The organism is Pseudomonas sp. AC112, assembly GCF_979253545.1.
This window is the reverse complement of sequence record NZ_CEEDCM010000001.1, coordinates 5,742,306-5,799,267: the sequence shown is the minus strand read 5'-3', so window position 1 is coordinate 5,799,267 and position 56,962 is coordinate 5,742,306. Positions and strand designations below refer to the sequence as shown.

Below are 56,962 nucleotides of genomic sequence, written 5' to 3'. Positions count from 1 at the left end.
CAACGCCTGGGCGCGGGTGAAATCGATCTGCGCGCCGGCCCAGTCCGGCAGGCCGAAGGTACGGCCCTTCAGGTCCTTGACGGTCCTGATGCCGCTGTCCTGGCGGGTCAGGATCAGTTGCACTTCATCCGCCCAGGACAGGCCGATCACGCGGGTTTCACGGCCCTGGGCGCGGGCCCAGATCGCCGGGATATTGCCGCCATGGCGCACGGAGTTCTGCAGGGTGTGGTCGAAGTGCGACTCGCGCACCGCCTTGTCATTCGATTCGCGCAGTGACTGCACCTCGGTACCCAGGGCACCGACGGTGTCTTGCAGCCAGCCTTTCTGCACGGCAATGCCCAGGCCGGTGGGAACGGGGCAGCGGGTGTACCAGAGCGTGTCGAGAGGTTGTGTCATCAAGGAATCTCCCCAGCAGTCAGGCGCTGGCTTTCAAGGGTTGGATCGCCGGGCGTTGGTGCACCTGCGGCAAGACTTCCTGGCCAATGCGCAGGGCTTCTTCAAGGTGCGGGTTACCGGCGAGGATAAAGGTCGAGAAACCAGCGTCGCGGTATTCCACCAGGCGCTCGGCGATGTTTTCGTGGCTGCCCACCAAGCCGACGGTCGGACCCGGCTTGGCCTTGGCAAAACCGGCCCACAGGTTGGGGCCGATGATCAGGTCATCAAAGCGGTCGACGTTCTGGTGATAAGCGGTTTGCCGCGCAGCCCCCACTGAATCCGAGCCATTGGTAAAACCCTTGGCGACCGCGCTGGTCTTGCCGTCGAGTTTGTCGAACTGGCGACGCAGGTCTTTCCAGGCCAGCTCTTCGGTCTCGCGGGCGAACAGGTCGACGCGCAGGCCGAAGCGCACGGTGCGGCCTTGCTTGTCAGCCAGTTCGCGTACCCGGTCGATATGCGGCTTGAGCTTGTCGATGGGTTCGGCCCAATTCAGGTACACATCGGCATGCCGGGCTGCCACGCCCAGGGCGGCCTCGGAGAAACCGGAGAAATACACGCCGGGCTTGCGCTCATTGCGCAGGCCGACGGGCAGGGCACCGTTTTCCAGTTGGTAGATATCGCCGTCGTAGGAGAATTTTTCGTTTTCCCAGAGGCCCTGGATGATGTCGAGGAACTCGCCGGTGCGCTTGTAGCGCAGGTCATGTTCGAGAAAGTCGCCATTGGCGCGTTGGCTGGCGGGGTTGCCGCCGGTGATGATGTTCCACTCCAGGCGGCCACGGCTGAGGTTCTGCAGGATCGCGGCCTGTTGTGCGGCGTAGGCGGGCAGGGTCCAGGTGGCCTGGAAGGCGATCAGGAACTTGATGCGCCGGGTTTCCCGGGCGAGCGCGGCGGCGGCGATCCACGGCTCGGGGCCGGTGGGCAGCAGGGCGCCTTCGAAACCGGCGAGTTCGGCGGCCTTGGCGACTTGGGCGATGTAATCGATGTAGGTGAAGTCGTCGGGTTCACCGTTGGGCAGGCGACCTGGGGCGATGTGGCCGGGGCGGTAGTTGGGGTTGCCGCGGTTGTGTTTGTCGGTGGTCAGCTGCGGGCCGTCGGTGCCCAGGGGTAGGCGCCAGAAGAATTCAGTGCTCATGGGTGCTCCTGATTTGAGTCGTGCAGGGGGCTTGGACCTGATTGAAGGGATGCGTGCAACGGGCATGCCATTGGGGTTGGGGGCAATGGTTGCAGGGGGTTGGTGGTGGTTCTGGAGGGAGGGTGCTGCTGTAGCAGCACCTTTGCAGCAGTGGGTGTTTGGGGGGCAGCAGGGGGTGGGGCACATATCCGTTATCTGGGTAACGGCGGGTATGGGTTCCGCCCAGCGTGTTTAACGGGGCGCCTACGATCAAAAGTGAGTGGTTGGATCAAAGGCAGATACGTGTAGGAGCTGGCTTGCCGGCGATGCAGGCGACTCGGTACAGCAGGCTCACCCAGGTGATGCCATCGCCGGCAAGCCGGCTCCTACAGGTTGACCGAGATCGGCTTTCAATATCGGTCGGCTACTAGGCCGCCCCGTTAAACACGCTGGCCGGGGTGAGAGCGGAACCATAAGACGCCATCACCCAAAAAACGGATATGTACTCCAATCCACCCCATCACCTAAAGAACCACCACATCCCCCTCACGCACATGGGCACTGCGCAAATACGTCTGATACAACGCCGCATACGCACCCCCCTGAGCAATAAGCCCCGCATGCGGCCCAAGCTCCACCACCTGACCATGCCTGACCACCGCAATCCGATCCGCATCGCGAATCGTCGCCAATCGATGCGCGATGATGATCGCCGTCCGCCCCTCGCACAGCCGTCGCAGCGCCCGCTGAATCCGGCGCTCGGTATGAATATCCACCGCCGATGTCGCCTCATCCAGCACCAGCACCGCCGGGTCTGCCAGGTACGCCCGCACCAGGCACACCAGTTGCCGCTGGCCGTGGCTCAAATGCGCCCCCAAAGGACCGACTTCGGTGCAGTACTGATGGGGCAAACGCTCCAGCACTTCATCCGCACCCAACTCACGGGCAGCGGCGATCAAGGTCGCGTCGTCGGCCAACGGCGCGGCCAGGCGCAGGTTGTCGAGGATGCTGCCGCTGAACAGCACGTTGTCCTGCAACACCACGCCAACATGGCGGCGCAGGGTGTGCTGGGCCAGGTCGCGCACGTCGATGCCGTCAAGTCGCACCGCGCCGGACTGGGCTTCGTAGAAGCGCGTGAGCAACTGCACCAGGGTGCTTTTGCCATGGCCAGAGGGCCCGACAATCGCCAGCACTTCTCCCGCCGGAATATGCAGGTTGAGGCCGTTGATAACCGGCGCTTGCCCGTAGCTGAAGCCCACGTGGTCAAAATGCACCTCGCCCCGTGCACGTTCCAAGGGACGTGGCTGGGGACGGTCGATAATCTGCGGGGTGGTATCGAGCAGCAGGAAAATCCGCTGCGCCGACGCCGAGCCGGTGGCGTAGCGCTCGAACAGGTCCGACAATTCCTGCAACGGCCCCAGGAACAGAAACACATAGAACAGGCTTTCCGCGACCTGGCCGACACTCACTTCGCCCGCTGCCAGCCCGTACGCGCCCACCAGCAGCAACACTGCAATCCCCGCCGAGCTGAGCAGTGCCGTGAACGGGGCAAACCACGACGAGCGCAGGCTGCCGCGAATCAGCGCCTGGTTGAAGTCATCCAGCAGCACGCGATAACGCCGCAGGTTCGGTGCTTCCTGGGCGCACTGTTGCAGCAGGCGCGCGCCGCTGACGCTTTCCACCAGGTGGGCGGTAAAGCGACTGCGGTTTTCCGCGACCTTGGCCCAGTTGCGCTGGGAGATACGCTTGAAGCTCCAGGTGGCGAGCACCAGCAGCGGCACTGTTGCTACCAGGCTCAAGAAGAACCGTGGATCGATGCGCCACAGCATCACGGCGGCCAGGCCGCAGCGCAGCAGAGCGCCGAGCAGTTCCGGTGGGCCCTGGATCACCAGCGGTTCCAGTGCGTCAACGTCGCGGTCGACCCGGGAAATGATGCGCCCGGCGCGGGTCTGGTCGAAGTAGCCCACGCTCAGGCTTTGCACATGGGCGAACACCTGCACGCGCAGGGCGTTCAGCACGCGGATCGCCGCGCCGCCTGCCACGAATTGCGAGACGCCGGCCAGCAGGAAGCGCACCAGCCAACTCGCTGCGAGGCCGAGGCCCAGCCACAGCACCAGGCGCTCGTCCAGCAGCCAGTGGTCGGCCTGTTGAATCAGCCCCCGATCCAGCAGCTCACGCACGAACCACGGCCGCAGGAACACGGTAAAGACCAGCAGGATTTCGATGCCGATCACCGCCACAATCTGCCGACGGATTGGCCGTAGCAAGGGCAGCAGCCGCTTGAACATGCTGCGGTCCAGGGCTTTCTTGGCCAGCATTTCTTCGATTTCGATATCGCTCAAGGCTTTGCCTGGCAGTGGGTTAGCCATGGTCGATCCCCAGCAGGTCGCGGTAATGCGCATGGGTGGATTGCAGGTCGGTGTGACGGCCGTGAGCGGTGATCCTGCCGTCGTCCAGCACCAGCACGCGGTCGGCCAACAGAATGGTCGAGAGCTTGCTGGAGATCACCAACACTGTGGTGCCGTGCAGTTGTCGCAAGTTATTCAGCACCTGGCGTTCGCTGATCGCGTCAAGGGCGCTGGTGGCGTCATCCAGGCACAGGATGTCCGGGGAGCCCAGCAGCGCGCGGGCCAGGCACAGGCGTTGGCGCTGGCCGCCGGACAAGGTCACGCCACGGTCGCCCAACGGGGTTTCCAGGCCCTGGGGCAGGCGCTGCAACACGTCTTCGGCAGCGGCCAGGTGCAAGGCTGCACGCAACTGTTCGTCTGTAGCTGCGGGGGCGGTCAGGCGCAGGTTGGCGGCGAGGGTGCCGGCGAACAGGAAACTTTCCTGGGGCACCACGTGCACGCGTTGGCGTAGCGGGCCGAGCTGCAGGTCGCGAATGTCCTGCCAGCCGTTGGCATCCGAACCCAGCAACAAGCGCCCGGCGGTCACATCGCTGAGGCGCGGCAACAGGCTGGCCAACAGGCTTTTGCCAGTGCCGGTGGCGCCGACCAGTGCGACGATTTCACCGGGCTGCAAGGTCAGCGAGCAGTCATGCAGAATGTCGCGGCCACCCCCCGGAGCCGACACGCTGACATGCTCCAGCTTGAGCCCCAGCGGGCCAGCGGGCAGGGCGCCATTGCCGCTGAGGATCGCCGAGGGCGCATCGAGCAGTTGCCAGATACGTTCGGCACTCGCACGCGCGTCGGCAAAAGTCTGCATGACCCGGCCGATACCTTCGATCCGAAACACCAGCGTGGTGGCGATCAGCAGCGAGGTGACCAGTTCGCCAATCCCCAGTTGCCCGGCGGCGACCAGGTGCGCGCCGTACACCAGGATCCACACATGGCCCAGGGCAACCACGGCCTGAGGCAGCGGAATGCGCGAGCTGGAATACGCCAGGGCCTGGCGGGCCAACGAGGCGAATACCGTGACCTGATCGGCAAAGCCCTGGATCCGCTGCTGTTCCAGGCCAAATGACTTGATCACGCGCACGCCGCCAATGCCTTCGCTGAGGTCTTGGTTAACGCGGTCATAGGCGCTGCCGACCGCACGGTCCAGGCTGACCAGGCGCTCGGTCTGGCGCACGAAAATCCACAGTCCGGTGACTGTCAGCAGCAAGGGCACCAGCCCCAGCAGTAGGTCATACCAGCCCAACAGGCCGACGGTGGCGAGCACCACCAGCGGGGTTTCCACCAGTTGCCGCCAGAAGGTGATCAAGGCGTCGCGAACCTTGTCGGCGTCGCGGGTGGTGCGCGTGATCATCTCGCCCATGCCGTGCTGCCAGTGATACCCCAGGTGCAGGCTTTGCACCTGGGCCAGAATGCGTTCGCGCAGGCGCGTCAGCAGCGCCTGGCTGATCACCAGCGACAGCACACTGGCGATGTATTGCAGTACGCCGCGTCCCACCGCCACGGCGAGCATCAGCGCCAGCCAGTACCAGCCGAGGCTGGCATCCAGGCTGCCGTCAGGCGCATGGACGACTGCGCGGCCGGCACTCACGTCATTCACGGCGTGGCCGATCAGCCATTGCTGCCAGACCAGCCCCAGGTTGATCGCCACGTACAGCGCCGCCACCAGCGCGAACCGCCAGGGCATTTCCCGGTAGATCGCCAGGCTGCGTAAAAGAGGGTGTTGTTCAATCATGAAAAGCTCGTAGGCATAAACGGGAGGATGCCGAACCGGTAGGAGCCCGGCACGCCGGGCTCCTACCGTTAGGGTTTTATGTGCGGGTGGCGCCTTGGGTTTCCTTGGCATTCAGGATCGCGGTGTATTCGCCCGGGTCCACCCCGTTGAGGTAGTAGTTGCCCACGTGGTGCAAACGCCAGCGGATCGGGTCATGGGTGGTGTGCACCCGCGCGTTGCGCCAGAAGCGGTCCAAGTTCCATTTGCTCAGCGACGAACTGGCCCCCAGCAACGAGAAGATATCGCTGGAAATCTTCAGCGAAGCGCTGTCGGAATGCGCACGCGCGGTGGCGACCGAGAGGATCAACGCGTCCTGCAGTTCTTTGTTCTCCGGGTCCAACTCATGGGCATCAAACACCCGCGCGGCGTCGCGCAGCAGCGATTCGGCAGCACGCAGGGCCACTGCGTATTCGCCGATCTGCTTGATGATGTGCGGCTCTTCGTTGGCATGGTCGACGCCACTTTCCACCCACGGCCGTGCGTTGTGCTTGAGGTAGTCGACGGCGGCGGCCAAGGCGCCGGCGGCGATGCCGGTGTCGATGGCGGCGTGGAGGATCTGCGGGAACGTCAGCCCGGTACGTTTCATTGGGCCTTTGCGACGCGATACGTAGTCTTCATCCAGCACGATATTGTCAAAATTCACCGTGCCGCTGACCGAGTTCTTCTGGCCGAAAGCGGCCCAGTCATCCACCAGCGTGAGGCCTGGGGTATCGCGGTTGAGCAATACACCCGCACCGCCGTCGTCCGAGGCAGCGGTGAGCGAGATCCATTCGGCCAGGTAAGAACCGGTGGAGTAGAACTTGCTGCCATTGAGCACCAGCGCGCCGTCCTCGCGGCGTTCGACGCGGGTCTTGAGCGCGAACTTATTCTTGCCGCCGACTTCGGCCAGGGCGTTGCCGAAGCGCTTGCCGGCCAGCACATCACTGACCAGTCGATCACGCACCGCGTCTGGGTAGCCGTTGAAAATCCCGCGCAGCATCACGTTGTGGATCTGCAGCAGTTGGCCGACGCCACCATCGGCCACCGAGATAATCCGTACGGTCTCGACGATGGTCTGCACTGAAGCTCCCAGCCCGCCAAAGGCTTTCGGCACGCCGATAGCGGTGATGCCGCTTTCGGATAACAGCTGTGCCTGGCGCCACGGCAGCTGGCCGTTTTGCTCGGGGTCGGCGGCGATGGCGGCGATCTCCACCGCGATCTCCTTGGCCGCGGCGATGGCCTCGGCTTCACTGTGCAGTTGGCGTATAGGCGCCTGTTCAAACGTAGTCATGCATTCATCCTTCTGTTTTGATTCGCATCCTGTAGGAGCCCGGCTTGCCGGCGATGGCGTTTTCAAGAACGCCATCGCCGGCAAGCCGGGCTCCTACAAGGGGTTGCGGTGTTGGAATGGGCTTGAGCAAGTTCCAAGCCAATGTGAAAAGCCATGCTGTACAGGGGCTGCGCAGGCTCGGGTGCTGCTGGAGAAGCAGCTCGAGCAAGTGGCTGCTGGCGCAGCAACAGTGCTGTTGGCAGGTCAGCAGTCGCCTGCTCCAGCAAGCACCAATACCCTTGTAAACCGGGGGGCGCGCCGATTGGCACGGCCTCTGCAATAGCACCCTCCACTGACTTGCCCAATTCAATGGAGCTGCCCATGACCCTTTCCGCTGTCCTGCCCACGCCCGAGCTTGAGCAGATCTGGTTTACCCGCTGCCCGGTGCCGACGGCATCCGGCATCGCCTACAAGCTGGGGTGGTTGACCGAAGAGTTCGCGCCGGACGGCTTGCCCGTGTCGACGTTGCAGGAGGCTCGCCAGCTGGGCCGTCATCACTACGATCACGACCTGCCTGGGCTGTTTCGCGAAGGCGGCAACGTCCCGGCCCTGGCCGCCCGCGCTGCCGGTGCGCCAAGCCGGCTGATCGGCCTGACCTGGATCGAAGAATGGCAAACCATCCTTGTGCGTCCGGACTCCGGCATCACCCGCTCCGAAGACTTGAAAGGCAAGCGCCTGGCCCTGCCGGCCTGGGGTGACAGCCGCCCCGGCAGCATCGCTCGCGCCATGAGCCTGCACGGCTACAAGGGCGCGCTGAGCCTGGCGGGTCTTGGGTTCGACGATGTCGAGCTGGTGGAAGTGGCGTTGCAGGACCAGTCCCAAGCCCCGGACCCGCAACAGGGCCTGCAACGCCTGTGGTCGGGCCTGGATTACCTAGTGCGCGGCGAGGTGGACGCGGTGTACGTCAAGGGCGCGTCGGCAGCGGACGCCGCGCGGCGCCTGGGGCTGGTGGTGGGCATCGACCTGGACCTGATCGCCGAGCCGCGCTATCGCATCAACAACGGCACGCCACGGCCGATCACCGTGCACCAGAGCCTGCTGGACAACCACTTTGACCTGGTGGTGCGCTTTCTCGCGCAAACCCTCAGTGCGGCCGAGTGGGCGGCGAACAATCGCGACGGCCTCAACGCCATCCTCGAAGAAGAAACCCGCGCCGGCAGCGCCGGGGTGGCCGAAGCCTATCGCGGGGATTTCCACACCACCCTGGCGCCGGACCTGTCGGCCCAGCGCCTGGATTTCCTCGGCACCCAAAAAGAATTTCTTTACCTGCACGGCTTCCTGGAGCGCGATTTTTCCATCGCCGACTGGGTCGATCCGCGCCCTCTGCAAGCCGCCCATGAACTGTTGGCCAAACGCCGCGCCTGAACCTGGAGAACTCCCATGACTGCCATTGTCCACGCTCAACCCATCAGCCTCGAACTGCAGGCCTTTGTCGACAAAGTGCTGCTGGAGGCCGAAGAGGCTTTCACCGTATTCCGTGAAACCAACACCATTACCGCCAACGGCACCGTTGGCTTTATCGAGCGCGTCCCCGGCCAGGAGTTGCTGGTGTCGGTGAACTACGGCGGCCCGTGGAACTACCGCAAACCGCTGCAAGCCACGGTGACCGACTTTGCCGGCAACGTCATCCTCGGCAAGGGCAAGGGGGGCCTGGGCCGCTACACCAAGCTGTTCCAGCAGCACGCCGACGTGACCACCGTGTCCCATGTGCACTCGCCGTACCTGGGCGCCTGGGCCCAGACCCATCGCACCTTGCCGTTCCACTACGTACCGGTGCAGCGCTACCAGTTGGCGCGGGAACTGCCGGTGTACATCGACCGCCGCCAGCAGGAAGTGGACTTCATCCTCGACAAGATCGCCGAGAACCCCTTCAACCTGGCAATCCTTGAAGCCAACGGCGGCTCCACTGTGTGGGGCAAGCAAGGGCTGCGCGCCACCGCGGAATTCATCCTGTTGCTGGAGGAGGGCGCACAGCTGCAATTGCTCGCGGATGCGCTGGGTGGCTCCCGCGCTTATGGACCGGGCGTACTGACCCAGCAGTGGAAGATGAGCGGGTTGTTCGAGCAGGCCACCGCGCTGGGCCTTGTACCCGCTATCGACCGCAAAAACTAAACACACCGCGAACCCCTTGTAGGAGCCGGCTTGCCGGCGATGGCGGCGGTACATCCAACATTGATGTTGCCTGATGCACCGCTATCGCCGGCAAGCCGGCTCCTACAGGGATGGCGATATATTCAAGGATGTTTGTCATGGCTGTAAAAATTCTCTGGTACCTCACTACGCCTGACGGACCTTATCCATGGGAACCCGAAGGCCGCTGGACAACCGACTTTCAACACCTCAAGCAACTCGCGGTCGCCAGCGATCGCCTCGGCTACTACGGCTCGTTGCTCGGCTCCAGCCCGAATGAAAGCCTGGCCGTGGCCGCTTCGCTGATCGACGCCACCGAGCGCCTGCGCTTCCTGGTGGCGCAACACCCGGGCGAGCTGTCGCCGGCGGTATTGGCCAAGTGGGCACTCACGGTTGACCAGTTCTCCAACGGCCGCCTGCTGTTCAACGTGGTCAACGGCAACGACGCCGGCCTGGCCACCCTGGGGGTGCATTACCCGCATGACGAACGTTATGCGTTCAGCCTCGAATACTGGCGCGCATTCCAGGGCTTCTACGCCGGCGACACGCGCGGTTATGACGGCCAGTACGTCAAGCTTGCCCCGCGTTCGCCCGGCGCGGCCAGCCATCCCCTTGGCGGTTGGCATCCGCCTTACCAGAAACCCGGGATTCCCTTGTGGGGCGCCGGCACATCGGGGCCTGGCGTCGAGCACTCGGTGCAGTTGCTGGACGTGTACCTGAGCTTCGCCAATACCCCGCCGAAACTTGGCGACAAGTTCCGCAAGGTTGCCGCCGAAGCTGCCAAGATTGGCCGCGAACTGACCTTCGGCACCCGCCTGCAGATCATCGTGCGCGAGACCGAGGAGGAAGCCTGGGCCCACGCCGAGAAACTGCTGCAACGTACTTCGCTGCAGACCGCGCGCAACGCCATTGAGCGCCAGTTGCCAGCGGGCGTGAGCTTCGAGGATTTCCACAGCGACGACCCGCAAACCCAGCGCAATGTCGAGACCCTTCGAGCCGGGCGCCTGCCCACAGCGCGCGAACTGGAGATCTACCCCAACGTGTGGCTCGGCCCGAGCCTGTTCGGCTTCAACATCCTCGGCCCGGCCGCTGGCACCTACCTGGTGGGCAGTGCCGAGCAGGTCGCCGAGCGCATCCGCGAATATGAAGCCCAGGGCACCTCGGCGTTCATCCTCTCCGGCTTCCCGCTGATCGATGAAGCCCACCGCGTGGCCGACCTGCTGTTCCCACTGCTGGACCTCGACCACGGTTTCGACGTACCGCGCCTGGGCGTGACTCACAAGGCTGCACAGCGCGAAGAGGCTTGAGTGATGAGTGACGGATTTTCCCGCCGAGTGTTCCTCGGCAACAGCCTGGTGGTCGGCGGCGGCTTGCTGCTGGGCGGCTGCGACAGCGGTGCGGCCTCCCAAGGCGCGACGGCCTTGCTGGGTAAACCTGTGAGGGGCGGGCGCTTGCGCATCGGCATTATCGACGGCGACCAGTCCGGCAACCTCGACGCGCACAAACCGGTGGGCGGCGGGATCATCCGTGGCTGGGCGCTGTACAGCAAGTTCTGGGAATGGAACACCGACGTCAGCACGCGCCTGGCCCTGGCCGAGTTTGCCGAGCCCAACGCCGACGCCAGCGCCTGGACCATTCGCATCAAGCCGGGCCTGGAGTTTCATCATGGCAAGACCATCGGCGCCGACGACATGCTGTTCTCACTCTTGCGCCTCACCGATCCCAAGCTGGCTTCGCCCTTTGCCGGGCTGGTCGGCGCCATCGACCGCAATGCCTTGCGCAAGCTGGACGAACGCACCATCGAGATCCGTTTCAAACAAGGCCAGAGTTTCTTCCCGCTGGATGAAACCCTGATCAGCTTCGGCGGCATCGTGCCCACCGACTACGACCCGATCACCAATCCGGTGGGCGCCGGCCCCTACAAGCTCAAGCGCTTTGTACCCGGCCAGCGCTCGCTGTACACGCGGTTCGAGAACTACTACAAACCCGGCCAGCCGTATGCCGATGAGCTGGAAATCATCGAGTTCAAGGACCAGGTCTCCCGCGTGGCGGCCTTGCGCGCCGGGCAGATCGACGTGGCCAGCGGCGTGCAGGCCGAGCACAGCGCGTTGCTCAAGGCCGATTCACGCCTGTCGTTGTGCGTCTCGCCGAGCACTTCGTTTACCGGTTTCAACCTCAACCTGGCCAAGCCGCCGTTCGATGACGTGCGCGTGCGCCAGGCCTTCCGCCTGCTGGCCGACCGGCAGGAACTGGTGGACCGTGGCCTGAATGGCTTTGGCCGCGTCGCCAACGACCTGTATTCGCCCCATGACCCCACCTACAACCACGCCATCGCCCAGCGCCCGTACGACCTGGACCAGGCGCGCGTGTTGTTGCGCCAGGCCGGGCACACCGATTTGCGCGTGGAGCTGACCACCACCCCAGGGCCAGGTGTGAATGCCGCGCTGGTATTGGCGCAGCAGGCGAAAAAGGCTGGTGTGGAGGTGCATGTGACCCAGGTCGACGGCGCCGTGTTCAATGGCCCGCAGCGAGAGCAATGGCAACTGTCGCCAGGCTCGACACCTGCCCGAGGCTTCCTGGCTTCGGCGCTGCACAACGACGCGCCGCTGGCGATCTACAACCGCAGCAATTTCCGCGATGAGCGCTTCGACAGCCTGTATCGCCAGGCCCTGGCCCAACCCGATCTTGAGCGGCGCAAAAGCCTGGTGCATGAGGCCCAGCAGATCCAGCACGAACGCGGCGGCCTGTTGATCTGGGGTTTCAGCGATGTGCTGGACGCGGCTTCCGTGAAGGTCGGCGGCCTGAATCCTGAGCAGACCACCTTCGCCTCCTGGCGTTTTGATGAGTTGTGGTTGAACCATGTCTGAGCCGCAATGCAAAACCCCACGCACGCCGGCGTGGCTGTCGTGGTTTATCGGGCGCCTGGGCTACGGTCTGCTGACCGCCTGGGTCATCAGCCTGGTGGTATTCATCGCCACCCAGGCCCTGCCTTCGGACCCGGCGCGAGTGATCCTCGGCCCGGATGCGCCGCTGGACAGCATCCTTACCCTGCAGCATCAATTGGGGCTGGACCAGCCGATCCTGTGGCAATACTTGCGCTGGGGGAGCGCCGTCTTGCGTGGCGACCTCGGTGTGTCGCTGGATTCGAATGCGCCCGTCAGTCATATCCTGTGGGACCGCTTCGGCTACACCCTGGCATTGCTGGCCGGCGTGATCGCGGTGGTGGTGCCGGTGGCGCTGGCGCTGGGTGTCGCGCTGGCGTTGCGCCGGGACAGTCGCCTGGATCGCTGGAGCCTGTCGCTGTTGATCTTTCTCAAGGCCACGCCGGGCTTTCTGTTGGCGATAGGCCTGGTGCTGCTGTTTTCCATGCCGCACATGGACTTCTTGCCGGCGGTGTCGATCCTCGACCCGGACCAGTCGCTGCTGCGCCAGCTCAAGTTTCTGACCCTGCCGGTGTTGGCCCTGAGCCTCACCGCATTGCCTTATCTAACGCGGATGGTGCGGGCGGCGATGATCGAGGCGTTGGAATCCGATTACGTGATCGCCGCTCGCCTGCGCGGCATTCCGCACCGGCGCATTGTGTGGCTGCACACCTTGCCCAACGCGCTGGTGCCGGCGATCCAGGGCGTGGCGCTGACCCTGCGCACGCTGATCGGCGGCGCGGTCTTGGCCGAGGTGATCTTCAGTTACCCCGGCATTGGCACGGCGTTGAACGCGGCGATCCAGATGCGCGACCTGCCGATGATCCAGGCGATTGTGCTGGTGATCACCCTGGCGGTGGTGCTGGTCAACCTGCTCGCCGACCTGCTCACTGTATTGCTCACACCCAAGCTGCGCACCGCGCGCCGGGTCACGCTGATTCAACGCAACCGCCGGGGCATCACGCCGTGGTGGCGCCGTTCCCGAGGTGATGCATGAACGAGCCGCAAATCCGTAAAGGCGCACTGATCACATTGCTGGTGGTTGCCTTCGCGTTGTTCGGCCCTTGGCTTGCGCCCCATGGTTCAACGGACATGGTCGGCCCGGTGTATGGCGCGCCTGCCGGGGCTGCCTGGCTGGGGTTTGATTTTCTTGGGCATGATGTGCTGTCGCGGTTGCTCAATGGCGGCTTGTCGGTGTTGTGGATGTCGGTGGCCGCCGCGAGTATCGCGCTGGCGGTCGGCAGCACGTTGGGCCTGCTGGCGGGCTTGTCGCGGCGGCGCCTGGACCAGTTGATTACCTGGTCGGCGGACGTGTCCCTGGCGTTTCCCGACCTGATCCTGGTGCTGCTGATCGTGTCGATGCTGGGCCGCGCGCCATGGCTGATTGTGTTGACCGTGTCCATCGCGTTCATTCCCGGGGTGATCCGCCTGGCGCGTGCCAGTGCGGTGGCGGTGGCGGGACAGGAGTTCGTCGAGGCGGCGCAGATGATGGGTTACTCGCGCTGGCGCATCCTGTTCAAGGAGATCCTGCCGAATATCCTCACGCCGTTGCTGGTGCACTTCGGCAACATGCTGACCTGGGGCGTGGGCATGCTGTCGGGCTTGAGTTTTCTCGGTTATGGCGTGGCGCCGCCCACGGCGGACTGGGGCCTGATGATCAATGAAAACCAGGCCGGCCTGCTGGTGCAGCCCTGGGCGGTGCTGGCCCCGGCGGTGCTGATCGGGGTATTTGCCTACGGCACCAATATCCTTGCCGAAGGCATCGGCCGGCGCAGCGCACGGATGGGAGAAAAGCAGCCATGAACGCAATCACCGAAATCGACACCGGGGTCCTGCAGGTGCATGACCTGCGCGTGGAGTTGCCGGGGCAGGTGGATGTGGTGTCGGGCATCTCGTTCAGCCTGCAGGCCGGGGAGATCCTCGGTTTGGTCGGCGAATCGGGGTCGGGCAAGACCACGCTGGCCACCGCCTTGCTCGCCCATGCGCGGCGCGGCGCGCGGATTGTTGGCGGCCAGGTGCAGGTCGACGGCCAGGCGCTGTTGAGCCTGGAGGGCGAAGCCTTGCGCCGGGCGCGTGGCAGCCTGATCGGCTATGTCGCCCAGGACCCGGCCACCGCGCTGAATCCGGCGCTGCGCGTCGGTCACCTGTTGCGCGAGACCCTGGCGGTGCATCCGTCGGGCCTGGATCGTGCGGCTCAGCAGCAACGTATCAATGAAACGCTGCGAGACGTCGGTCTGCCGGACGATCCGGAGTTCCTGCGGCGCTTTCCCCATCAACTCTCCGGGGGCCAGCAACAGCGGGTGATGCTGGCGCTGGCATTCGTGCTGCGCCCGCGCCTGATTGTGCTGGATGAGCCGACCACCGCGCTGGATGTCAGCACCCAGGCGCATATCCTCGCCACGCTGCGGCGCCTGTGTAAAAGCCAGGGTGTGGCGGCGGTGTATGTGTCCCACGACCTGGCGGTGATCAAGGACCTGGTGGACCGGGTGATGGTGATGTATGCCGGGCGCATTGTGGAAACTGCCAGCCGCGATGCGCTGTTCAGCCGGCCGTCCCATCCCTATACCCGAGGGTTGCTGGCGGCGATCCCGGATGTGGCGGGACGTCGCGCGTTGCAAGCGATTGCCGGGCACGCGCCGGCACCGGGGCAACGGCCACAGGGGTGCAGTTTCGGGCCGCGCTGCGAGCGGTTTGCCTCAGTGTGCGCGTTGCAGGAGCCGGCGTTGCAGGTCCGGGAGCCGGGCCATGCGGTGGCCTGTCTCGTCCCCCATGACCAGCCGTTGCAGGCAATCGCGTTGACACCGATTGCGGCTGTTACCGCGCAGGCCGAAGCACCGTTGCTGTCCATCCGCGGCTTGAACGTAGCCTACGACCGGCAGGTGCTGTTCGACATTGCATTGCAGGTGCAGCCGGGGGAGTGCCTGGCGTTGGTGGGCGAGTCCGGCTCCGGCAAGACCAGCCTGGCACGGGCCGTCGCCGGCCTGGGGGAAAATGCCCTGGGTGAATTGCACTACGCTGGCCGCCCACTGCCGTTGCAGGCACGCCAGCGCGATGCGGGGTTGCGTCACCAGATCCAATACATCTTCCAGAACCCGTATCGCGCGTTGAACCCGCGTCAAACCGTGTACCAGACGCTGAGCGCGCCCTTGGAACACTTCTTCGCGGTCAAAGGCGTTGCGGCGCGGCAGCGGGTCGAGGCGGTGCTCAAGCGCGTGTCGCTGCCGGCCTCGGTGGCCGATCTTTACCCCCACAGCCTATCGGGTGGCGAACGCCAGCGCGTGGCCATCGCCCGTGCGCTGCTGTGCGAACCCAGGCTGCTGATCTGCGATGAAATCACCTCGGCACTGGACGTGTCGGTGCAGGCATCGATCCTCGACCTGCTGCGCCAATTGCAGCGCGAAGGGCTGACCTTGTTGTTCGTGACCCACGACCTCGGCGTCGTCCGCGCCATTGCGGACCGCGTGCTGGTGTTGAAGGTGGGCAGGGTCGTGGAGCAGGGCGCGGTGGATGAGGTATTGGACCAGCCGCAGGCGGCGTATACCCGCACGTTGCTGGAGCATTCGCCGTCGTTGGGGTGACGGGCACCGCTGCGCGGTGATCGCCGGCAAGCCGGCTCCTACAGGTGTGTGTCGTACACATGTACACGCGATCCACTGTAGGAGCCGGCTTGCCGGCGATGGCGTCCTCAACAATCACACCCATATCGCATCCCACAACGGATAATCATGCACGCGCCGTACAATACCGGCCCGCAATGGGTTGGCGATGATATAGCGCGCAACGGCCTGCAAATCTTCCTCCCGCCTGATGGCGCGGTCATGAAAACCCTTTTGCCAAAAACGACCCGACCGCCCCAGGCGCGCATTGATGGCGCGGGCGCTACGGGATTTTGTCGCCAGCATCAGCGCTGGCAAGGTGCTTTGTTTGAGCTCGAGCAGCCAATGAAAATGATCCGGCATCACCACCCAGGCCAGCGAGTCGGCAAGGCCTTCGATTTGTGCCTGACGAAATTGATGAACCACTAAACGACCGACTTGCCAGTCTGCAAAGACAGGCTCGCGGTGTTGGGTGACAGCGCTGAGCATGTAGATCTGACCACTTTCGGAGTAACGGCCAGTGCGAAGGTGTTTAGCGTGGGGGCGTGTGGACAATCCTTGTCCTCCTGATATGAATACAGGCAGATAAGGCTAGTGCGGCGGCAGGGGATTTGAGGTGAGACTTTGGCGCTGGATGTGACTGGACGGACGCTATCGCCGGCAAGCCGGCTCCTACAGGTGTGTGTCGTACGCATAAACATCGGTACACAGGATCCACTGTAGGAGCCGGCTTGCCGGCGATGGCGTCATGCGCCGCTACGCAACGCGTGCCTGCCTGCGCCGCGCTTCTTCACGCACCGCCGGGATGATCCACCGTCCATAATCCACCGTGTCGTACAACGGGTCATACCCCCGGTTCAAGAACGTGGTCACGCCCAGGTCCACATAATCCAACAACGCCTGCGCGACGGTTTCCGGGGTGCCGACCAGGGCGGTGGTGTCGCCGTAGGCGCCTACGGCGGTGGCGGTGGGCATCCATAGAGCGCGGTCGTGCCGGTCGCCCAAGGCTGCGGCGGCCAGCAGGCGTTCCGAGCCGGTGCCCTTGATGCGTTTCTGCCAGGGGCTGCCGGCGGCAAACTGTGGGTTGGCCTTGATCTGTTCCAGGATCTGTTCGGCACGTTGCCAGGCCAGTTCCTCAGTGGCGCCCAGGATCAAACGCACCGACAAACTCACCCGTGGCGCTTCAACGCCCGCTGCCGCAGCGGCGGCCTTGAGCTTGGCAATCTGCTCCGCCACGCCACTCAACGGCTCGCCCCACAGCGCATACAAATCCGCGTGCTTGACCGCGATCTGGTAGGCGATGTCCGAAGACCCGCCAAACGAAATCGGGATGTGCGGCTGTTGCAACGGCTTGACCGGTGAAAACGCGCCTTTGATGTTGAAGTACTTGCCCTCGAAATCGAACGGCTCGTCGGCGGTCCAGGTGCGCCGCACGATCTCCAGGTACTCATCGGTGCGTTGGTAGCGCTCGGTCTTGTCCAGCAGGAAGTCGCCTTCCTGCGGCTCGGCGGTAATCCCGGTGATTGCGTGCAGGCGGATGCGCCCGCCACCGGTGGTGTGGTCCAGCGTGGCGAAGGCTCGGGCGGCAACGGTGGGCGCGGTGAGGCCAGGGCGGTGGGCAATCATGAACCCCAGGCGCTCGGTATGCGCCGCCGCGTAGGCCGCGATCTGCAGGCTGTCGGCGCTGCCCGGGCCGCTGGCGATCAGTACGCGGTCGAAGCCGGCATGCTCATGGGCGCGGGCATGATGGCGGATAAAGTCGAGGTCAAAATCCGGGCTGCGCACGCCACGGGTTTCAGACCACTGGCGGGGGAAAATCATGCCGACAAATTCAATGGACATGGGACGCTCCTGGGGTGGATCAGAATTGATAGTCGACCTGGGCCAGCAAGGTGCGGCCAGGCATGGGTTGCAAAAAGGTGTTGGTGGAGCCGGCCAGGCCGCTGACGAAGTTGAGTTCGTTGGTCAGGTTGAGCACCCGCAAGGTGGTGCTCCACTGCGGCTGGCGGTAGTACAGGGCGAGGTCGAGGTTGTACTCGTTGGGGATCTTTACCGTCTTGCTCAGGTTCAGGTACCAGCTGCTGGTCCACCAGCCGGAGAGTTCGGCGCCAAAGCCGGAATCAAAGCGGTAGTCGACATAGCCGCTGGCGGTGTACTCGGGAATCTGCACCGCGTCATAGCGTCCGGAAGGCCGCTGATTGAGGCTGTTGTTATCGCCAAACACCGTGCCGTTGTCGGGGATGAACCCGGCGGACGCAAACCCGGCTTGGGAGGTGAACTCGTTGTAGGCGCTGAGCTTGGACAGGTTGAGGCCGCTGCGCAGGTGGTCATCCGGTTGATAGCGCACGGTGGCTTCCACGCCCTTGATCTGCAGCCGCGCAATATTGTTATTGCTGTCGGGCGCCTGGTCCCGGGCTTGCTTGAACGCCGCCAAGGTCATGAACAGCTGGTTGGGCACCGCTTCGACCTTGACCCCGACCTCATGCAACACGCTCAGGCTCTGGAACGCCAGCGGGTTGAGCTGGTTGGCGCCGGCGCCACTGCCCCAGCCCAGGCCGTTGGAGAAGAACCCGGTATTGACCGCCAGCGAGCGATCGAAGGTGTAGTACAGCGTGGTGTTTTCAGTGGGTTTTACGTAGGGGCTGACCTGGAAGGCAAACAACCGATAGTTGTCGCTGTCCTGGCGCCGATTGCCGCCCGCGAGGGTGAAAGGGTTATGGATCTCGGCGTCGATCCAGCTGCGACTGGCGCCGATGTTCAGGCCGACATAATCGCCGTACTTGAGGTTGTGCTGGCTGAACAGGGTCTTGGTGGTCCAGGTGCTTTCCGCGGTGTAGGGCGCCAGGGATTCGGCATACAGCCCATGCCCGGCCGCGTACATCGGCGGCAGGTTCAGCCAGCCGTAGTAGTTGGAATATTGCGGCACGCCGGGCTGCCCGATCCACGTGCCGTTGCCACCGGCCGGGTTGCTGCCGTCGAGGCCCAACAGGTCGCCGGGGTTTTTGCCGGAAGGATTCTGGGTCAGGTCGTAGGCGTTGATGGTGGAACCGAAGCTATTGTTGGCGGCAATCGACTGGTTGAATTCGCGGCGGTAGATCAGGCCGGTGTTGCTGTCGTCCCGCAGGGTCCAGCCGCCCAGCCGGGTTTCGTTGCGCGAGCGGAACTCGAAACGGTTATCGAAAATCGTGTCCTTCGATTGCACCTGGAAGGCACCCACGGCATCGGTGATGTCCTTGGAACGTTCATAGAACGTGCTGTTGGCCACGGTGATGGTGGGCGACAGGTCGGCTTCAATGCGCAGTTGCGTGGTAAAGCGCCGCGAGCTGCTTTCATCTTCCTTGCGCTGCCCGGCCTGGGAGGACAAGGACTGCTCGCCATTGCCTGCCAGCGTCGGGTCATACACCCAACCGCGCAGGCTGCCGGGGTTGGCCTGGGTATTGGGGGAAGCGGCCTGGAAGCTGCCGTCGACCACGCTGTACTGGCCCTGGGCATTGCGCTGGCGTTGCACCCAGCCAAGGGTGGGGGCATCGGCGGCGCCGGAGGCCAGTACCGGCGACCACAGGGTGTTGCCATTCTGGATGATCGGCGTGGCACGGCCGGCGTAGTACTTGCCGTGGTCTACCAGGTCCTGGGTAGCGCGGTTCCAGCCGTGGGTGATGTTGTAGTCGTAGTAGTTGTCGTAGCTGGCGTTCCAGTCCACGCGCACATTGTCGTTGCGCCAGGCCAGGGCGCCGTAGAACGCGTCGAAGTTGTTGTCGACGTTGTCGTAGAAGTCTTGCTGGCGCTGCTTGGTGATGCTCAGGCGATAGGCCAGGTTGTCAGTCAAGGGGCCGGTGTTGTCGATACTGAACTTGTTGGAGTTGCGCGATGTGCCGTCCGGTACCCATGAGCCCAGTTCGCCGCTGAGCTTGGTCTTGAACTCATTGAAGTTGGGCTTTTTGCTCAGGTAGTTGACGTAGCCGCCGCTGCCGGACACCGAGCCGTAGGTCACCGAGGACGGCCCGGCAACGATATCGGCGCCTTCATAGGCATTGAAGTTGGCGGGGTGACGTACGGCATAACCGCGCTGGCCGTCCTGGAAAATTTCCGACCCCTGGGCACGGAACTGCGGGGCGATCCCGGCATTCTGGCCGCCGCCACGGGTGATCCCCGGTGCATACTTGACCAGGTCGTCGGCACTGTGGATCGAGCCGTTGGCCAACTGTTCGGCGTTGATCTGTACCACTGAGCGCGGGGTGTCGAGCACCTTGGTCTCGGTGCCGCCATACACCGAGGTCGGTGGACGGGTGGGCAGGGCGTCGTCATCCGACTCGCTGCTGCTGGCCTGCACGGTGACAGTCTGCAATTGGGTGTCGGCGGCAAAAGCCTGCAGCGGCAGCGTTGCGGCCAGCAGCAGGGGTAAACGCAAGGCGATAGCGTGCATGGCAGAAATGCCCCATAAAAAATGAGTGAAGGGCGCACGATCTTTTGTAGGAGCCGGCTTGCCGGCGATGGCGTCCGTTTGATCGGCGCAGGGCTTGAGGGCCCCATCGCCGGCAAGCCGGGCTCCTACAGAGGGGGGTGCGGTTTCATTGGGTCAGGCGGTGTCTTTGAGCCAGAGCTTCTCGAAGCGCCAGGTGCTGAACAATGACGCTTCCGACTGCGCACCGCCGACGCGGGTGGACACGCTGTCGAGCAGGTCGGCGTAGCCCCAGATCAACATGCCGCCGCGTTCGTACTGGATCTGCTGCACCTGGTGCACCAGGGCCTTGCGTTTTTCCAGGTCGGGCTGGGCCATGGCCGCCAGGAACAGCTCGCTGAACTGCGGATCGTTGAAGTGGGTCTTGTTCGATACCGCAAAGGGCGCATCGGTGTGGATCGCACTGGCCAGGAACGGCGCGCCGATGCTGCCGCCGGTGCTCAGGGTCCAGTCGTTTTTCAGTGGCCCCTGGAACGTCGCCAGGTCCACTTGCTTGACCTTCAGGGTCACACCAATGCGCTTGGCTTGCTCGGCCAGCACCAGCGCGGAACTCAGGCCGGGGCCGGGGGTGGTGATCAGTTCCACCTCAAGGTTTTCCTGGCCGGCTTCCTTCAACAGTTGCGCCGCGCGTTGCGGGTCGTAGGGGCGTGGGCCGAGGCTGTGGTTGAACGTCGGGTCGCTTGGCGCATACAAGTCGTTGGCGACCCGGCCCTGGCCGTTCAGTGCACGACGCACCAGTTCCTCACGGTCGGCCAGCAGGCGAAACGCTTCGCGCACCCGTGGGTCGTTGAAGGGTGGCTTGTCCAGGTTCATGTCGAAGGACAGCCAGTTGCCTGTCACGGACTTGATCACCTGCAGGCGCGGGTCTTTTTGCAGGATCGGCAGTTGCTCGGTGGGCAGCACATTGGCCATGTCGATCTGCCCGGCACGCAGGGCGGCGAGGCGCGCGACCTGGTCCTTGAAGTCGATGATTTCCAGCTCATCGGCGTAGGGCTTGCCGTCCTTGTAGTAGTTTTCGAAGCGGGTGAACAGCGAACGCTGGCCGGGGGTGAAGCTTTTCAGCTTATAGGGACCGGCGCCCACCGGGTTGGTGACCGGGTGGTAGTCCACCGGCACGATGCCGCCGAAATTGACCCAGGTTTCCGCCAGCGGCATGTAGCTGCGACCTTCTCGGAAGCTCAGGCGCACGGTGCGGTTGTCGAGCTTGACCAGGTTGTCGCGGTCGACCCAGTGCAACAGCGCGGCATAGGGCGAGGCCAGTTGCGGGTCGGTGAGGCGACGGATCGAGAAGATCAAATCGTCGGCGTCGATGGTCTTGCCATTGTGGAACTCCAGGCCCGGACGCAAGCGCAAGGTCCAGGCACTCGCATCGGCGTTCGGCTCGGCCAGTTCAGCCAGGGCCAGGCGCGGTTGCATCTGCTCGTCCCACTCCCATAATTTGCTGTACAGCGCAAAGCCGCGAACGATGCCGCTGCCCACCGGTTTGTGCGCGTCCAGGTTGCCGCTCTGGTTGCCATCGAGAATGCCCAGGCGTAGCCGCCCGCCATAACGTGGTTGGTCGTCGCCGGCCACCACGGCAGGCGCGTCGCTGGGGCCGCAACCGGCCAGCAGCAGGCCGCCGCCGACCGTTGCGCTGTAGCCGAGAAAGTCCCGGCGGCTCAAGAGTAGGGTCATCGCATCAGGCTCCACCGTTGGCCGAGTGCAGTTCACGCAGAGGTTCCTGTGCGCGGCTCAATTCGGCGCGCTCGCTGCGAAAGTGCGGCAGGATGTGCTCGCCGAGGCGATAGGCTTCTTCCAGGTGCGGGTAGCCGGCGAGGAAGAACAGATCGATGCCGATGCTGTTGTACTCGCGAATCCGCGCCACCACGTTTTCGTAGCTGCCCACCAGTGCACAGCCGGGAGGGATGCCGATGTAACCGAAGCCGGTCCACACATTCGGGTGAATGAAGAAGTCATCAAACCCCTGGGCCTCGTTCTTCTCGGCAAAGCCATGCTCGTAGCTCAGCTTGCGCGCAGTGCGCAGCCCGGCATGGGCGGCCACGGCCTTGACCGCGCCACGGGCGATGCCTTCGTCGAAGAAACGCTTGGCCTCGGTGCGCGCCAGCTCTTCGGTTTCGCGGGTGATCACGTCGATCGACAGGCCGAAGCGGATGTCGGTCTGCCCCCATTTGAGTGCGCGTTGGCGCAGGTCGGCGATCAGCGCGGCGATTTCATCCGGGTGCTCGGCGCGCATCAGGTAGAAGTCCGCGTGCTTGGCGGCAAACTCCCGCGCGGCAATCGAGGAACCGGCGGTGCAGATCAGCGGCAACTGGGCCTTTTTCAACGGGCCACGCAGGCCACCGCCGTCAGCTTTGTAGAAGGTGCCGTCGTAGTGGAAGGTCTCGTTGTGCCAATAGCCCTTGACCACGTCCATGAACTCGGTGGCGCGTGCATAGCGCTCGTCATGGTCGCTGTAGTCGCCGACCTGGCGCTGGATCGCATCCGAACCGCCGTTGATGATGTTCCACACCAGGCGATTACCGGTGGCGCGCTGGTAGGTGGCCGCTTGTTGCACCGCCACCCACGGGGTGTAGTGGTAGGGCTGGAACGCGGTGACGAACTGCAGGGTGCGTGTCTCGCGGGCCAGCAGCGAGCAGACCGTCCACGGCTCTTCGCCGGTGGGCGCGTTGACCATCAACGCACCGCCAAACCCGTTGATCTCAGCCGCCTTGGCGATCTGGCCCAGGTAGTCGATGTAGGTGAAGTGGTCGCCCACACTGAACCCGGAGACCGCGCCGGTGCTGTTGGCGCCGCCGCGATGCCAGTCGCCACGGTTGCGTGGGTCACCGGGCAGGAACTGGGTTTCACCGTGCAATGGCAGGCGAGTGAAGAATTCAATGCTCATGAAGCCTCCTGCTTACTGGGCGGTCGGGGCGCAGACCGGGGTGATCGGCTGGTCGTTGATGACCTTGTGGGCGAACGGAATCGAGTCCTTGAGCGACGCATTGACCGTGGCACTGTGGCCCAGGCCCTTGTACAGGTGGCCTTCGACCACGGAACCTGCGTTGCACGCGTCCTGCATCAACTTGACCTGGGTGGCGGCGGCGGGGGTGGTGTCATCGGCGCCGGTGCCGATTAAGATCGGCTTGGAGGTCTTCAGGGTCGGGTACGAAACCTGCGCCAACCAGGGTGCGAGCTGCTTGCCCTTATAGTCTTTCTTGGTGTTGGCGATGCTCAGGCCCAGGCCTTCGACGTCGCCTTCGAGGGCAAACAGGCAACTGGTGCGAGCCTGTTCGAAGATCGGCAGAGCCTTGTCGGTGTAGAAGTCCGCCGGGTTGATGCTCGGGTCGTATTGCTGGGCCGCGAGCAAAGTGTAGAAACCGTAGGCCAGGGTCGGGTCGACCTTGTTGCGCACCTCTTCGCTGGGGTTTTTCGCGTAGTCGAGGGTGTAGATCACGCCCGTGCCGATGCTGCCCTTGACGCCGAGGTCGGGGGCGTAGGTAGCGGCATAGGCAGCTGCCGCAAAGGCACCGGCACCGCCCTGGGACTGGCCGACGATCAGCACTTTGTCGGCCAGGCCGGGGACGCTGGCGACCACGGCCTTGGCGGCATCGAGAATGCCGTAGGCGGCCATGCGGCTGTTCAGCAATGGGTGGCCGCCGGGGACACCAAGGCCTTGATAGTCGGTGGCGACCACCGCAAAGCCTTCTTCCAGCCAGCGATTGAGGTAAGCCACATCGCGGTAGGAACGGCCTTGCCAGGACGGCGCGCACACGTCCGCCACGCCGACGGTGCCATGGCCCCAGCTCGCCACCGGCCAACCCCCCGCAGGCGCCTTGCCCTTGGGCAGGAACAGCGCGCCGGAGACCACGATCGGCGTCTTGTTATCGATGCCATCGGTGGAGGTGTAGAGGATGCGTTGGGCGCTGGCGGCATTTGCCAGGCTCAGGGTCTTGTCCAGCGGCTCGCTGCGCAGCAGTTTGCCGGGTGTGGCCGGGATGGCTTTTTCCCAGGTGTAGAACGCCGAGACGCGGCCGTCACCTTGCAGCGGGTCGGGTTTCGGTGCATGCACATCGGCGGCAAAGACGCTCATGGACAAGGCCAGTACGCTGAGACCGAACGCGAAGGAGTGTGGCAGTTTCATCAATCATTTCCCTATCAAGGATTAGTGCTGACCTGGCCGCGCAGGGCCGGCCAGTAGTCGGTGAGTTTCAGGTCGATCAGGGCCTGGTTAGTGAAGCCGGTGGCCAGAGACGGGCCGATGTCGTAGGTATCTCGAATCAGGTGGTTGGCCAGGGCGTAGGCGGTCAGCGCCTGGTAGTGGGCCTTGAGTTGCGCATCGCTTTTTGGCGCCCAGCGTTCTTTCCAGGCCACTGGGTCGTTCTGGTCGTCGCGGCGCAGCACGCTTTCGGCGGTGCCGGCGCGGGAGGACAGCTGGTAATAGGCATCCTGGTTCTGTGCTTGGGAAATCCACCAGGCGGCCTTGACCCAAGCGGTTGCGAGTAATTGAGTGATGTCCGGGTGCTGCTGGACGAAGGTGTCGGTGCCCCATAAATCGGAGACCAGGCGCCAGTCATTGCTGCCTTGCTTGGTCGACCAGATGATCTTGCCCACGCCTTTGTCTTCCAGGGCATAGGCTTCGCTGAGCAGCATGGCCGCATCGACCTTGCCGGCCGACACCGCCGCCGCGCCGACCTGCGGGTTGAGGTTGGCGATCTTGAAGTCGTCGAGCTTCAAGCCCTTGCTGGCCAGGAAGTTACTGAACGCAAACTCCCATGGTCGCCCCCGGTGCAGCGCCAGGCGCTTACCCTTGAGGTCTTCGATGGTCTTGGCGCTGGAACCTTCGGGCACCACCAGGTAGATGTTGTTGCCGCTGCCGCCGGGCACGATCAGCTTGCCCGGCACACCACCGGCCCCGGCGATCACCGAGGGCAAGTCGCCGCGTACGGCGAAGTCCAGGCTGTTGTTGCTGAAACCTTCGTTGATCTGCGGACCGGCGCCGGCGTGGGGCAGGGCGATCCACTCAAGCTTCACGCCGCGCTCGCGCAATTGCGCTTCCAGCCATCCCTCTTCGATCACCCGCCCGGCGATGCCGCCGAATACCGGTTTACCGCCTTGGGTAAAGGCGACGATGGCGATTTTTACCGAGGCCGGCTCAGCGTGGACCGTGCTGAATGCCAGCACCCCGAACAGCGCCGCGACGGTCTTGCGCCAAAGGTTTTTCATGGGCGTTCTCCCTACCTGAATGGACAACCCCCCTGTAGGAGCCGGCTTGCCGGCGATGAGACCGTTGAGCCTTGCAGCGCCTGAAAAAACGCTCTCGCCGGCAAGCCGGCTCCTACACGGGAATTGTGTTGGCAGGAAGAGAGCAGATTGCATGCCAGTCGCTGGGAAAATCGCTCTAGGCAGCATGCTGCAAGGGTTTCAGCGGTAGCTGCGCGGATGCCGCCTCACCCCCGCTGCTGATGTGCAAACACGCAAGTGCTGGCCGATTGCTGCTCCAGCAGCAGTCCATGGGCGGGGTGTTGGTATATTCGATCAGGGAATATATAAATATTAATTAATAATTAAATGGTATAGAAAACTTCATGCACTATTGAGCACGCGCTTTTAATGCCAGGAATGCACCATGTCGCTGATCACCCATCCCAACGCCCGCGAATTGACCAAGTCGGTGCGTGCCACCGTGCTGGTCTTCAAGGACCCGCGCTCACAGGAATTACTCGCGCGCATCGAGCGCCTGGCGCCCAGTGAAGCCAACACCTTGATCATCGGCGAGACGGGCACCGGCAAGGAATTGGTCGCGCGGCATATCCACAATCTGAGCCGTCGTGGCCGTGAACCCTTTGTCGCAGTCAACTGCGGTGCGTTTGCCGAAACCCTGGTGGAAAGCGAACTGTTCGGCCATGAAAAGGGCGCGTTTACCGGCGCCACCACCCACAAGGCTGGTTGGTTCGAAGCGGCCAATGGCGGCACGTTGTTCCTTGATGAGATCGGTGATTTGCCGCTGAACATGCAGGTCAAATTGCTGCGCGTGCTGCAGGAACGTGAAGTGGTGCGCCTGGGTTCGCGCACGCCGATTCCGATCAACGTGCGGCTGGTGGCGGCCACCAACGTCAACCTGGCCGACGCGGTGGTGGCCGGGCATTTTCGCGAGGACTTGTTCTACCGTTTACACGTCGCCACTATCCGCCTGCCACCGCTGCGTGAACGTCCGGGGGATATCCTGCCGCTGGCCGAGTTCTTCCTCGAAGAACACTGCCAGCGCCTGGGCTACAACCGTGCGAGCCTGAGTCTGGAAGCCGAGCGCAAGATGCTCGAACACAGTTGGCCGGGCAACATCCGTGAGCTGGAAAACGCGATTCACCACGCCTTGCTGGTGTGCCGCAACCAGCGCGTACAGCCGGCGGATTTGCACCTGGTGGACATGCGTTCCTCGGGCATTCGCCAGGACGAAGCCAACCACGCGCCGCCGGCCCTGAGCGGGCCCGTGGATCTGGAAAGCGCGCTGAATGCCTTGTTCGAGCAGAACATTCCCGACCTCTACGAACACATCGAAGAGACGATTTTTCGCGCGGCTTATCGCTACTGCCACGGCAATCAGCTGCAGACCGGCCGCTTGCTGAATATCAGCCGCAATATCGTGCGCGCGCGCCTGGAAAAAATCGGCGAACTGGGCAAGCCGGTGTTACTCGACGGTCAGTAATGCTAGGTTTTCGAACTTCCCTGACCGCTGGAGGGTTCGACGTTGATCCGACTTGCTGACTACATCGCCTATATTTGCGACTCGGTGCTGGCGCCCTGGGCTGCGCTGACGCCCTGGGCACTGGCCACCCAGGCGCCTGCGGTCGTTCGCCAGTTGTTGGCTGAACTGCCCGCCGACGAATACGTCATCCAGGATGAAATCGCCATCCACCGTACCGCCACTGTGGAGGCAGGCGCGTTGCTCAAGCCGCCCCTGATCATCGGCGCGCATTGCTTTATCGCCAGCGGTTCGCTGTTGCGGGGCGGATGCTGGCTGGATGAGCATTGCATCATCGGCCCCGGTTCCGAATTGAAAACCTCCTTCATGTTCAGCGGCGGCAAACTGGCGCACTTCAATTTTGTCGGTGATTCCGTGCTGGGCCACGGGATCAATCTGGAGGCGGGGAGCATCGTCGCCAACTACCGCAATGAACGCGATGACAAGGAAGTGCGGGTGCGGGTCGACGGCACCTTGCAGCGCACCGGTTGCGACAAATTTGGCGCGTTGCTCGGTGACCAGTGCCGTATCGGCGCCAATGCCGTACTGGCGCCGGGGGCGGTACTCACGCCGGGGAGTGTGGTAGGACGCGGGCAGGTGTTTGATGGAGAAGCCTGCGTATAAACGCAATGTTGAAAAGGGCATGGTGTGTCGGCACGATATTAAATAGAATGAATCTCATTTGAGACTCACTCGCGCCGCGCAGGTCGCTAGCCATGAATGATGCTGTTGTTCCGACCCACGCCCCCGAACTCACGCTGTCGAGCCTGTATCGCGACCACCGTAGCTGGCTGGAAAACTGGCTGCGTCGGCGCCTGGGCAATGCCTGGGATGCTGCGGACCTGAGCCAGGATACGTTCTTGCGGGTGCTCGCCAGCGCCCAGCCGATCGCGCAGATGCAGGAGCCGCGCGCTTATCTGGTGACCGTCGGCAAGCGCCTGCTGGTGAATTTCCATCAGCGCCGTAGCCTTGAGCAGGCCTACCTGAATGCCTTGGCGAGCCTGCCGGAAGCCTGCGTGCCGTCGCCCGAGCAGCGCTGGCTGGTGCTGGAAACCCTGCAAGCCCTGGACGAGTTGCTCGATGGCCTGCCGGTGCTGGTGCGCCGCGCGTTCCTGTGGAGCCAACTGGAAGGCCTGGGCTATCGGCAGATCGCCGAACGCCTGGACGTGTCCGAGCGCACGGTCAAACGCTACATGGCCCAGGCCTACGAGCATTGCCTGCTGGTGGACCTGTGAGTCGTGACGTTGCCCGTGCCGCCGCGCAGTGGCTGGCGCTGCTGGAGTCCGGCGCAGCCTCCGAGCGCGATCACGCCGCGTTGCAGCACTGGCGCGACAGCCATCCCCAGCATGAACAGACCTGGCAAAAAGCCCAGACCCTGCGCCAGCGTTTCAGCGACTTGCCCCAGGCCTTGGCGATGGCCAGCCTCGACCGTCCGCAACCGGGACGCCGTGCCGTGCTCAAGCGTGCCCTGGGTATCGCTGCACTGGTGCCGACCGCCTGGCTGGTCAGCCGTCAATTGCCCCTCGAGGCATGGCGCGCCGACCTGCACACCGCCACCGGCGAGCGTAAACGCATGCCATTGGCCGACGGCGGTAGCCTGCAACTCAATACCGCGACAGCGGTGGATATGGACCTGGCGCAGCGGCGCATCACCCTGGTGGACGGTGAGTTGGCGCTGAATCTACCCGGTGGCACGGCCATGACCGTACAGACCCGCTATGGCGAGTTGAGCGTCAGCCAAGCCGAAGTGTGCGTACGCCAACTGGCCAGCGGCTGCCTGGTGTCGGTGCTCAAGGGCGCGGTCCAGGTGCGCGACCTGAGCGGACACAGGGCAACGCTGCAGGGTGGGCAGCAAGCGCCGCTGAACGCCGATGGGCTGGGTGCCTGGGCGCCGTTTGATGTATTGCAACTGGGCTGGCGCGACGGTGTGCTGACCGCGCAGAACCAGGCGCTGGGTGACTTCCTGCGGGAGCTGGAGCGTTACCGGCCGGGTGTGTTGCGTTGGGAGCCGAGCCTGGAAAGTCTGCGGGTTACCGGCAGTTTTCGCCTGGACGAAACTGACCGCATCCTCAACCTGCTGGCCTCGACCCTAGGGCTGCAATTGCACGCACGCACGCGCTATTGGGTCACCCTCACGCCGCGCAACTCCCTGACCTGACACCCCCCGGTAGGAGCCCGGCTTGCCGGCGATGGCGTCCTCAAAATCGCCATCGCCGGCAAGCCGGGCTCCTACAAGGGTGGGGTCAGATAACGTGGGCGCGTTGCAGCTCGGTCAAGGACAGCGCCTTGAGCTGCGCCAACAGCGGATCACGCCGGTCCCTGGGGTGGGGCAAATCCACCGCAAGCGCCTGGCGAATACTGCTCGGCCGGTTGTCCATCACCAGCACCCGGTCACTCAGGTACAGCGCCTCGTCCACATCATGGGTCACCAACAGCAGGGCGATGGCATGGTGTTCGGCCAATTGCAGCAGCAGGTCCTGCAGCTTCATGCGGGTAAAGGCATCCACCGCGCTGAAGGGTTCATCCAGCAGCAACACCTGCGGGCGTGAATACAGGCCCCGTGCGATGGCCACCCGTTGCGCCATGCCGCCGGACAACGCCTTGGGCAATGCCTGGGCAAACCCCTTGAGGCCGACTTCGTCGATCAGTTGCGTAACCCAGGCCTTGTCGTAGTGCTTGTCATCGCTGAAACCGATGTTCTGTTCCACCGTGAGCCAGGGCATCAGCCGGGGCTCCTGGAACACAAAGGCGACTTCGCCATCGGGGCTGCGCAGTTCGCCCTGGAAGTCTTTTTCCAGGCCGGCGACGATGCGCAGCAAAGTGCTTTTGCCACAACCACTGGGGCCCAGCAGGCTCACGGCTTCCCGAGGTTGCAGGGCCAGGCGCACGTCTTTCAGCACGGTAGTGCTGGCGAAGCTTTTACGCGCGACGTGAATGTCCAACAGCGATTGCGTGCTCATTGTGCTGCTCCCTGGAATGTGTCTCGCCAGGCCAGGCAGCGCTTTTCCAGCGCGGCGAGCAGGCCATCACTGACTTTGCCCAGCAGCGCCAACACGATGATCGCCGCCAGCACGATGTCCGGCCGTGAAGTTTCACGCCCATCGCTGAGCAAGTAACCCAGGCCCTTGGTGGCCGCGATCAACTCCGCCGCCACCAGAAACATCCACGCCAGGCTCAAGCCGCTGCGCAACCCGGTAAACAGGCCGGGCAGGGCGGCCGGCAACAAGATGCGCCGCACCAGGCGCCAGCGACTGAAGCCATACATTTGCCCGACTTCCACCAGCTTGCGGTCGATATCACGAATGGCGGCGACACCATTGAGGTACACCGGGAAAAACGCGCCGATGGCAATCAGCACGATCTTCGACGTCTCGTCGATGCCCAGCCACAGCAGCAATAGCGGCACCCAGGCCAGGCTCGGGATCGAGCGCAGCCCGGCGAAGGTCGGTTCCAGATAGGCTTCGGCCTCACGGCTCAAGCCGACCCAGGCGGCAAATACCAACGCCAGGCTGGCGCCAATGGCGAAGCCCAGCAGCACGCGGCCGAGACTGGCACTGATGTGTTTCCACAACGCCCCTTCAGCGAGATCCGTGAGGGTCACGGCGATCTCACTGGGCGCCGGCATCTGGTACGACGGCAGCCAGCCCACCCGAACCACCACCTCCAGCACCAGCAGGATCAGCACCGGCAACACCAGGCCCTTGAGCCGCCTCGGCCAGGCACTGCGGTTGATCGTCACGGGTGTTGCCAGGGACAATGTTTGGGTTTTGCTGGTCATCACGCGCTCCTTAGTGGCCGAACGAGGTGTCGATCAACTGGTCGATCACCTGATCCACATTCACGCCTTTGCGCACTAACTCTTCGGACACCAGGATCGGTGCCGCCGCTTTGGACGACACTACATCCTTGCTGCTCAAGAACGGTGTGCTCAGGTCGGTACGCGAGAGTTGCAGCTTGGCCACTTCCAGCGGCAGGCCAGACTCGTCGGCCAGCAGCTTGGCGAATTCATCCGGGTGTTTCACCGCCCAGTCCCGGGCTTTTTCATACGCGCCCAGCACTTTGGTGATGGTCTGCGGATGCGCTTTGGCGAACTTCTCGGTGACGCTGACCACGCCGTAGCTGTTGAAATCCTTGTTGCGGTACAGCAGGCGCGAACCGGCCTGGATTTCGCTGGCGGCCATGTGCGGGTCGAGGCCGGCCCAGGCGTCTACGTCACCTTTCTCCAGGGCGGTGCGGCCATCCGGGTGCTGCAGGTGCACCAGTTCCACATCGTCCTTTTTCAGCCCGGCCTTTTGCAGGCTGCGCAGGGTGAACAGGTACGGGTCAGTGCCTTTGGTGGCGGCGATCTTCTTGCCTTTCAGGTCGGTGACGCTCTTGAATGGCGAATCCTTGCGCACCACCAGGGCGGTCCATTCGGCGCGGCTGTAGACGTACACCGACTTGATCGGGCTGCCATTGGCGCGGCTCAGTACGGCGGAGAGGCTGGCTGACGAGGCAAAATCCACACCGCCACTGTTGAGGTATTCCAGGGAGCGGTTGCTGCCCTGGCTCAATACCCAGCCCACCTTGGATTGCGGCAAGGCTTGTTCCAGCCAGCCGAAATGCTTGAGCACCAGGCTGACGGGTGAGTAGTAGGCATAGTCCAGATTGACTTCGGCGGGATCGGTTTCGGCGGCATGGGCCAGGGGTTGCAGGCACAGGGCGAGCGCGCAGGCGCCGAGTAAGCGTTGGGTGAAGGGTTTCATGGAACAGCTCCGGCAAGGCGTTGAGAGAAGGTTTTTCTTATATTCAGAAAAATGAATCGGCATGTTCCATCATGCTTTTCAGGAATATGCAGTCTCTGTGCCATCTCTATCGGACGCGTGTTTGCTGGGCTTGCGGAGGATGAGGCTGTAGCGGGAACGGGCAAACTGTTGATCAACTGTCGGTGGTGCAACAGCTTGCATATATCTGTATCGAATAAATAAAGAGTTATATATTCCTTTTAATGTCTTCGTCGATGGCGCATTTTGAGGGCCTGCGCATTCGTGCGGATTGACCCAACAGCCAAAAGGAAAGCCGACATGACCATTAAAGCGATCAACGTGCGCAACCAGTTCAAGGGCGTGATCAAGGAGATCCTACTGGGGGAAGTGGTGTCGGAAATCGACGTACAGACCGCGTCCGGCATCGTTACTTCGGTGATCACCACCCGCTCGGTGCGTGACCTGGAATTGAAAGTGGGCAGTGAAGTGATTGCCTTTGTGAAGTCCACCGAAGTGTCCATCGCCAAACTCTAAAACCCCGCACACCCCATGTAGGAGCCGGCTTGCCGGCGATGAGTCCAGCAGGATCAACGTTGATCTTGCGGTCGCCATCGCCGGCAAGCCGGCTCCTACAGGGGGTGCGAGTCGTCAGGCGATTTTCGGGCCTGAACCGCCGGGTGGATGGGGCTGCGGTCTTTCCGGCGGGGCATCGCTGGGCAGGTTCTTGGGTTTCTCGTTCGGATCCTTGTAGTCCTTGTGCAAGCCGCCATCCAGGCGATTGCTCGACGAGCCGCCTTTTTGCGGCGTTTCGTCAAAGTGTTCCCACTCCGATTGCTGGAAGCGGAAGATGCTGTCATCGGTCGGCGCGTCACGGCCACCGTAATGGTGGATCTCGTAGTGGGCGTATTCGACCTTGTCGGCCCAGTTGTCCTGCAACAGACCGTCGCCCGCCAGGTCGCGGTACCAGTCGTTTTCCTTCTCGGTGGCCTTCTGCTTTTTGTTGTGGTCGACAAAGTAGCCGATGATCCCGCCCACCACCGCCAGCACCACGCCCACCAGGAACAACGGCCCGGTGAGTGCCGCTGCCGTGCCTGCGCCAAACAGCGCTGCCGCCCCCAGTACCCCGGCAGAGGCGCCGAACGCACCGCCGGCCACTTGCAGGCCACCGGCCGCCTGGGCCAAGGGGTCCTTGTCTTTCACGCCGCTCTTGATCGCCAGCGCACCCAGCACGATGTCGGCAAACCCCCCGGCGATGTCCGTGGCCGGGCCCAGTACCTTGATTACGGAACCGGCGATCTTCGCCGACTTGGACGCGCCCAGCTTGGCCGCCCCCGCAGCAGCGAGGCCGTCATCCAAGTGCGTGGCCAGGCCTTCGGTGGCCTCGGTGACGGCTTTGTCGCCCTCGCCGAACAGCGTTGAGATACCGTCGTATTGGCTGTCCGGCACGGCGTCGAGCGCGGTGGCGATCTTGGATTTGACATCAGACGGCAATTCGCTGACGCGGAACTCGAAATTCGGCTCCTGCATGCCGGTCTTGCCCCAGATTTCCGGCAGGGTCTTGTCCAGCCCAAGGAAGTCCACCAGGCCGCCTTTGCCCAGGCTCTCGCCAATCTTGTCGCCCAGGCGCACGAAGTGGCTGGAGCCGCCGGCAAAGCTCAGGAAGTCCTTGGCAATGGTCATGCGCTGGGCTGGCGTTTCACCAAGCTTGCCGCCCTTGCCGACCAGCTGGTAAATCCCGGAAAACAGGCTCACGCCGGCACCCAGCGAGCCGAGGATGCCCTTGCTGTTGAGGGTGTTGAATACCTCGCCGAGCATGCCGCGATCCGCCACGGGGATGTAGGGTTTGCTCAACGCGGTTTTCAGGTCAGTTTCGCTGATCACGCCGTTTTTCTTGTACACGTCGCCCAGCTCTTCAAGGGCCTTGGTGACGGCGGCGGATTTTTCCTTGCCTTGCAGTCCTTCGTTGAGGAATTTTTCCAGGGTTTCCTGGGTGCGACGCGGCAAGTCCAGGACGTTGCCCTTGAGCACGCCTTTGAGCAGGCCGAACAAGTCCTTGGTGGCCAACTCCTTGTTCTCGTCGGAGATCTTGCTCGGGTCCGCCAGGATCGCATTGAGGTCAGTGGTCAGGCCGTCGGCCTGGATATTCTGCGCCGCCTTGCTCGCCGCCTCCGGGTCGAACAGCTGCAAGGAGGTGAGGGTGTCGCTCAGGTCTTTCTGCGCCTCGTAGGTCTTGCCCTGGCTCTGCAGGTCCTTGAGGTACAGCACGTATTCCGGGTTGGAGGTGAGGTCCAGCAGCTTCTGCTTGATCTCGTCCTTGTTCGGCAGTTTGTTGATCGCCTCGTCCATCTTCGACTTGTAGTCGGCCTGCACGGTAGGGTCGTTGAACAGTTCACCGATCTGCTTTTGCACGGCCTTGCCGTCGATGATGTCGTGCATGTCGGCCGAGGTCAGCTCGGTCTGCTTGTCATCGAACTCACGCCAGGTGGTGTTGAACGGGCGCTTGGCTTCCTCGTAGCCGGTGATGCCATGGCCGTTCTGGTAGGCGGCCTGGGCTTCGAGGGCACGTACCAGCTTGGCCCGTGGGTCGTCCTTGGGGATCGAGCCATCCTTCACGCCGGCACGGTAGGTGTCGATCAATTGGGTGGTGGCCAGTTCGCTGACGCTGAGGGTCGGCGACTTGTCATCCTTTTCATCGGCGTGCACGCCGGTGTCCATGTTCAGCACATCCAGCTCACCGGACTTGGGCAGGTTGTGCTTGGCGCGGGTGTCGTCCACCGAACTGGCGCTGGAGGCTTCCCACTTGGCGGCCACATCGTCGTAGAGCTGCGGGCTGAGTTCCTTGGAGACGATCACCTTGCCTTCGCTGGTTTCGTAGCGGATCAGGCCATCGCCCAGCTCATCCGGGGAGCCGAAGGTGATGTCGGTGTTCTTCAGGAAGTCGTTCGGCCCGGCCAGCTTGTAGCCTTCGCCCTCGCTGGTGTGGATTTTTGACCAGGTGTCGTTGGCGGTGGCGACGCTTTTGAACAGCTCGGGGCTGACGTCAGACGACACCACCACCTTGGTGCCGTCATGCAGCTCGTAGGTGAGGATGTGGTCTTTCTGGTCGTTGTTCCAACTGAAGTTCTTGTAGTCGTTCAGGCCCGGCACCGGGGTGTTGGCATCCGCCAGCACCGCGCCGTTATTGAGTTCGCCTTCCACCACGGCTTTCTTGCCGGGGTCGGTATAGACCGCGTGCAGGCCCGCCAGGTAGTCGAATAGCTTGGGGTTGTCATCGCGAGCCACGACCATCTTCTGGCCGTTGCTTTCAAAGCGGATCAAGCCTGGGCCGACTTCATCGACAGGGCCAACGGCGGTGCCGCCGTAGGGTGGCCACACCTCATTGTCACTGGCGCGCTTGTAGCCGGCGTCTTCACTGGTCGCCAGGCCGGTGAAGCTTTCATAGGCTTCCTTGGCCTTCTGGAACGCCTCGGGGTTGTCGCGCTGGCTGATAACGACCTTGGTGCCGTCCTGGGTTTCGTAGCGGATCACACCCGGGCCGGTTTCATCCGGTGGGCCGAGGGACTTGTAATCGGCGAGTTTCGCCGGCGCGCTGCCATCGGCACCGAGGCTCTGGTAGCCGGCGTTCTGGCTGGCGACCACGCCGGAGAGCGACTTGAAGTCCTGGCTGACCTGCTTGAACAGCTCGGGGCTGTCGTGCTCGCTGACGATGACTTTCTTGCCGTCCTGGGTCTCATAGCGAATCAACCCGGAGCCGACCTCATCGGGTGGGCCGATGGCCTTGTAGTCAGCCAGGGCCGGCGGTGGAGTCGCATCCTTGGCGGCCAGCTCATAGCCGTCCTTTTTGCTCGCATCCAGCCCGGACGGTGTCTTGTCGTGGGCCTCGACCTTCTTGTTATTGGCGCTGTTCTTGAGCAGCACGTGAAACGGCGCGCCGGACTTGGGTGGCGTGCGGGGAAGGGCTTTGGGGTCGGACGAGCGATCGAGGGGCTGGGTCGTCATGCCATGGAACTCCTGCTGTTGCCGATTGCGGCGGTCGGCAAAAACAGTAACAGCAGGGGTTCGGCGCTCGTTGCGAAAAGTTGTGAATTAGGCCTGGCGGTGGCGCAGGGCGCGCTCCATGCGCTGCAGACCTTCTTCCAGCATCGCCCGTGGGCAGCCGAAGTTCAGGCGCACGAACTGTTGGCTGTCGTCGCCGAATTCGATACCCGCGCTCAAGCCGACCTTGGCCTGTTCGAGGAAAAACTGCTGCGGGTCATCCAGGCCCAGGGCGCTGCAGTCGAGCCAAGCCAGGTAGGTGCCTTGCGGCGCTTGCATGACCACGCCGGGCAGGCGGGTTTGTACGGCGTCGAGCAGGTAGTCGCGGTTGGCTTGCAGGTACTGCACCAGTGCATCGAGCCAGTCAGTGCATTCGCTGTAGGCGGCGCGGGTGGCTTCCAGGCCCAGGGGGCTGACGCTGTCGACCATGCCGCACCGGGCCTGGTTGAAGCGCTCGCGGACCTCGGCGTTCTGCACCACGGCGAAGCAGGTCTTCAGGCCGGCGACGTTATAGGCCTTGCTCGCCGACATCAGCGTGATGGTGCGCTGGGCGATCTCGGGGCTGAGACTGGCGGTGGGGATGTGACGGCGGCCGTCGAAGCACAGCTCGGCGTGGATTTCGTCGGAAATGATCAACGCACCGTGTTCCAGGCAGGCATTGGCCACTGCCAGCAGTTCTTCGCGGGGGAAGACTTTGCCCACGGGGTTGTGCGGGTTGCTCAGCAGCAGCGCGCCGGCGCCGTTCAGTGCCTGGCGCAGGGCCGGCATCGGCGTGACGTACTCACCGTTGACTGGCTCGAAGGGCACTTCGATGCGCGGCAGGTTCCAGTGTGCCGGCGCCAGGCGGATTGGCCGGTAGTTAGGGGTTTGCAACACCACCGGCTGGCCCGGCTGCACAAACGCGTGCAGCGCCATGTTGAAGCCCGGTTCTACGCCCGGCAGGAACAGCAACTCATCCGGCTGCACGCGCCAGGCGTACTTGTTCCACAGGTCGGCAATGATCGCCTCGCGCACATCCGGCCCCGCGACGCTGTAGCCCAGCACCTGTTGGTCGAGGCGTGCGTGCAGGGCCTTCAGCACGGCGGGTGGGGCGGCGATGTCCATGTCGGCGATCCACATCGGCAACACGTCTTGCGGGTAACGGTTCCACTTGGTGCTGCCGGTGCCGAGGCGGGGGTGGATGGTGTCGAAATCAAAGCTCATGGGGGGCTCGTATCAGGGCGTCAGGCGCAGGAATGGCGCTGATTCTAGCGCCATTATTTTTATAGGCCAGAGCTGATTGCCACCGACAGTTGCCGATGCGCCTGTTCCAGGGCGCGGTTGACGGCTTCCTCGCCGCGCACCATGGCTGGCAGGTACACGAAATCCACCGAATGGATGCCCACTGTCGCCAGGATGGCGGTCAGGTAGGGCGTGAGAAAGTCCGGCTCATGGCCCTTGCGGGCGTTACCCGAACTGACCAGCACAAAGGTGCGTCGATCCTGCAGCAAGCCGACTTTGGCGAACTGCGCATTCACCGTGAAACTGCGCTGGATGCGCACCACATGGTCGATCCAGGCCTTGAGCGCCGCCGGCACGGTGAAATTATGCACCGGGGTGCACAGGATCAGCAGGTCGCAGGCTTCCAACTCCACGATCAACTGTTCCGAGAGAGCCGTGGCGCTGCTGGTGATTGCGCCGGGGGTGGTCAGCGCGTTGGCATATTTACGGGTCAAGGGCGGCAGTGCCTGGGCGCCGTAGTCACGCTCGGTCACCTCGGCGTCGGGGACCAGGTCGCGCAACAAGGCGCGGGCCAGTTTGAAGGTTTGCGCGGCTTTGCCGTGGGGGCTGAAACTGAGGAGCAGGGCGCGGGTCATTGGCTCAGGTCCTGGGAAAAGTGCATGCCCAGGGGCAGCAGGCCCTGGCGGAAATAGAAACGTTGGGCCAGGGCCATGTGCATGCCGGTGTCCAGCACCAGCCAGCGATAGCCGCGGGCGCGGGTTTCTTCGCGTACGCGGTCGAGCAGTTGTTCGCCCAGGCGGCGACGTTGTTGTGTGGCGTCTATTACCAGGTCATCCACGTAGATGAAGCGGCCATACAGGGTGTTTTCGGTTAGCCGATAGCCGGCCATGCCTATTACCTTGCCGTGCTCTTTTGCTGCGAGCAGGTGATAGCCGTTTTGCCGTTGGCGCTGGATTTGTGCAGCGAACGTGGGGGCGTCGGTGAGGTGGGGGCGCAGTTGGTGCATTACTGGGAAGCTGGCGATGAGGTCGGCGTCGGATTCCAGGTGGGCGAATTCGGTGTGGTCATTCATGGTGGGGGCTTTGTGTGGTGAGGGATATGCCATTGTCGTGGGTATGGCTGAGGTGGGACAGGGGCATGATTGGACATGTGGGTTGGGGCATATCCGTTATTTAGGTAACGGCGGCTTATGGTTCCGCCCTTACGGCGGGTCACTTTTGGAAAAGAGCCCCAAAAGTAACCAAAAGGGCTCTTGCCCCAACACTCGGCACCTCGCCTAGGCTCGGTGTGCCCTCACTCCGGCTTGAATCCGTGGGCCGCCGTCATGGGCCATCCTTGGCCCAGGACGGCTAACCCGGCGTCCTGCCGGGTTACCCACGGATTCAAGCCTGCGTTCGGCCAGCGTGTTTGACGGGGCGCCTCAGATCAAGATCAAGATCAAAAGCGACTCGCTTCGCATCGTAGATACGCGGTCCACTGTAGGAGCCGGCTTGCCGGCGAAAAACGTGACACCGCCGCGTTTTGTCTGATTCCCCGCGTCATCGTTGAAGACCATCGCCGGCAAGCCGGCTCCTACAGGACCGCGTTTGCTTCTGCCTTTGCTTCACACCACTCAAGCCGGCTGTCAGGCCGCTGTGCTCTTGCTTTTGATTTTGATCTTAGGCGCCCCGTCAAATACCTGTCGGATTACGGGCATACCGAGCCTAGGCGAGGTACCGAGTGTTGGGGCAAGAGCCCTTTGGTTACTTTGGGGCTTTTCCAAAGTGACCCGCCGTAAGGGCGGAACCCATATCAGCCATCACCCAAATAACGGATATGCCCCCAATCACAACCCCTGACTCCCCCGAATCAAATCATAAGCCTTACGCGCAATCGGATTCGCCGTATTCGGCCGAATCCAAAGGTAATACGTCACCTCCGGCAACCGCGGCAACCCATCCGTCTCCCCCAACACCCGCATATCAGGCCCCAACATCTCCATACTCCGCGGCGTCACCCCCAACCCCGCGCGCGTGGCGGCCTTGATGCCGATGAGGTTCGAAGCCAGATACGCCTGCCGCCAAGGAATATTCGCCCGCTCCAACGCCTCCAACGCATAACGCCGATAAATGCTCGGCTCATCCACCAGAATCAACGGCAACGGCTCACTCGGCTGGTGAATGTACTGCGCAGAACAAATCCACCACACCGGCGACGTGCGCAACGCAAACCCCTCAAGGTTCGGATCGGACCGCGTAGAAATCACCATGTCCACCTTGCCCCGATGCAAGTCATCCATCAAAAACGGACTGCGCCCCACATCGATTTCCAACCGCAAACGCGGCGCCGAGCGGGCGATGTGACTGAGGATCGGCGGCAATATCGTGTCAGCAATATCGTGCGGTGAGCCAATGCGCAACACACCACTCAAGCTGCTCTCACGCAGCGAATTCAACGCATCGTCATTCAACGAAAGCATCTGCCGTGCATGGCGCAGCAACTGCAAGCCAGGCTCGGTCAGTTGCTTCTGCCGGCCACGTTTCTCGAACAGACTGACCCCCACTTGCTGCTCCAGACGCTGCATATGCTGGGTCACGGACGATTGGGTGCGCGCCAGGTGCATGCCGGCGCCGGCGAAGCTGTGGTGGTCGACCACGGCAATGAAGGTACGCAGCAGTTCAAGGTCAAGGGTCGACATGGCCGGCTCCAGAGGCGGTTTTTATATCAAGGGTGTGAAGTTAAACATTACAGATATTTATGTATTGGTGAAGCGTAATTTTATAGAGTCCAACAAAACATGGTTTATGCCGTAAATGAAGGTCGTGCGTATACGGCAAGTTATAACGATATGAGATATTTGCATTTCCGTTGCCCCCGCACTCTCCCTAGCATGCCCCTCCATCAGGTCGGGGTACGCCGATCACTTGCCAGGGGGAAGTCCAATGAAGTTGAACAAATGGTTGCCGGTGGCCCTCGGGTCGATCATCGCGTTGGGCGGCAGCGTGGCGGCGCAGGCCGACGCGACCCTGGACAAGATCGAACAGCGCCACGTGCTGGTGGTCGGCGTGTTGTTGTCTGGCGGGCCATTCGGCAGCATCGATCCGGCCACGCAAAAGCCCAAGGGCCTGAACGTCGACCTGGCCAACGAGCTGGGCCGTCAACTCAAGGCTGAGGTGCAACTGGTACCGGTACTGCCCGCCAACCGTGTGCAGTTCCTGCAGCAGGGCAAGGTCGACCTGTTGATCGCCAATATGGAATGGACCGCCGAGCGCGGTGAGATCCTCGGCTTTGTGCCGACCCCGTTCTACCGCATCGGCGGCGCCGCTGCGGTGCTCAAGGACAGCAAGATCGCCCGCTGGGAAGACCTCAAGGATCAACCCGTGTGCACCTCCCAGGGCAGCAGCTACGTGAAGCCGCTGACCGAGTTCGGTGCACAACTCAAGGCGTTCAAGAGCTCTTCGGAATCGCTGCTGGCCCTGCGCGGCAACAACTGCGTGGCGGCGGTGCATGACTCTACCCTGATCAATCCGCTGATCAACGACAGCGCCGAGTGGAAGGACTACCGCGTGATCGGCCCGGAACTCAACCCGGCGCCTTCGGTGATCTGGACCCGTCGCGGTGAAAGTGACACCCAGGCCAAACTCGATCCGATCGTCAAGGAACTGCACCGCAGCGGCTGGCTGATCGACGCCCAGACCCGCAACCGTATCAGCCCGGCATCGCCTGCGCTGGTGGAATTGCAGCAACAGTTCAAGGGCGCCTGACATGCATTTCAAGACCCTCACCGCACTCGGCCTGACCTTGTGCGCAGGCTTCGCCCATGCCGACGCCACCCTCGACAAGATCCAGCAACGCCACGCCATCAGCGTTGGGGTGATCCTCAGCGGTCCGCCATTCGGCACCCTCGACCCCAAGACCGGTGAACACCTGGGCTACAACGTCGAACTGGCCAAGGGCATCGGCGCGGCGCTGGGCGTCGAAACCAAGACCGTTTCGGTGCTGGCGCCCAACCGCGTGCAGTTCCTGCAGCAGGGCAAGGTCGACATCCTGATCGCCAATATGCAGTTCACCGAAGAGCGCGCCGAGATCCTCGATTACGTGCCCACGCCGTACGAAGAAGTGGGCGGCGCGGCACTGATTCGCAAAGGCGCCGGCATCAAGCAGTGGGCCGACCTCAAGGACAAGCCGGTGTGCGTGTCCCAGGGCAGCAACTTCATTAAGCCGTTGCAAGAGACCTACGGCGCGCAGATCAAGGCCTTCCGCAGCCAGTCCGAGTCGCTGCTGTCGCTGCGTGGCAATGGCTGCGTGGCCGCGGTGCACGTCAGCCCGACCATGCACGCGCTGCTCAGCGATGCGGAGTGGGCGGGCTACGAGATCCCGTTGCCGGGCGACCTGATCCCGTCCAACTCGGTGATCTGGATCCGCAAGGGCGAACACGACACCCAGGCCAAGCTCGATGCCATCGTCAAGGGCTGGCATAAAAGCGGTTTCCTGATCGCCCTCGGCGAGCGTACCGGCATGGCACCGTCCCAGGCCCTGCGTGATCTGCATGAGCAATACAGCCATGAGTGATGCGCTGTTCGCCACCTTGCAACAGCTGCTCGGCGCAGACCATGTGCAAACCAGCGAGGCAGCGGCGCATTACCTGACCGACAAGCAGGGCCGCTACACTGGCCAGGTGGTTGCGGCGGTGCACCCGGCCAACACCGAAGAAGTGGCGGCGGTGGTGCGTGCCTGCGTGGCTCTGAAGGCACCGATCGTGGTGCAGGGTGGCAATACGGGCCTGATGGCCGGCGCCACACCGGATGCCAGCGGGCGTTCGGTGCTGCTGTTGCTGGACCGCATGAACCGCGTGCGTACGGTGGATACCGACAACGACACCCTCACCGTGGAAGCCGGCTGCATCCTGCAAAACGTTCAGGACGCGGCCCGCGCAGCCGATCGCCTGTTTCCGCTGAGCCTGGGTGCCGAAGGCAGTTGCACCCTTGGCGGCAACCTCGGCACCAATGCCGGCGGTACCGGCGTGCTGCGGTATGGCAACACCCGCGAGCTGACCCTGGGCCTGGAAGTGGTGACCGCCGAAGGCGAGATCTGGCACGGCCTGCGCGGTCTGCGCAAGGACAACACCGGCTACGACCTGCGCGACCTGTACATCGGCAGCGAAGGCACGCTCGGCATCATCACCGCTGCGACTTTGAAATTGTTCCCGCTGCCCAAGGCCCAGGCCACTGCGCTGCTGGCGTTTGACGAACTCGCCCAGGCCGTCGCCTTTCTGTCCCATGCCCGTGCCGGTTTCGGTGCGAACCTGACCGCCTTCGAACTGCTCACCGCCGATTGCCTGGCCCTGCTGCGCGATCAATTCCCGGAAGGCCCACAGCCGTTCAAGTCCGCGAGCCAGCCCTGGTTCGCCTTGATCGAACTCTCCGACAACCACGGCGAAAGCCATGCGCGCGAAGCCTTCGAGCAAGTCTTGGGGGATGCCTTCGAACAGCAGCTGATCAGTGATGCCCTGATCGCCGAAAGCCTGGCGCAAAGCGAAGCCCTGTGGCAGCTGCGCGAGAACATGAGCGAGGCGCAAAAGCGCGCCGGGCGCAACATGAAGCACGATATCTCGGTGCCGATTTCCCAGGTGGTGGCCTTCGTGGCCCATACCGATGCGTTGTTGCAGCAGCACTTCCCCGGTGTGCGCAACTTCACTTTCGGTCACCTCGGTGACGGCAACCTGCATTACAACGTGGCCCATCCGCTGGGTTCGACCGTAGAGGCGCATATGGCGCACTACGCCGAGCTGAGCGCCCTGGTGCTCGACAGCGCCCATGCCCATGGCGGCTCGATCAGTGCCGAGCACGGTATCGGCCAGCGCAAGGTCGGCCTGCTTGGCCGCTATAAAAGCCCGGTGGAGCTGGACCTGATGCGCCGCATCAAACAGGCGCTCGACCCGCACAACCTGCTCAACCCCGGCAAAGTCCTTGAGGTACAGCCATGACCCTTCGCCTGTCTCAACGCGTGCAGCGGGTGTCGCTGTCCGCCAACGCTGCGGCCAAATCCCGCGCGACTGAATTGCGCGAGGCGGGTCGCGATATTCTCGACCTCACCACGGGCGAGCCGGACTTCGACACACCGGAACACATCAAGCAGGCCGCCTACAAGGCCATTGCTGGCGGCGCTACCAAGTACACGCCGACGCCGGGCGTGAAGGCCTTGCGCGTCGCGGTGCAGCGCAAGCTGGCCGAAGAGAACCACCTCGACTATCCGCTGGCGTCCATTGTGATCGCCAACGGCGCCAAGCAGATCATCTTCAATGCCTTTGCCGCCACTCTGGACGACGGCGACGAAGTCCTGGTGCCGACGCCGTACTGGCCGTCGTTCCCCGACAGCGTGCGCTTCAATGGCGGTGAGCCGGTCTTCATCGAATGCGGGCTGGAGCAGGGCTGCAAGCTGCTGCCGGCGCAGCTGGAACAACACATCAGCGCACGCACGCGCTGGCTGATCCTCAACGGCCCCGGCAACCCCAGTGGCGCGGTGTACAGCGACACCGAGTTGCGCGAGTTGGCCGAGGTGCTGCGCCGTCACCCCCAGGTGCTGGTCCTGCTGGATGAACTCTACGAACACATCCGCTTCGACGGCCGCCCTGCGCAAAGCCTGCTGAACGTCGCGCCGGACTTGCTCGACCGCTGCCTGCTGGTGGGTGGCGTGTCCAAGACCTACGCCATGACCGGCTGGCGCATTGGCTTTGGGGCGGGGCCGAAAATCCTGACCGAGGCCATCGCGGTGGTGCAATCGCAATCCACTTCTGGCGCTTCCTCTGTGGGCCAGGCCGCTGCATTGGCGGCTTACAACGGCGGGCTGGATTTCCTCGCCGAGCAGGTCGCCGCGTACCAGTTGCGCCGGGACATTCTGGTGGCGGCGCTGAGCAACGTCGACGGCCTGGAAGTGCTCGAACCCCAGGGCGGTTTCTTTGTCTTTGTGCGCTGCGCCGGGTTGCTGGGGCGTGTGCGTCCGGACGGCCAGCGCATCGACAACGATGGTGATGTGGTGGCGTGGCTGCTGGAGGAGGGCGTAGCCGGTGTGGCCGGCAGTGCCTATGGCCTGTCGCCGTGGTTCCGCCTATCCATCGCCACCGCGACCGACAGCGTTGCCGAGGCTGGGCGGCGTATCGCAAGCGCCTGCGGAAAACTGCGATGATGGAGCTTTTTGTCCATTGGGCTGCGGGTATTGGCCTCAACTACAACTTCCTGTTGGATGCCTACCAGCGCGGCACCCTGGTCCAGGGCGCGCTGACCACCGGCCTGCTGTGCCTGTTCACCATTATTGGCAGCCTGTTGGCGGGCATCACCCTGGCGGCGATGCTGACCTCGGGCAACCCGTGGCTGGCCAAACCGGCGCGGGTGTTCGTCGAAGTCACGCGCAACACGCCAACCCTGGTGCAGCTGTACTGCGCGTTTCTGGTGCTGAACATGCTGCTGACCCAGGCGGTCGGCGCGGCCAACCCGCTGACGCCGTTTGCCTGGGTGGTGATCGTGATTTCCCTGCACAAAGGCGCGTTCCATGCCGAGGCCTTGCGCGCCGGCATCGAGGCAGTGCCTGCCGTGACCCTGGAAGCTGCCAGTTCCCTGGCTTTCAGCAGCCGCCAGTTGCTGTGGAATGTGCAGTTGCCACTGGCGTTGCGCTTTGCCTTGCCGTCGCTGATCAACAACCTGATCGACCTGGTGAAGATGACCGCCGTGGCCTCCGCCATTGCCGTGGGCGATATCACCTACGCGGCCATCATGATCTGGACCCAGAGCGATAACGTGTTGGAACTGATGATCCTGATCCTGAGCTTTTTCGGCCTGCTGAGTTTTATCGTCAATTGTGTGGGGCGCTGGCTTGAAGCGCGCCTGAGGATGCCCGGCTATGGCCATTGATTCATTCCCGGTGCTGTCGGCGTTGCTGCAATGGTCGCCGGCGCTGGTGGCCGGTTTCGGCCAGAACATCCTGATCAGCGTGGTGGCGATTGCCCTGGGCTCGGTGCTGGGCTTGTTGATCGGTGCGTTGGCCTTGTCGCCTCTGGGCTTTGTCGCGCGCCTGTGGGTGCAGGTATTTCGCAACGCGCCGTGGCTGGTACTGATCTATTTCACCACCTACGTGTTCCCGTTCGAGATCCACATCGGCAGCAGCTACGTGTCGTTCCCCGATTGGGTCAAGGTCACCATCGGCCTGGCGTTGCCTGCCAGCGCCAACGTGGCGGAGATCTTTCGCGGGGCCATCGGCTCGATCCCCAGCACCCAGTGGGAAGCCGCACGTTCGCTGGCCTTCACCCGTAGCCAGTTGTTCCGTTCGATCATCCTGCCGCAGTGCTTCAAGCGCATGTTGCCGCCGTGGATGAACCTGTATGCGGTGGTCACCATGGGCACCGCGCTGGCTTCGCTGGTGGGCGTTCATGACGTGATCGACACCGCGCAGATCGCCAGCAACACCGTGAACATGACCGGTTTCACCGTGGTGATTTACCTGAGCCTGCTGGTGCTGTTCTTTGCCTATTGCTACCCGATTTCCCGTCTCACCCAACACCTGGAGCGCCGTTATGCCTTCTATTGAACCCTTGGTGAGCCTGCGGGACGTGCACCTGTCGTTCGGCGCCAACCCGGTGCTCAAGGGCATCGACCTCGACGTGCTGCGCGGCCAGGCCGTGTCGATCATCGGTCCGTCGGGCTCGGGCAAATCGACAATCCTGCGTTGCATCACCGGGCTGTTGCAGCCCCAGCGTGGCAGCCTCCGCGTGGGTCAGACCCAGGTCGACACCCTGGCCCAGGAGGCCCAGCGCATCGAACTGCGCAAACGCGTCGGGTTTGTGTTCCAGCAGTACAACCTGTTCCCGCACTTGTCGGTGCTGGAAAACCTGGTGATCGCGCCGCGCAAGGTGCTGGGCCGCAACCGAGCCGACGCCGAGAAAGACGCCCGTGCATTGCTCGCCAAGGTGCGCATGGAGCACAAGGCCGACGCCTATCCCGGCCAGCTCTCCGGCGGCCAGCAACAACGCGTGGCGATTGCTCGCGCGTTGGCGATGCGCCCGGAGCTGATCCTGTTTGACGAAGTGACCTCGGCCCTCGACCCGGAAACCGTCGGCGAAGTGCTGACGGTGATCCGCGAGTTGACCGAGGAGGGCATGACCTGCGTGCTGGTCACCCATGAAATGCGCTTCGCCGAAGAGATCAGCGACGTGGTGTATTTCACCGAGAACGGCGTGATTGTCGAGCATGGCAGCGCCGCGCAGATCTTCCAGAACCCAACCAGCGAACGCACCCAGACGTTCCTGCGTCATGCCTTGGGCGATTCGGGGCGCCGTGGCCCCATCGCTCACGACCCGTACCTGTTGACCAATTTGAGCCGTTACAGCCTGTCTGTCTGATAAGAGGAAATTCGTGATGAGTATCGAAAACCGTGCTGCTGTTATCGAGGCGTTCTTGCAGCAGATCCGCGTGATCAACCAACGCGGCGTAGACCGCGCGGCCCTGGCAGAAATCGTTGGCCTGCTGGAAAACCTCGCAGAACGTCGCGACCTGTTCAACTTCGACGCATTCCCCGCGCCGGTGCCGGGGCAGGGCAGCACTGCGTTTCGCTATCGCCTGAACGATGACGGCGATACGCCGACCCTGTACCTGAACTCGTTGCTGCCGGGCAAAAGCACGATCCCGCACAACCACGAGACCTGGGCGATCATCAGCGCCATCGAAGGCCAGGAGATCAACTACGTCTACGCGCGCAGTGACGAAGGCCGCGAGCCGGGGTTCACCACCCTGAGCCTGGAAAAGGAAGTGATCGTGCAACCGGGCACGTCGATCTCGTTCCTCGGTGAGGACCTGCATGGCATCAAGGTTGAGGGTGAGCAGGCGACGTTGCATTTCCATCTGTATGGCTTGCCGCTGGAATCCCTGAACGGCCGGTATGGCGTGGAAGCCGACGGTCGCATCCTCAACTACAACGCCTCGCAGATGGCGCCGTCTATCAAGGCTTACGCATAAAACCCTTGTAGGAGCCGGCTTGCCGGCGATGGCGTCCGATGGGCCACCACCTGGCTTACTGGCGCTATCGCCGGCAAGCCGGCTCCTACTGGGGACTGAGGGGTTTTTATGATTGATCTGTATTACTGGCCGACGGGCAATGGCTTGAAAGTCGGCATCCTGCTCGAAGAGCTGGGCGTGGAGTATCGCCTGGTGCCGGTGAATATCCGCGAAGGCCAGCAGAAGCATGCCGATTTCCAGCGCATCAGCGCCAATGGGCGGATCCCGGCGATTGTCGACCATCGTCCTGACGCGCCACTGAGCCTGTTCGAATCCGGTGCGATCCTCAATTACCTGGCCGACAGCGCCGGGCAGTTCCTGCCGCCGGTGGGCAGTGTGGAGCGGCAAAAGGTGCAGGAATGGCTGTTCTGGCAGGTGGGGCATATCACCCCGTACTTGAGCCAGTTGCAGGTGTTCAAGGAGAAGGCGCCGGCGCCGATTCCCTTCGCCCTCGACTTGCTGAACGCCGAAGCCACGCGCCTGTATCGGGTGCTCGATCAGCGCCTGGCCGAAGTGCCCTACGTGGCGGGTGAATACTCGGTGGCAGACATGGCGATCTTCCCGTGGATCCAGCCGCTGCGACAAGGCCAGGTATTGACGGACTACCCGCATATCCAGGCCTGGCGTGAGCGCATCAAGGCGCGGCCAGCGGTGCAGCGTGCCTATGCCAAGGGGCGCGAAGTGGCGGCGGGCGAGCGTTCGTTGGCGTTGCAGTAACTCTTACTTTTACTTTGTTGGGACTTCCATGAGCCAGACCATCACCCCAAGTCAACTGCAGCAATGGCTGTTCGACGGGCAGGAAATCGCTGTATTCGACGTGCGCGAACACGGGCAATACGGGGAAGCCCACCTGTTCCATGGGGTGAACCTGCCCTATAGCCGCCTGGAGCTGGAAGTACGCCGCCTGGCGCCCAATCCGCAGGTGCGCCTGGTGATCTATGACCAAGATGGCGGTGATGTGGCGGCGCGTGCGGCCGCGCGTTTGCAGGCGCTGGGTTATCGCCGTGTGCATGTGCTGGAAGGTGGCGCGGACGGTTGGCAGGCAGCCGGCTTGCAGCTGTTTGCCGGGGTGCATGTGCCGTCCAAGGCCTTTGGCGAGTTGGTCGAAGAGGCCAGCCACACGCCGCATGTGACTGCTCGGCAATTGGCGCAGTGGCAGGCGCGCGGTGAGCCGCTGGTGGTGTTGGACGGCCGGCCGTTCGACGAGTACCGCAAGATGACCATCCCCGGTTCCATCTGCTGCCCCAACGGCGAGCTCGGTTACCGTGTGCACGACCTGGTGCCGGACGACAGCACGCCTATCGTGGTCAACTGCGCGGGCCGTACCCGCAGCATTATCGGCGCGCAGACGCTGATCAACCTGGGGCTGAAGAACCCGATCTACGCGCTGGAAAACGGCACCCAGGGCTGGTACCTGGAAGACTTGCAACTGGAGCACGGCAGCACGCGGCGATATGCCGACCGGGTCAGCACCGACCTGGCCCAGCAGCGCCAGGCCGCACGCCAGCTGGCCGAACGGGCAGGGGTGGTGACGGTTGCGGCGGACCAGGTGCGTCAGTGGGCTGATGACGCGCAACGCAGCCTGTTCCTGTGTGATGTGCGCACCGCTGAAGAGTTTGCCACCGGCCGCCTGCCGGGCGCGCAACATACGCCGGGCGGGCAGTTGATCCAGTCCACCGACCTGTACATCGGCGTGCGCCAGGCGCGCATTGTGCTGGTGGACAGTGATGGTGTGCGTGCACCGATTGTTGCCAGTTGGCTGCGCCAGTTGGGGCATGAGGCGTATGTATTGAACGGTGGAGTCGACAGCGGCCTGGTGTTGCCGATGTTGCAACCGGTGGCCTATGAGCCGCTGCCGTTGATCAATGCCCAGGCGCTGGCCCTTGAATTGAACGATGTGAACCTGATCGACTTGCGCCCGAGCATGGCGTTTCGCAAAGGTCATATTGCAGGTTCGCGCTGGTCGATTCGCCCGCTGCTCAAAACCGACCATCGCCCGTTGGTGCTGGTAGCGGATGATCCTGCGTTGGCGGCCTTTGCTGCCGAAGGCCTGTCGGCACAATTGCTCGACGGCGGTGTTGCCGCCTGGGCCGCCGCTGGCCTGCCGGTGACTGAAGACTCGCAAAACCCGCCCGACGCGCAGTGCATCGACTTCCTGTTCTTCACCCACGACCGTCACAGCGGCAACAAGGACGCCGCGCGCCAGTACCTGGCCTGGGAAATCGGCCTGTTGGCGCAAATGAGCACGGCGGAAATCGCCAGCCTCAAGCCGTTGGCCGCGCCATCGCGGGTGCGCACCCGGCTGATCCACGCGGCCCGCACCGAAAAAGGCCATGGCGGCCGTGCGGTCAACGTGCCAATCACGCGCGTGAGCACTGTGTTGTTCGACAACCTGGCGCAGATGCGCGACGCCCGTGCCCGCCGTGACAGCGAGCGGGTGCTGACCTACGGCGCGCGCGGCAACCCGACCTCCCACGCCCTCGAAGACCTGGTCACCGAACTGGAAGGTGGCTACCGCACGCGTCTCTATGGTACCGGTCTGGCGGCCGCTGCCCAGGTGTTCCTGGCCTACCTGCGCCCCGGCGATCATGTGTTGATCACCGATGCGGTGTATTCGCCGGTGCGCAAGTTGGCCCGCGAGTTCCTGCAGCCATTCGGGATCGAGGTCGGGTATTTCTCCCCCGAAGGCCAAGACCTGCAAGCGCAGTTGCAAGCCAATACCAAGCTGGTCTACGCCGAAGTGCCAGGTTCGCTGCTCTATGAATTGTGCGACCTGCCGGCGATGGCTGCCTTGTGCAAGCCGCGCAATATCCTGCTGGCCGTGGACAACACCTGGGGCTCGGGCTACCTGTACCGGCCGTTGGCGTTGGGCGCGGATATTTCCATCATGGCCCTCACCAAATACCTCGGCGGCCATAGCGACGTGATGATGGGCAGCGTGTGCACCACCCAGGCAGCCTGGCCGGCGCTGGGCCGCATGAGCGACACCTTTGGCAATGCCGTGAGTGCCGACGATGCCTACCTGATCCTGCGCGGTGCGCGCACCCTGGCGTCGCGCCTGGATGTGCATGAGCGCCAGGCCCTGGACATTGCGTTGTGGCTACAGGCTCAACCCCAGGTCAAGCGCGTGTTCCATCCGGCATTGCCTGGCCACCCTGGTCACGCGTTGTGGCGTCGGGATTTCACCGGCAGCAACGGTTTGCTGTCATTTGAACTGAACAGCCGTGAACCGGCCTACGTCGAGCGTTTTATCGACGGCCTGCAACTGTTCGGGCTGGGTGCTTCATGGGGTGGCTATGAAAGCCTGGTCACCGTGGCCGATACCCAGGACCGCGACAGCGCGGCGGACCGTGCGCTGAACCCGGTGGTGCGCCTGCATATCGGCCTGGAGGATGTGGCGGCGTTGATCGAGGACCTGCAGCGCGGGTTTGCGTTGGCAGGGTGAAGGGAGCGCGCTCCCACGCAAGGTGGGAGCGCGCAACCGGTCAGTGCTTGACCGGCGTCGGCAGGGTCACGAGGTTGACGTAGCCATCCCAGAATTTCTTCTGGTCCACGCCGAACACCACCTTGGCTTTCTGCGTGCCCACAGGGGCGCCTTTCTGGTAGCCCAGTGCGCGGCCGTAGTCGGCTCCGAAGGTGGCATCCACATCTACCCACAGTTCCCGTGATTCGGTGACGATATCCGGATTGACCAGGTACAGCGCCGGCAAGCTGTCCCAGGTAAAGCTGTGGTAGCTCGGGTCCTTGTCGAACAAGGGGCCGAACTCGTGCTTGTACAGATCCGCAATCGCGCCTTTCTGGGCAATCACACGCTGGTACACCGTTTTGTCGAAGGTGACTTTCTCGCACACATCGTTGGGGAAAATCACGTGCTCGATCGGCGCGCGCAATACGATCTTCGCCGCCTCCGGGTCGAACCACCAATTGAATTCCGCCGCCGGCGTGGTGTTGCCCGGGATCTCCAGGGCGCCGCCCATGTACACGATACGCTTGATCAGCGGCACGATATCCGGCGCCGAGCGAATCGCCAGGGCGACGTTGGTCAGCGGGCCGACGGCAAGGATCGTCACCTGGTGCGGGTTGGCGCGCACGCTGTCGACGATGAATTGCGCGGCGGTTTCCTTGCGCAATTGGGTGTGTGTCGCCAGGCCATCAGGTGGCGCGATCAACTGCTTGGGCGAAGTTGGGCGGGGGTTCTTGAATGCCCCCGGCCAGCCGGAACCGAACAGCGCTTTTTCCGCCTCGTAGGTGGCGTAGTCGTGCAGCAGCGGGTAGGCGGCGCCGGAGTAGACGCCCACCTCTTTCTCCACGCCCATGCGTTCCACGGCCTTGAGCGCATCGACCTGTTCCTGGTCGACCCAGGCGTTGCCACTGACCAGGGTCATGCCCAGCAGCTCGATGCGTTTTTGCGCGTGCAACTGGGCGAGCATGATGAAGGCTTGGCCGTCATCGTTGAGCACATTGAAGTCAGTGTCGAAGATGACTTTTTCCGCGGCCTGCGCGGTGCCGGCACATAGGCCGACCGCCACAAGCAACGCACAGCGTTTCAAGAAGCCTTGCATGGTGATTCATCCGAAAAAGTTGTTGTTATCAACGGTTCACCAGTTTCGCCGGCAAGGCGATGACCAGGAAGCTGCTGAGAATCAGGCAGCCAGCGAAAAACCACAAGGCACCGGCACTGCTGCCTGTGACGTCGATCGCAACGCCCATCAACGAGTTGCTCACCAGGCCTGCGATATTCGCCACCGAGCAGGCCAGGGCAAAGCCGGTGGCCGCCGCGGTGCCTTTGAGAAAGGTTGCCGGCAGGCTGAAGAACACCGGCACTGCGCCGATGATCGCCGCCGAGGCAATCGCAAACAGTGCCACGGTGGCTGCCACGTTATGGGTAAAAAAGGTGCTGGTGGCCATGGCCGCTGCGCCGATGAAAAACGGCACGATGATGTGCCAGCGGCGTTCGCGGTGCTTGTCGGAGCTGGCGCCGATCAGCAGCATGCCGAGCAGGGCGGCGACGCTTGGCAGCGCGGTGAGCACGCCGATATGGAAGGTGTCGGTGACCCCGGCGTTGCGGATGAAGGTCGGCATCCAGAAACCCATGGCGTAGGCGCTGAGCAGGATCGAGAAGTCGATACCGCCGAGCATCCAGACCTTGAGGTTGAAGAAGCCGTCACGGAAGCTGTGCTTGCTGCCGGCGCCGTCGGCGTCGTCCTTGCGCAACTCGGTTTCCAGCAGGGCTTTTTCCTCGTCCGACAGCCATTTGGCTTGCTGGTAGGTGTTGGGCAAGGCCCAGAAGGTCAGCACGCCCAGCAACACGCTGGGCACCGCTTCGATCAGGAACAGCCACTGCCAGCCACGCAGCCCGCCCATATGATCGAAGTGGCCCATGATCCAGCCGGATAGCGGGCCGCCGATCACGCTGGACAGCGGCAGGCCGATCATGAACAACGCAATGATGCGCCCACGTCGGTGGGTGGGAAACCAGGTGGTCAGGTAGTACAGCACGCCCGGCAGAAAGCCCGCCTCAGCGGCGCCGAGCAGAAAACGCAGGATGTAGAACTGGGTGGTGGAGGTGACCAGCATCGTGCAAGCCGAGAGCAGGCCCCAGGTGATCATGATGCGTGCGATCCAGATCTTCGCGCCGACCCGTTCCAGCACCAGGTTGCTCGGCACTTCGAACAGGATATAGCCGACAAAAAACAGGCCGGCACCGAGGCCGAACGCGGTTTCGCTGAACTGCAACTGGTCGAGCATCTGCAGTTTGGCGAAGCCGATGTTGATGCGGTCGAGGTAGGCGGCCAGGTAGCAGAAACACAGGAACGGAATCAGTTTCCAGGTGATCTTGTGGTAAAGCGTGTTGACGGGGTCTGCGACCGTGGTCGCGGGCGCTGCATTCGCAATGGGCATTGGGTGTCTCCTGGCGGTGACTTATGGTTTTTATACAGCCGCTTTTGTTCCAGCACTTCGGAGTGCTGTAGAAGCGACTTCCAAAGGCAGTGTCAGAAGACTGAGGGCGGCGGCTGGACACGCTCCATATGGACGCCGGGCTTATGTGGGAGCTGGCTTGCCTGCGATAGCATCGGCGCGGTGTCACTGTTACACCGCAGCGTCTGCATCGCGGGCAAGCCCGGCTCCCACAGGGATCGGTTTCCACTTTTGAATGTGTTCCAAGGCCGGGCCTCAGTTTGTTCAAGACCGCACTCTATGGCGCGGTTCTCAGTACCGTCTTATTGCTCCTTGAATTTGCGCATCGCCTCCTGCTTGCTCACCACGTCGCCATACTTGCTGTCGATATCGAACAGGTTGGCCTCATGGGGGGCCGGGTGCCGGTCGCCGACGCATTCGCGCACGACGATGGTGCGAAACCCGTGTTGCACCGCATCCACCGCCGTGGCGCGGATGCAGCCGCTGGTGGAACAACCGGCCAGCACGACGGTGTCGATGCCTTGGGCATGCAGCATCGGCGCCAGGCTGCTGCCGAAGAACGCACTGGCGTACTGTTTGGTGATCACCACTTCATCGGCCTGGGGCAATACGTCGGCGCAGAACGCCGCCAGTGGGTTGCCTTCGACCATGTCTTTCATCACCGGGGCCTTCTTGACCCAGATGCCACCGTCCACGAAATGGCCGGGATGGTAGCGGATATTGGTGTGCACCACCGCAATCCCGTGCTTGCGTGCGGTGGCCAGCAGCTCGACGCTTTCAGCCACGGCCGTGACCACCCCCGGCGCGAATAGCGGTGCGCCTTCGGTGGTGTAGCCCTGCATGAAGTCGATCATCAGCAGTGCGGCCTTTTTGCCGAAGCCGATGCGGTTGCCCCATACGCCTTGATAGTTGGCGTCGGCGGATTGTTCGCTCATCGTTTCACTCCCCTCAGTAGGCGCCAGAAAGCAGGGCGCCAGCACCGGGAACGATGGGTTCCAGGTCCAGGGCCTTGAGCATGGCGTAGGTGGTGGCGATGGCAGCGGTGAGCACCGGTTTGCCGGTTTGCGCCTCGACCTTGGCCACCACCGGCAACGACTGCATCTGCACGCAGGCCGACAGTACGATCACGTCGACGCCCTCCAGGTTCATGCCGGCGACGATGGCCGGCAGGTTGGCCGGGTCGTGGCGGGCCACTTCAAGGTTGTCCGGAATCTCCAACGCACGCCAGTCCACCACCTCAAAGCCTTCTTCGCGGATGTAGTTCACCACCAGTTCGGTCAGCGGTTTCATGTACGGCGCAACAATCGCGATGCGCTTGGCGCCCATCACTTTCAGGCCTTCGATCAACGCGCCGGCGCTGGTGATCACCGGGGCGTTGGCGTCGTTGTCGGCGGTGGCCTTGCGCAGGCGTTGTTCGGAGTTGCGGTGATAACCCAGGCCCATGGCCATGATCGCCACCAGGCACGCATAACCCAGCACATCGACCTTGGCGTCGGACAGCTCGACGGCGCAACGGTCGGATTCGCCGTCCATGGCCGCCAGTTCTTCCTTGCGCACTTGCTTCATGCGCATGCGGCTGGAGTGAAAGGTAAAACGCTCAGGGCGGATCGCCTGGCGTGCGGTAAGCATCGCCGGTATCTCGGTTTCCATGGTGGTGTTGGAACTGGGCACGATCTGGCCGATGCGGTAAGGCTTCTGCATGGTGGTCTCCATGGTTATTGTTCGAGGAAGTCGCCAAGGGCGTGGAAGAAACCGTCGACGTCATCCCACGGAATCATGTGCCCGGCATTCGGAACGCGGGCCACCTGGATGGCCGGTTGCAGGTCCTGGATTTCGGCAATGTCTTCATCGAGGATCACGCCGCCGCGCCCGGCCACCATCAACAGCGCAGGAGCCTTGAGGCGGGGCAGGTCGTGGTGGAAGTCCACCGTGTGGAAGTCATTGAAGGCGCGCACGATGGCGGGCTCATAGCAGGTGTGCAGCCATTCGGCGCGCAGTTGCAGTTGTTCGTCGGTCCAGGTGGCGCAGAAGGCGCGCATCGCCTCCGCGTCCATGCCCTCCAGGGATTGGCGGATCGAATCGACGTACCACGGCAGCTTGCTCGGGTATTCGCGTCGGCCCGGGCCGGACACCGGCGGGTCGATCAGCACCACGCGGTTGACGCCCTGGGGGTGCAGTACCGCGCTGCGCACGGCAAAGCGCGCGCCCATGGAATGGCCCATCAAATGGTAGCTGTGCAGGTTCAGCGCATCGGCAAAGGCACCGATGTCTGCGGCGCAGGTGTCCGCGCTGTAATCCAGCTCGGCGCCGGTGGACGACAGGCCGCGACCACGCACATCCAGCACGTAGGTGTCGAACTGCGCGCCGAGGCGCTCGGCCACGAAGCCCCAGGTGATCGCCGGGCTGGTGATGCCGGGGATCAGGATCAGCGCCGGGCCCTTGCCGCCATAACGCAGGTAGTGCTGGCGAATGCCATTGGCCTGCACGTTGCCGCCGTAGAGGAAGGTGCTCACGCGGCCACCCCCGATTTGAGTTCCTGGGCGTACAGGTCATAACCGTAGACCCAGGCCGGGTCTTCCTGGGTGCGCAGCCAGGTGTTGGCGTTGGACACCGCTTGTACCCGCGATGCACGTTCCTTGCGGTTGGCTTCGTAGAGCTGGAAGGCGGTGCGGTAGTCGCTGATGCCGGTTTCCTGCAGGCAGCGGGTGAGCATCGCCGCGTCTTCGATGGCCATGCCGGCGCCCTGGGCCATGTGCGGTTTCATCGGGTGGCAGGCGTCGCCGAGCAGCACCAGGCGACCACGGCTCCACAGTGGCAACGGGTTGCGGTTGCGCAGCGGCCATTTGGTCACGCTTTCGGTGGATTCGATCAGGGCCTGGACGGTGGGGTGGTAGCCCTTGAAGGCGTCGAACATCTCGTCGCGGCTGCTGTCGACGAACGCGCCCTGGAAGTCCCATTCGGCATGGGGCACGCCGGTCACGTAGTAGTACTCGTCGCGCTTGCCGGTGGTGTAGTAGACCATCATGTGGCGGTCTTCGGTCCACCATTTGATGCAGTCTTCGAACTTCAGGTCGTACTTGGCCAACTGGTCGCCACGGATCAGCGCACGGTGTGCGACCCAGCCGCTGTACAGCGGTTTTTCCACGCCGAGCAGTTCTTCGCGGATCTTGGAATTGATGCCGTCGGCGCCGATCACGATGTCGGCGTAGGTCACCTGGCCGTCGGCGAAGGTCAGGCGCACTTGGGTGTCGGTTTCTTCAAGGGTTTCCAGGCGCTTGTTGAAGTGCAGGGTGCCGGGCTTGAGGGTGGACATCTGCAGCGCATGCAGGTCGCCACGGTGCACGGTGATGTAGGACGCGCCGTAGCCGGTGAGCGGGATGCGCGAGAGGTAGTCGCCGGTTTCGCCGCAACGGCTGAACCAGTGCTCGGGGTGCGAGCCCATCAGGTCCAGCTGTTTTTCGATGCCCATGCGGCGGAAGATTTTCATGATGTTGGGACCCATGTGGATCCCGGCACCCAAGCGGGAAAACTCCGGCGCCTGCTCATACACATCCACGTCGAAACCAGCTTGCTGCAACAGGGTGGCAGCGGCGGCACCGCCAAGGCCGGCGCCGACGATGGCGATTTTCTGAGTGCTTCCCATGGGGCGTGTTCCTCTCTCTTTTTGATTTTTGGCGGCGTCTGTCCGCAAGGTTTTTAAAGTGTATACGCTCATTTTTTGAAATGGGAAGCCTGCCTGTGCAAATTTATTTTTTGGCCATAATTGTCCTGTGTAACGCGATGTAGCCAATAAATATTGGACTTGTTTCGATAGGTAACGTTTTGGCGCGCCGCTTGCAGTCTGTCCGCAATTCGGGTCTTATCGTTATTAAATGGCGTATACGCTATAAAAATGCACTAGAGTGAAGCGCAGTGCTTGAACTTGGTGCAGGCCCACAGGAGACAGGAAAATGCCGGTAAGCGATTGCGAACTGACCCAGATGTTTGAACACGTGTTGACGCTGTCCAAGGTCGACCCGACCCAGAGCGTTGCCGTGCTCAAGAGCCATTACTCCGACCCGCGCACCGTGCGTGCGGCGATGGACGCTGCGCAGCGCCTGGGGGCCAAGGTGTATGCAGTGGAATTGCCGTCGTTCAACCATCCACGCGCAATGGGCAACGACATGACCGC

Annotated in this window: 49 protein-coding genes (2 of these 49 only partly in view); 23 read left to right on the top strand and 26 right to left on the bottom strand. The window is 63.1% G+C overall.

Features of this window, described 5'->3' with window-relative positions; genetic code table 11:
- The 5 genes from AC0IYN_RS26985 to AC0IYN_RS26965 all read right to left on the bottom strand — a co-directional run.
- A protein-coding gene (locus AC0IYN_RS26985) for an ABC transporter substrate-binding protein (RefSeq protein ID WP_078048244.1) crosses the window boundary here: on the bottom strand, positions 1-396 show its start. It extends 654 nt beyond the left edge of the window; only the first 396 of its 1,050 coding nucleotides appear in the window; its start codon is at positions 394-396; the stop codon falls past the left edge of the window.
- Positions 397-415: 19 nt separating this feature from the next.
- The gene (locus AC0IYN_RS26980; RefSeq protein WP_406599213.1) at positions 416-1,567 is read right to left on the bottom strand and encodes an LLM class flavin-dependent oxidoreductase; all 1,152 of its coding nucleotides are present in this window, start codon (positions 1,565-1,567) and stop codon (positions 416-418) included.
- Between the two features lie 503 nt (positions 1,568-2,070).
- Positions 2,071-3,915 carry an ABC transporter ATP-binding protein gene (locus AC0IYN_RS26975; RefSeq protein WP_406599214.1) on the bottom strand — a complete coding sequence of 615 codons (1,845 nt, stop codon included), beginning with the start codon at positions 3,913-3,915 and terminating at the stop codon, positions 2,071-2,073.
- Positions 3,908-5,674 (bottom strand): ABC transporter ATP-binding protein, encoded by a 1,767-nt coding sequence (locus tag AC0IYN_RS26970; RefSeq protein WP_471844147.1) that lies wholly within the window; start codon positions 5,672-5,674, stop codon positions 3,908-3,910. The genes AC0IYN_RS26975 and AC0IYN_RS26970 overlap by 8 nt, the downstream gene beginning before the upstream one ends.
- A gap of 76 nt (positions 5,675-5,750) precedes the next feature.
- Positions 5,751-6,983 (bottom strand): acyl-CoA dehydrogenase family protein, encoded by a 1,233-nt coding sequence (locus AC0IYN_RS26965; RefSeq protein WP_406599217.1) that lies wholly within the window; start codon positions 6,981-6,983, stop codon positions 5,751-5,753.
- Between the two features lie 360 nt (positions 6,984-7,343).
- Between AC0IYN_RS26965 and AC0IYN_RS26960 the strand changes: the two genes are divergently transcribed.
- The 7 genes from AC0IYN_RS26960 (at position 7,344) to AC0IYN_RS26930 (ending at position 15,651) form a co-directional block, all read left to right on the top strand.
- Positions 7,344-8,387: an ABC transporter substrate-binding protein gene (locus AC0IYN_RS26960; RefSeq protein WP_406599776.1), complete on the top strand. Its 1,044-nt coding sequence runs from the start codon at positions 7,344-7,346 to the stop codon at positions 8,385-8,387.
- Positions 8,388-8,402: 15 nt separating this feature from the next.
- Positions 8,403-9,134 carry a class II aldolase/adducin family protein gene (locus tag AC0IYN_RS26955; RefSeq protein WP_078048251.1) on the top strand — a complete coding sequence of 244 codons (732 nt, stop codon included), beginning with the start codon at positions 8,403-8,405 and terminating at the stop codon, positions 9,132-9,134.
- A 137-nt stretch (positions 9,135-9,271) separates the two neighbouring features.
- Positions 9,272-10,459 (top strand): LLM class flavin-dependent oxidoreductase, encoded by a 1,188-nt coding sequence (locus AC0IYN_RS26950; RefSeq protein WP_100490860.1) that lies wholly within the window; start codon positions 9,272-9,274, stop codon positions 10,457-10,459.
- Positions 10,460-10,462: 3 nt separating this feature from the next.
- Positions 10,463-12,019, top strand: a complete 1,557-nt coding sequence (locus AC0IYN_RS26945; RefSeq protein WP_457240404.1) for an ABC transporter substrate-binding protein — start codon at positions 10,463-10,465, stop codon at positions 12,017-12,019.
- Positions 12,012-13,070, top strand: coding sequence for an ABC transporter permease (locus AC0IYN_RS26940; RefSeq protein ID WP_457240405.1), 1,059 nt, complete (start codon positions 12,012-12,014; stop codon positions 13,068-13,070). Before AC0IYN_RS26945 ends, AC0IYN_RS26940 begins: the two co-directional genes overlap by 8 nt.
- The gene (locus AC0IYN_RS26935; protein ID WP_457240406.1) at positions 13,067-13,876 is read left to right on the top strand and encodes an ABC transporter permease; all 810 of its coding nucleotides are present in this window, start codon (positions 13,067-13,069) and stop codon (positions 13,874-13,876) included. Before AC0IYN_RS26940 ends, AC0IYN_RS26935 begins: the two co-directional genes overlap by 4 nt.
- A complete protein-coding gene (locus tag AC0IYN_RS26930) occupies positions 13,873-15,651 on the top strand; it encodes a dipeptide ABC transporter ATP-binding protein (RefSeq protein ID WP_457240407.1) in 1,779 nt (592 codons plus the stop codon). The genes AC0IYN_RS26935 and AC0IYN_RS26930 overlap by 4 nt, the downstream gene beginning before the upstream one ends.
- 114 nt (positions 15,652-15,765) lie before the next feature.
- On the opposite strand, the gene AC0IYN_RS26925 is transcribed toward AC0IYN_RS26930, so the two are convergent.
- From AC0IYN_RS26925 to AC0IYN_RS26895, 7 genes are all read right to left on the bottom strand, one after another.
- Entirely contained in the window at positions 15,766-16,224 is a 459-nt protein-coding gene (locus AC0IYN_RS26925) for an REP-associated tyrosine transposase (protein WP_406599782.1), read from the bottom strand.
- A gap of 201 nt (positions 16,225-16,425) precedes the next feature.
- The gene (locus AC0IYN_RS26920) at positions 16,426-17,511 is read right to left on the bottom strand and encodes an LLM class flavin-dependent oxidoreductase (protein ID WP_406599783.1); all 1,086 of its coding nucleotides are present in this window, start codon (positions 17,509-17,511) and stop codon (positions 16,426-16,428) included.
- Between the two features lie 19 nt (positions 17,512-17,530).
- Positions 17,531-20,092 carry a TonB-dependent receptor plug domain-containing protein gene (locus AC0IYN_RS26915; protein ID WP_471844142.1) on the bottom strand — a complete coding sequence of 854 codons (2,562 nt, stop codon included), beginning with the start codon at positions 20,090-20,092 and terminating at the stop codon, positions 17,531-17,533.
- A gap of 153 nt (positions 20,093-20,245) precedes the next feature.
- Positions 20,246-21,802: an ABC transporter substrate-binding protein gene (locus tag AC0IYN_RS26910; RefSeq protein WP_406599785.1), complete on the bottom strand. Its 1,557-nt coding sequence runs from the start codon at positions 21,800-21,802 to the stop codon at positions 20,246-20,248.
- A 4-nt stretch (positions 21,803-21,806) separates the two neighbouring features.
- Complete coding sequence (locus AC0IYN_RS26905) at positions 21,807-23,012, bottom strand: LLM class flavin-dependent oxidoreductase (protein ID WP_471844140.1); 1,206 nt, start codon at positions 23,010-23,012, stop codon at positions 21,807-21,809.
- A 12-nt stretch (positions 23,013-23,024) separates the two neighbouring features.
- Complete coding sequence (locus AC0IYN_RS26900; RefSeq protein ID WP_471844138.1) at positions 23,025-24,251, bottom strand: alpha/beta hydrolase; 1,227 nt, start codon at positions 24,249-24,251, stop codon at positions 23,025-23,027.
- Between the two features lie 14 nt (positions 24,252-24,265).
- Entirely contained in the window at positions 24,266-25,333 is a 1,068-nt protein-coding gene (locus AC0IYN_RS26895) for an ABC transporter substrate-binding protein (RefSeq protein WP_471844136.1), read from the bottom strand.
- 403 nt (positions 25,334-25,736) lie between these two features.
- Between AC0IYN_RS26895 and AC0IYN_RS26890 the strand changes: the two genes are divergently transcribed.
- The 4 genes from AC0IYN_RS26890 (at position 25,737) to AC0IYN_RS26875 (ending at position 29,007) form a co-directional block, all read left to right on the top strand.
- Positions 25,737-26,813: a sigma-54 interaction domain-containing protein gene (locus AC0IYN_RS26890; protein ID WP_078048263.1), complete on the top strand. Its 1,077-nt coding sequence runs from the start codon at positions 25,737-25,739 to the stop codon at positions 26,811-26,813.
- A gap of 42 nt (positions 26,814-26,855) precedes the next feature.
- Positions 26,856-27,473 carry an LbetaH domain-containing protein gene (locus tag AC0IYN_RS26885; RefSeq protein WP_471844134.1) on the top strand — a complete coding sequence of 206 codons (618 nt, stop codon included), beginning with the start codon at positions 26,856-26,858 and terminating at the stop codon, positions 27,471-27,473.
- A gap of 92 nt (positions 27,474-27,565) precedes the next feature.
- Complete coding sequence (locus AC0IYN_RS26880) at positions 27,566-28,084, top strand: sigma-70 family RNA polymerase sigma factor (protein ID WP_406599790.1); 519 nt, start codon at positions 27,566-27,568, stop codon at positions 28,082-28,084.
- Positions 28,081-29,007: a FecR domain-containing protein gene (locus AC0IYN_RS26875; protein WP_471844132.1), complete on the top strand. Its 927-nt coding sequence runs from the start codon at positions 28,081-28,083 to the stop codon at positions 29,005-29,007. Before AC0IYN_RS26880 ends, AC0IYN_RS26875 begins: the two co-directional genes overlap by 4 nt.
- Positions 29,008-29,092: 85 nt before the next feature.
- Here AC0IYN_RS26875 and AC0IYN_RS26870 read toward each other — a convergent pair whose 3' ends face one another.
- From AC0IYN_RS26870 to AC0IYN_RS26860, 3 genes are read right to left on the bottom strand one after another with little or no spacing between them, the layout of a single operon-like run.
- A complete protein-coding gene (locus AC0IYN_RS26870; protein ID WP_471844130.1) occupies positions 29,093-29,809 on the bottom strand; it encodes an ABC transporter ATP-binding protein in 717 nt (238 codons plus the stop codon).
- On the bottom strand, positions 29,806-30,627 hold the full coding sequence (locus tag AC0IYN_RS26865; protein WP_406599986.1) for an ABC transporter permease: 822 nt from the start codon (positions 30,625-30,627) through the stop codon (positions 29,806-29,808). Before AC0IYN_RS26865 ends, AC0IYN_RS26870 begins: the two co-directional genes overlap by 4 nt.
- 10 nt (positions 30,628-30,637) lie before the next feature.
- Positions 30,638-31,594: an aliphatic sulfonate ABC transporter substrate-binding protein gene (locus tag AC0IYN_RS26860; RefSeq protein ID WP_078048269.1), complete on the bottom strand. Its 957-nt coding sequence runs from the start codon at positions 31,592-31,594 to the stop codon at positions 30,638-30,640.
- 318 nt (positions 31,595-31,912) lie between these two features.
- Here AC0IYN_RS26860 and AC0IYN_RS26855 point away from each other — a divergent pair, with 318 nt between their 5' ends.
- Positions 31,913-32,128: a TOBE domain-containing protein gene (locus AC0IYN_RS26855; RefSeq protein WP_003173733.1), complete on the top strand. Its 216-nt coding sequence runs from the start codon at positions 31,913-31,915 to the stop codon at positions 32,126-32,128.
- A gap of 114 nt (positions 32,129-32,242) precedes the next feature.
- On the opposite strand, the gene AC0IYN_RS26850 is transcribed toward AC0IYN_RS26855, so the two are convergent.
- The 5 genes from AC0IYN_RS26850 to AC0IYN_RS26830 form a co-directional block, all read right to left on the bottom strand.
- Positions 32,243-35,593: a hypothetical protein gene (locus tag AC0IYN_RS26850; RefSeq protein ID WP_457240401.1), complete on the bottom strand. Its 3,351-nt coding sequence runs from the start codon at positions 35,591-35,593 to the stop codon at positions 32,243-32,245.
- Positions 35,594-35,680: 87 nt separating this feature from the next.
- Entirely contained in the window at positions 35,681-36,832 is a 1,152-nt protein-coding gene (locus tag AC0IYN_RS26845) for a MalY/PatB family protein (RefSeq protein WP_406599988.1), read from the bottom strand.
- Between the two features lie 59 nt (positions 36,833-36,891).
- On the bottom strand, positions 36,892-37,485 hold the full coding sequence (locus AC0IYN_RS26840) for an FMN-dependent NADH-azoreductase (RefSeq protein ID WP_457240402.1): 594 nt from the start codon (positions 37,483-37,485) through the stop codon (positions 36,892-36,894).
- Positions 37,482-37,922 (bottom strand): GNAT family N-acetyltransferase, encoded by a 441-nt coding sequence (locus tag AC0IYN_RS26835; protein WP_406599989.1) that lies wholly within the window; start codon positions 37,920-37,922, stop codon positions 37,482-37,484. The genes AC0IYN_RS26840 and AC0IYN_RS26835 overlap by 4 nt, the downstream gene beginning before the upstream one ends.
- Positions 37,923-38,675: 753 nt before the next feature.
- A complete protein-coding gene (locus tag AC0IYN_RS26830) occupies positions 38,676-39,527 on the bottom strand; it encodes a LysR substrate-binding domain-containing protein (RefSeq protein ID WP_068933497.1) in 852 nt (283 codons plus the stop codon).
- A 244-nt stretch (positions 39,528-39,771) separates the two neighbouring features.
- Between AC0IYN_RS26830 and AC0IYN_RS26825 the strand changes: the two genes are divergently transcribed.
- The 10 genes from AC0IYN_RS26825 to metC all read left to right on the top strand — a co-directional run bounded on the left by AC0IYN_RS26825 (position 39,772) and on the right by metC (position 50,317).
- Positions 39,772-40,593 carry a transporter substrate-binding domain-containing protein gene (locus AC0IYN_RS26825; protein ID WP_100490847.1) on the top strand — a complete coding sequence of 274 codons (822 nt, stop codon included), beginning with the start codon at positions 39,772-39,774 and terminating at the stop codon, positions 40,591-40,593.
- A gap of 1 nt (position 40,594) precedes the next feature.
- On the top strand, positions 40,595-41,401 hold the full coding sequence (locus AC0IYN_RS26820) for a transporter substrate-binding domain-containing protein (protein WP_471844126.1): 807 nt from the start codon (positions 40,595-40,597) through the stop codon (positions 41,399-41,401).
- On the top strand, positions 41,394-42,815 hold the full coding sequence (locus AC0IYN_RS26815) for an FAD-binding oxidoreductase (protein ID WP_471844834.1): 1,422 nt from the start codon (positions 41,394-41,396) through the stop codon (positions 42,813-42,815). The genes AC0IYN_RS26820 and AC0IYN_RS26815 overlap by 8 nt, the downstream gene beginning before the upstream one ends.
- Entirely contained in the window at positions 42,812-44,014 is a 1,203-nt protein-coding gene (locus AC0IYN_RS26810) for an aminotransferase class I/II-fold pyridoxal phosphate-dependent enzyme (RefSeq protein WP_457248992.1), read from the top strand. The genes AC0IYN_RS26815 and AC0IYN_RS26810 overlap by 4 nt, the downstream gene beginning before the upstream one ends.
- Complete coding sequence (locus AC0IYN_RS26805; RefSeq protein ID WP_068933488.1) at positions 44,011-44,736, top strand: amino acid ABC transporter permease; 726 nt, start codon at positions 44,011-44,013, stop codon at positions 44,734-44,736. The genes AC0IYN_RS26810 and AC0IYN_RS26805 overlap by 4 nt, the downstream gene beginning before the upstream one ends.
- Positions 44,726-45,409 carry an amino acid ABC transporter permease gene (locus AC0IYN_RS26800; RefSeq protein WP_457248991.1) on the top strand — a complete coding sequence of 228 codons (684 nt, stop codon included), beginning with the start codon at positions 44,726-44,728 and terminating at the stop codon, positions 45,407-45,409. Before AC0IYN_RS26805 ends, AC0IYN_RS26800 begins: the two co-directional genes overlap by 11 nt.
- Entirely contained in the window at positions 45,396-46,220 is an 825-nt protein-coding gene (locus AC0IYN_RS26795; RefSeq protein WP_457239810.1) for an amino acid ABC transporter ATP-binding protein, read from the top strand. Before AC0IYN_RS26800 ends, AC0IYN_RS26795 begins: the two co-directional genes overlap by 14 nt.
- A gap of 16 nt (positions 46,221-46,236) precedes the next feature.
- On the top strand, positions 46,237-46,833 hold the full coding sequence (locus tag AC0IYN_RS26790) for a cysteine dioxygenase family protein (RefSeq protein WP_368946323.1): 597 nt from the start codon (positions 46,237-46,239) through the stop codon (positions 46,831-46,833).
- A 108-nt stretch (positions 46,834-46,941) separates the two neighbouring features.
- Positions 46,942-47,589 carry a glutathione S-transferase family protein gene (locus AC0IYN_RS26785; RefSeq protein ID WP_406599481.1) on the top strand — a complete coding sequence of 216 codons (648 nt, stop codon included), beginning with the start codon at positions 46,942-46,944 and terminating at the stop codon, positions 47,587-47,589.
- 28 nt (positions 47,590-47,617) lie between these two features.
- Entirely contained in the window at positions 47,618-50,317 is a 2,700-nt protein-coding gene (gene metC, locus AC0IYN_RS26780; RefSeq protein ID WP_471844122.1) for a cystathionine beta-lyase, read from the top strand.
- 40 nt (positions 50,318-50,357) lie between these two features.
- On the opposite strand, the gene AC0IYN_RS26775 is transcribed toward metC, so the two are convergent.
- The 6 genes from AC0IYN_RS26775 to AC0IYN_RS26750 all read right to left on the bottom strand — a co-directional run bounded on the left by AC0IYN_RS26775 (position 50,358) and on the right by AC0IYN_RS26750 (position 56,434).
- Positions 50,358-51,434 (bottom strand): nucleoside hydrolase, encoded by a 1,077-nt coding sequence (locus AC0IYN_RS26775; RefSeq protein ID WP_406599483.1) that lies wholly within the window; start codon positions 51,432-51,434, stop codon positions 50,358-50,360.
- 28 nt (positions 51,435-51,462) lie between these two features.
- Entirely contained in the window at positions 51,463-52,773 is a 1,311-nt protein-coding gene (locus tag AC0IYN_RS26770) for an MFS transporter (protein ID WP_406599484.1), read from the bottom strand.
- 320 nt (positions 52,774-53,093) lie between these two features.
- Positions 53,094-53,726, bottom strand: a complete 633-nt coding sequence (locus tag AC0IYN_RS26765; RefSeq protein ID WP_078048279.1) for an N-carbamoylsarcosine amidohydrolase — start codon at positions 53,724-53,726, stop codon at positions 53,094-53,096.
- A gap of 13 nt (positions 53,727-53,739) precedes the next feature.
- Positions 53,740-54,492, bottom strand: coding sequence for a maleate cis-trans isomerase family protein (locus tag AC0IYN_RS26760; RefSeq protein WP_010210656.1), 753 nt, complete (start codon positions 54,490-54,492; stop codon positions 53,740-53,742).
- Between the two features lie 14 nt (positions 54,493-54,506).
- Positions 54,507-55,304, bottom strand: coding sequence for an alpha/beta fold hydrolase (locus AC0IYN_RS26755; RefSeq protein ID WP_457267643.1), 798 nt, complete (start codon positions 55,302-55,304; stop codon positions 54,507-54,509).
- Entirely contained in the window at positions 55,301-56,434 is a 1,134-nt protein-coding gene (locus AC0IYN_RS26750) for an FAD-dependent monooxygenase (RefSeq protein WP_457239803.1), read from the bottom strand. Before AC0IYN_RS26750 ends, AC0IYN_RS26755 begins: the two co-directional genes overlap by 4 nt.
- A 307-nt stretch (positions 56,435-56,741) precedes the next feature.
- On the opposite strand from AC0IYN_RS26750, the gene AC0IYN_RS26745 reads away from it, so the two are divergent.
- Positions 56,742-56,962: the 5' end (the start) of a 2,5-dihydroxypyridine 5,6-dioxygenase gene (locus AC0IYN_RS26745; protein ID WP_078048281.1), read on the top strand. It continues 832 nt past the right edge of the window; 221 of the gene's 1,053 nt are visible here — the first part of the coding sequence; its start codon is at positions 56,742-56,744; its stop codon lies beyond the right edge, outside the window.

What these genes read in the sequence shown, in the direction of transcription:
- AC0IYN_RS26880 (WP_406599790.1), top strand. Translation starts at nt 27,566, where the DNA reads ATGAATGATGCTGTTGTTCCGACCCACGCCCCCGAACTCACGCTGTCG.
- AC0IYN_RS26905 (WP_471844140.1), bottom strand. Translation starts at nt 23,012, where the DNA reads ATGAGCATTGAATTCTTCACTCGCCTGCCATTGCACGGTGAAACCCAG.
- AC0IYN_RS26890 (WP_078048263.1), top strand. Translation starts at nt 25,737, where the DNA reads ATGTCGCTGATCACCCATCCCAACGCCCGCGAATTGACCAAGTCGGTG.
- AC0IYN_RS26980 (WP_406599213.1), bottom strand. Translation starts at nt 1,567, where the DNA reads ATGAGCACTGAATTCTTCTGGCGCCTACCCCTGGGCACCGACGGCCCG.
- AC0IYN_RS26955 (WP_078048251.1), top strand. Translation starts at nt 8,403, where the DNA reads ATGACTGCCATTGTCCACGCTCAACCCATCAGCCTCGAACTGCAGGCC.
- AC0IYN_RS26850 (WP_457240401.1), bottom strand. Translation starts at nt 35,593, where the DNA reads ATGACGACCCAGCCCCTCGATCGCTCGTCCGACCCCAAAGCCCTTCCC.
- AC0IYN_RS26835 (WP_406599989.1), bottom strand. Translation starts at nt 37,922, where the DNA reads ATGAATGACCACACCGAATTCGCCCACCTGGAATCCGACGCCGACCTC.
- AC0IYN_RS26965 (WP_406599217.1), bottom strand. Translation starts at nt 6,983, where the DNA reads ATGACTACGTTTGAACAGGCGCCTATACGCCAACTGCACAGTGAAGCC.
- AC0IYN_RS26940 (WP_457240405.1), top strand. Translation starts at nt 12,012, where the DNA reads ATGTCTGAGCCGCAATGCAAAACCCCACGCACGCCGGCGTGGCTGTCG.
- AC0IYN_RS26785 (WP_406599481.1), top strand. Translation starts at nt 46,942, where the DNA reads ATGATTGATCTGTATTACTGGCCGACGGGCAATGGCTTGAAAGTCGGC.
- AC0IYN_RS26915 (WP_471844142.1), bottom strand. Translation starts at nt 20,092, where the DNA reads ATGCACGCTATCGCCTTGCGTTTACCCCTGCTGCTGGCCGCAACGCTG.
- AC0IYN_RS26935 (WP_457240406.1), top strand. Translation starts at nt 13,067, where the DNA reads ATGAACGAGCCGCAAATCCGTAAAGGCGCACTGATCACATTGCTGGTG.
- AC0IYN_RS26790 (WP_368946323.1), top strand. Translation starts at nt 46,237, where the DNA reads ATGAGTATCGAAAACCGTGCTGCTGTTATCGAGGCGTTCTTGCAGCAG.
- AC0IYN_RS26765 (WP_078048279.1), bottom strand. Translation starts at nt 53,726, where the DNA reads ATGAGCGAACAATCCGCCGACGCCAACTATCAAGGCGTATGGGGCAAC.
- AC0IYN_RS26760 (WP_010210656.1), bottom strand. Translation starts at nt 54,492, where the DNA reads ATGCAGAAGCCTTACCGCATCGGCCAGATCGTGCCCAGTTCCAACACC.
- AC0IYN_RS26895 (WP_471844136.1), bottom strand. Translation starts at nt 25,333, where the DNA reads ATGAAAAACCTTTGGCGCAAGACCGTCGCGGCGCTGTTCGGGGTGCTG.
- AC0IYN_RS26900 (WP_471844138.1), bottom strand. Translation starts at nt 24,251, where the DNA reads ATGAAACTGCCACACTCCTTCGCGTTCGGTCTCAGCGTACTGGCCTTG.
- AC0IYN_RS26750 (WP_457239803.1), bottom strand. Translation starts at nt 56,434, where the DNA reads ATGGGAAGCACTCAGAAAATCGCCATCGTCGGCGCCGGCCTTGGCGGT.
- metC (WP_471844122.1), top strand. Translation starts at nt 47,618, where the DNA reads ATGAGCCAGACCATCACCCCAAGTCAACTGCAGCAATGGCTGTTCGAC.
- AC0IYN_RS26950 (WP_100490860.1), top strand. Translation starts at nt 9,272, where the DNA reads ATGGCTGTAAAAATTCTCTGGTACCTCACTACGCCTGACGGACCTTAT.
- AC0IYN_RS26825 (WP_100490847.1), top strand. Translation starts at nt 39,772, where the DNA reads ATGAAGTTGAACAAATGGTTGCCGGTGGCCCTCGGGTCGATCATCGCG.
- AC0IYN_RS26840 (WP_457240402.1), bottom strand. Translation starts at nt 37,485, where the DNA reads ATGACCCGCGCCCTGCTCCTCAGTTTCAGCCCCCACGGCAAAGCCGCG.
- AC0IYN_RS26975 (WP_406599214.1), bottom strand. Translation starts at nt 3,915, where the DNA reads ATGGCTAACCCACTGCCAGGCAAAGCCTTGAGCGATATCGAAATCGAA.
- AC0IYN_RS26920 (WP_406599783.1), bottom strand. Translation starts at nt 17,511, where the DNA reads ATGTCCATTGAATTTGTCGGCATGATTTTCCCCCGCCAGTGGTCTGAA.
- AC0IYN_RS26800 (WP_457248991.1), top strand. Translation starts at nt 44,726, where the DNA reads ATGGCCATTGATTCATTCCCGGTGCTGTCGGCGTTGCTGCAATGGTCG.
- AC0IYN_RS26815 (WP_471844834.1), top strand. Translation starts at nt 41,394, where the DNA reads ATGAGTGATGCGCTGTTCGCCACCTTGCAACAGCTGCTCGGCGCAGAC.
- AC0IYN_RS26945 (WP_457240404.1), top strand. Translation starts at nt 10,463, where the DNA reads ATGAGTGACGGATTTTCCCGCCGAGTGTTCCTCGGCAACAGCCTGGTG.
- AC0IYN_RS26970 (WP_471844147.1), bottom strand. Translation starts at nt 5,674, where the DNA reads ATGATTGAACAACACCCTCTTTTACGCAGCCTGGCGATCTACCGGGAA.
- AC0IYN_RS26795 (WP_457239810.1), top strand. Translation starts at nt 45,396, where the DNA reads ATGCCTTCTATTGAACCCTTGGTGAGCCTGCGGGACGTGCACCTGTCG.
- AC0IYN_RS26910 (WP_406599785.1), bottom strand. Translation starts at nt 21,802, where the DNA reads ATGACCCTACTCTTGAGCCGCCGGGACTTTCTCGGCTACAGCGCAACG.
- AC0IYN_RS26805 (WP_068933488.1), top strand. Translation starts at nt 44,011, where the DNA reads ATGATGGAGCTTTTTGTCCATTGGGCTGCGGGTATTGGCCTCAACTAC.
- AC0IYN_RS26865 (WP_406599986.1), bottom strand. Translation starts at nt 30,627, where the DNA reads ATGACCAGCAAAACCCAAACATTGTCCCTGGCAACACCCGTGACGATC.
- AC0IYN_RS26870 (WP_471844130.1), bottom strand. Translation starts at nt 29,809, where the DNA reads ATGAGCACGCAATCGCTGTTGGACATTCACGTCGCGCGTAAAAGCTTC.
- AC0IYN_RS26775 (WP_406599483.1), bottom strand. Translation starts at nt 51,434, where the DNA reads ATGCAAGGCTTCTTGAAACGCTGTGCGTTGCTTGTGGCGGTCGGCCTA.
- AC0IYN_RS26770 (WP_406599484.1), bottom strand. Translation starts at nt 52,773, where the DNA reads ATGCCCATTGCGAATGCAGCGCCCGCGACCACGGTCGCAGACCCCGTC.
- AC0IYN_RS26860 (WP_078048269.1), bottom strand. Translation starts at nt 31,594, where the DNA reads ATGAAACCCTTCACCCAACGCTTACTCGGCGCCTGCGCGCTCGCCCTG.
- AC0IYN_RS26820 (WP_471844126.1), top strand. Translation starts at nt 40,595, where the DNA reads ATGCATTTCAAGACCCTCACCGCACTCGGCCTGACCTTGTGCGCAGGC.
- AC0IYN_RS26960 (WP_406599776.1), top strand. Translation starts at nt 7,344, where the DNA reads ATGACCCTTTCCGCTGTCCTGCCCACGCCCGAGCTTGAGCAGATCTGG.
- AC0IYN_RS26830 (WP_068933497.1), bottom strand. Translation starts at nt 39,527, where the DNA reads ATGTCGACCCTTGACCTTGAACTGCTGCGTACCTTCATTGCCGTGGTC.
- AC0IYN_RS26930 (WP_457240407.1), top strand. Translation starts at nt 13,873, where the DNA reads ATGAACGCAATCACCGAAATCGACACCGGGGTCCTGCAGGTGCATGAC.
- AC0IYN_RS26855 (WP_003173733.1), top strand. Translation starts at nt 31,913, where the DNA reads ATGACCATTAAAGCGATCAACGTGCGCAACCAGTTCAAGGGCGTGATC.
- AC0IYN_RS26810 (WP_457248992.1), top strand. Translation starts at nt 42,812, where the DNA reads ATGACCCTTCGCCTGTCTCAACGCGTGCAGCGGGTGTCGCTGTCCGCC.
- AC0IYN_RS26845 (WP_406599988.1), bottom strand. Translation starts at nt 36,832, where the DNA reads ATGAGCTTTGATTTCGACACCATCCACCCCCGCCTCGGCACCGGCAGC.